We start from the raw sequence: 54227 nt of genomic DNA, 5'->3' as shown, positions 1-54227 counted from the left end.
GGTTGTAGGAGAAGCGAGACGGGTCGAAGATCGATCGGGGCGAGTCCCGAACGCTCGGCCTTACAGGACCTCGTCGAAGTCCTTGTGCTGGGTGATGTCGACGCCGTCCTCGGTGACGACACAGACGTTGATCCCGTTACCGGACGCGAGGTCGCGCTCGACGGCGCTCTGGATTGCGCGCGCGGCGACGGACTTGGCCTCCTCGATCGAGAGGTCTTCGTTGTACTCCTGTTCGAGGACACCGAGGGCGTACTGACTACCCGAGCCCGTGACGGTGTACTCCTCTTCGAGAATCGACCCGGCGGGGTCGATGCTGTAGATGTGGGGTCCTTCCTCGTCGACGCCGCCGAGGATCGGCTGGACGATGAAGAACGCGCCCGAGCGGAGGAAGTTCCCGAGGAGCGTCGAGAGCGCCTGCATACTCATATCCTCGCCGCGCCGGGACTCGTAAAGCCGCACTTCGGCGCGGATCGAACTGATGAGCGACTGTGCGGCCGAGACGGAGCCCGCGATCGTCAGCGCGCCTCTCGGGTGGATCTCCTCGACCTTCTGGACGTTCTTCGAGGAGACCATCCGACCGAGGCTGGCGCGCATATCCGTCGCGAGGACGACGCCCTCGGACGTTTTCAGACCGACGGTCGTCGTCCCCGTCTTGGTCTCTTTGTCGCCCATCTGTTTGGCTCGTTGTTCGGCGTTGGAGAACTCGCCAAGTTCCGGCGAGAAGACGTCGGAGTGCTCACCGTTCAGCGGATCGAGACGCCCCGAAACGTCATCACTCGTAGGAGTACGCATTACCCGGTGTTGTCGCCCACCGCTGATAAATGCCACCCTTCCCACTGCTGTTGCCAGTATCGACCGCGGCGACGACACATCGGCAGGTGTCTCTGAACGCTGTGTCGATCGTCGTTTCCGTCCGTATGGCCCGTCAACCAAGCTATAGTAGCATTTGCAACTGATCGCACGACAGCGTACGATCCGATGCGTGAAGACTTGTAAATGCTATTATAGTCATTGCGAGAACTGCGTCGCGTTGTCACTCAGAACCGTTCTGGACGCCCAAAATCTCGATTCGTCTAGCGGCTCTGGCCGCGACCTTCGGCGCGCTCGTAGGTCCGCTCGGCGGACTCGATAAGTGGTCGAACGGGCAGGGTGAGCCCCAGTCGCCGCGCGAACAGCGCGATCGGCATCGCCAGGATGCCGAAGAGGAGCGTCGTCTGATACAGCAGGAAGGCCGCGCCCCGGTGCAGGTCTGTTATCATCGCCTTAGCGTGCTGGCGGCGACGGTAGTATATAAATCTTCCTCGTCACCGGAGAGGTAGATGTCCACGCTGTCGTGCGATTCAAGCCGACTTTGCGACACCACAAGAACAGTTGTCCGAAACCGGGGTCACGTCGTACGAACGCGGTCATCCGCACTGTTCGTCGGCATAAGTTATGCGCAGTATTGTCGTCGCGTACGCGCCCGACACCGGGTCGAATCGGTGACAACCACTCGCACTGGCGCGTGCGAACCACAAGACACGAAACCCCGCAGTGCGTCCTCAGCGTATGAGCAACTATCTCGTCGCGATGGAGGCCGCGTGGCTGGTCCGCGACGTCGAGGACATCGACGACGCCATCGGCGTCGCGGTCAGCGAGGCCGGGAAGCGACTCAACGACAAAGACAAAGAGTACGTCGAGGTCGAAGTCGGGGCGACGCCGTGTCCGGCTTGTGGCGAACCGTTCGACTCCGCGTTCATTGCTGCGAACACTGCGCTCGTCGGGCTACTACTCGAGATCGACGTGTTCAACGCCGACAGCGAGGAACACGCGTCGCGTATCGCCAAGAGCGAAGTCGGCGGCGCGCTCCGTGACGTCCCGCTCTCGGTCATCGACGTCATCGAGACCGAAGCCGACGAGGACGACCGCGACGACCGCTAACCCGGTCCGGACCGTCCGCTGGCCTACTTGGGGCCCCCGACGACCCCGAAACACTTTCGTATAACCTCGGGTAATTAGTACTATGGAACTACCGACCCCGCAGGACCTGCGCCAGCGTCGCACGGAGTTGGACCTGACGCAGAGCACCCTCGCCGAGATGGCAAGCGTCTCCCAGCCGCTCATCGCGCGGATCGAGGGCGGCGACGTCGATCCGCGGCTCTCGACGCTCCGTCGGATCGTGAACGCGCTCGAAGAGGCCGAAGGCAGCGTCGTCCGCGCGGACGACCTGATGAACGAGGACGTGACGAGCGTCGCGCCCGACGACTCGGTCCACTTCGCACGCGACGTGATGCTCGACGAGGGCTTCTCACAGTTGCCCGTCATCCGCGATGGCCGCCCCGTCGGCATCATCTCGAACAGCGACATCCGGCACGCACAGGAGAACGACGACGTCGGGACGCTCCCCGTCGCCGACGTGATGCGCGAGTCGGTCACGACAGTCGAGCGTTCGGCGACCCTCGAGGAGATCGACGCCGCGCTCGATCACCACTCGGCTGTTCTCGTCGTCGAGAGCGGCGAAACGATCGGCATCGTGACTGAGGCCGACGTCGCGGCTCGCGTGTAGACTGTCGCCGTTTCGGTTCTCTGCTGCGCCGCCGTCGCTAGCGCCGACGAACTATCATCGGGACCTCACCCGCCGGCTGGGTCGTCATCTGCGGCGAGAGCGACAGTGATCCGTCCCCGACGCGCTCGAATCGGAACCGCCGGAGGAGTTCCGCCAGCGCGACTCGCGCTTCGACGCGCGCGAAGGTCGCACCGAGACACCGCCGCGGCCCCGCGCCGAACGGGAGATACGCGTCCGCCGAGCGGTCCCGGTCGCGCCACCGCGTCGGATCGAACGTCGTCGGGTCGTCCCAGAAACGCTCGTCGTGATGCATCGCGAAGACTGAAACGAGCACTTCGGCGCCTTCGGGGACGACGTCGTCATCAAACCTCACAGGGCGCTTCGTTTCTCGCGGGAGCGCGTGGACCGGCGGATACAGGCGGAGGCTCTCGTCGACGACGCGCGCAAGCGTCGGGAGGTCGTCGAGGTGTTCCCACCGGACCGGCTCCTCACCGAGAACGTCCGCGAGTTCGGTTTCCACGTGCCGATACGTCTCGGGGTTCTCTGCGAGACAGTACAGCGTGAACGTCAGCGCGAGCGCGGTCGTCTCGTGGCCCGCGAAGACGAGGCCGATCAATTGATCGATAGCAGCGTCCGTCTCGCGGGGGTAGCTGTCGGTGTCGTCCCCACTGCCAGCACCAAGCGCCGTCGCGAGCGTCGCCACCAGGTCGACGCCTTCCGCTCGGTCGTCTGTGTCCGTTCTGTCGGCGTTCTCCAGCAACGAGCGTACCTCCTCACGGAGCGTCGCCTTGGCAGCGTCGAAGCGACGCCGAGCAGGTGTCGGCAGCCAGTCGGGGAGCATCCACGTCACCGGCTCGAAGTAGGCGTTCAGGTCGTCTGCGGCCGCCCGCAAACCGTCGCGGTCAGCGTCTGCGTCGATGCCGAGAAGCGTCGTCGCGAGGATGTCGAACGTCAGCCCTTGCATCTCGGACAGAAGCGCGATCTCCTGGCTGTCGGTCCACGAGTCGGCGCGGCGGACGACCTGCTCGCGCATCGTCGGGAGGAACGACTGAATCCGCGATGCGAAGAAGAACGGATCGAGAAAGTCACGCTGCTCGCGCCAGTCGTCGCCCTCGACGGCGATGACGCTGTTACCGAACGCGAGCGGGAAGTCGTCGGTCTTCGCGAACGCGTCGCGGTCGGTCACGAGGACGCGCTCTGCGTAGTCCGGATGTGCGAGGACGTAGCGGTCCCCGACGGGGAGGTCGATGCGGAATGCGTCGCCGACCTCCTCGACGGCGTCGACGGTGAAGTCGAACGGATCCCGCGCGAACCCGACGGCGTTGCCGAGGAGGGGGAGGCCCGCCGGTGCGGGCGGGCGGCGTTTGCCACCGACACCGCCCCGCGGCTTCTCTGACGGATCGCCGCTGGAATCACTCATTGTCCGGATAGATAGTGGAATCGAGTCGCAATCAGAGTTCGAGACCGCGGATCGAGACGCCCTCGCCCTCCCCGACGCGACCGATCACGCGTCCGTCGGTGGCGTCGGCGAGCGCTTCGGCGTCCTCAGGTGCGAGCGCGCAGACGAAGCCCGTGCCCATATTGAACGTCCGGTGCATCTCCTCGTCGGAGACGTTGCCCTCCGACTGGACGAACTCGAATACCGGCTGGGGGTCGAAGGCGTCCTCGACGACGTAGCGGTAGTCGCCCATCCGCTCGAGGTTCGTCCACCCGCCGCCGGTGACGTGCGCGGCGGCGCGGACGTCGTGTTCGCGCATCGGATCGAGGAGGTGCGTGTAGATCCGGGTCGGTTCCAGCAGCGCCTCCCCGAGCGTGTCGTAGTCGCCGAACGGGCAGGCGTCAGTGTACTCGTGGTCGCGCGTGACGGCCGTGCGGGCGAGCGTGAGGCCGTTCGAGTGGATGCCCGAGGACCGGAATCCGACGAGTGCGTCGCCCGGGTCCGCTTCGCCGGGGAAGATGGCGTCCTTCGCGGCGAGGCCGGCGCAGGTCCCCGCGAGGTCGAGGCCACGGATTACTTCCGGCATCACGGCCGTCTCGCCGCCGACGAGTTCGAGGTCTGCCTCGTCGGCCCCGGCCCGGAGGCCCTCGCCGACCTGCTCGGCGAACGTCTCGTCGGGGTCGTCGACCGCGAGGTAGTCGACGAACGCGACCGGGCGCACGCCGGCCGCGACGAGGTCGTTGGCGTTCATCGCGATGCAGTCGATGCCGACCGTCGAGTAGTCCGAGAGCGCCTCCGCGACGAGCAGTTTCGTCCCGACGCCGTCGGTGGCGAGCGCGAGATAGCGGTCACCGATGTCGAGCAGTCCGGCGTAGTCGCCCTCGCTCTCGCCGACCGCGCCGATCAGCGCCGCCGTCGCGGCCTCGCTCGCTTCGATGTCGACGCCCGCCTCGGCGTACGTCAGTTCCTCCGCGTCCGATTCGGGCTCCGCGTTCCCATCCGGGTCCGCCCCCGCGTCGTCGTCAGTCATATCCGAATGCCCGCGTCGGGGCAAGAAAATACGTCCGGTCTCCGGGCGGGCCAGCACTTGACGAGAAGGAGTCCACCCGACGTCCTCGTCACTGCGATACCGACACCCGCGGTCGCGGGAGTAGCTACTTGGAGATACGATCGCATATCAGAGAATGAACGGTCTAAGCGCTTCTGGATGGCTCATAAAACGTCCCTGAAACGTCCTCGAACCCCGGTAAACGGTCACGAAACGACTGAACGCTCGTCGCGTTATATGTGGGTGCCAGTTCTACGAGGAAGTGAGGAAACACAGATGTCCAGTGTCCCCCACTCCCTCGAAGCGACCCTCGCGCGCGGCGCCCTCCGTCGCGGTCTCAGTGTCGTCGGTACAGCTACTCGCGCTGGCCTCCGCAGCACGGCGGCGGCGAGCTTCTGGGCTGCCATCGTACTGCCGTTCACGTACCTCCCGCTCATCTTCGGCGGCCTGACCGGTGGCGAAGCCCTCCTCTTCGCCGGTCTGGTCGCCCTCAACGTGCTCGCGTTCGTACTCGGGCACGGACACGAGCCAGCGTCGAGCGCCGAGTGACTGTCGGACGCTGCCGCCGGGTCAGAACCCGAATCCGACCACGAACGCGCCGATCGTCAACAACAGCGAGGGCACGAAGAACCCCGCAAAGACGGTTTTACTCCATCTCAGCACGGTCTTCCCGTCGAGCGGGCCGAACGGGAGCATGTTGAACGTCGCCAAGAAGAGATTGATCGTGAGTCCGCGCGACCCCGCGAGTGCGAGGAAGTCGGAGCCGACGAGCACGCCGAGGAAGAACACCGGCAGGAAGACGACGGCGAGAAGGGCGTTCGTTACGGGGCCGGCGATCGCGATGAGGCCGTGCTCGCGGGCGGTCAGTCGACCGCGGTGATAGACCGCGCCGGGAGCCGCGAAGATGAAGCCGGCGAGCGAACTGACGACGGCGAGAAAGAGCATTCCGTAGTCCGCGCGAAACTCTGCGACCTGGCCGAAACGGACAGCGACGACTTTGTGGGCGATTTCGTGGAGGAGAAAGCCGACGCCAGCAGTCAGGAGGCTGAGCAGGATGGGGGCGACGACGCCGCCCTGTAGAATGCCGGTGACTGCGCGCTGGCCACCACCGGCGAAGAAGATGGCGAAGGCGACGCCGAGGGCAATCCACGCCAGCGCCAGATCTTGCAGCTCTTTGGAGCTGAAGGAAATTCGAGACGTGTCCATTCCGACTGGGCGTACGGGGCGTGGGGTGTTGGCCCTTGTGGGTTGCAGTGAACCGGCTGAAATATGGACGACCCCGAAAGGCGATCCGCGCGAGCGGAGCCACAGGACGTCACGTCACCCGATCGCGTTCCAGAGGATCTCCCAGCCGTTCTTCGCGCCCTCGAAGAGCAGTTGGGTCACGCCCGCCGCACCCCCGAGATCGAGCGCGAACAGCGGGAGCAGGTACGCGACGAACAGCGCAGAGGCGACGATGCTGCCGATGTTCGTCGCCGCGACGACGACGATGAGGCGGAACAGCGGCACGGCGAACATCTCGTTCATCAGATCCGGGATCGGTTTCTCCTCGTCGGCGAGCAGTTCGTTGAGCGTGCCGATGTCGGAGATGTTCACGGGGTCGTGCTGGAGTTCGATGTAGCCCGTGAACCACCCCGGCGCGAGGAAGGGGTTGATCGACGTCATCCACGCGACTGCGCCGCCGACGAGCGAGGACGACCACCGCGCGCCCGCCGCCTTCGCGAGCCCTGCCGCGAAGAGACCGTTGACGAGGAACCACGCGCCGAACAGTCGCAAGAGCGTGTCGTTGCCGGCCGACGAGAGCGCCAGTAGCGCGAAGAAGCCGACCACGACGAGCGAGATGCCCGTCCCGACGACTTTCGCCCAGGGGACGCCGCCGCCGTCCGTTCCAGTCAGCGACGACATCGGCGGGAGTTCCTCGGGGTGGTCGAGGTAGCGTTCGATCCCCTCGCGGTGGCCCGCGCCGACGACGGCGACGACGTTCGCGCCAGACTGCCGGAGCGCGACCAGTTTGTGCGCGATGAACGCGTCGCGCTCGTCGATGAGCGCTGCCGCCCCGCCGGGCGAGAACTGCCGGAACTCCTCCATCATCGCGCTCACGACGTCGGTGTCGGTCATCTCGGACATATCGAACTCCTCGACGTCTTCGACCTCTCCGTAGCCGAACGTCGAGGCGAACTGCCCGAGCACGCCGCCGACGAGGAGGCCGCCGACGATGCCGACCGCCATACTGCCGACGACGCGCACGACGAACGATCCCAGGAGATCGACAGCGGGTGCGGCGAGACCGAAGCCGACGCCGCCGATGCCGCCGATTGCGACGCCCGCGGCCAGCGCTGCGACGAGACGATCCTCGGCGGAGAGAAGCGACGCGCCGAACGTCCAGATCGCGGCCGCGACGCCGACTGCGAGGATCACGCCGCCGGTGACGCGCGAGAGCAACGGGAGTCCGATGCCGATGCTCCCACCGAAGATCGCCACCAGCGGGCCGAAGATCACACCGAGGACGACGCCCGCGGCGAGGCCGACGCCGCGGCTGTCGCCGATTCCGAAGGCGAGTCCGCCCACCATTCGGAGTTTCTCGACGATCCCCATCTGCGACCAGAAGCGTTGCATCGTCTCGTTGATGTCGCGGTCGACGAGCGCGACGTCGATTCCGTGTTCTTCGGCGGTGTCGACCGCCGAGAGCATATCCGCACCGGGCGTCACGTCGAACTCCTCGCCCAGGCGCGCCTGCACGTACGACAGCATCCAGTAGGCGATGAACTGAAACACCGTGTTGCCGCGGAGCAGGTCCCCGGGCTCGATGTCGTCGGGCTCTCCGCCCTTCATCTGCCGGTATCGTCCCTCGTCGAGTTCGACGGCGACGACGTCGGGGCGTTCTGCCTCGATCGTCTCTTCCACCTCGCGGACGCTCTCCTCGGAGACGTGCGCAGTGCCGACGACGCGGACGCGACCCTTCTCGGCCGCTTCCTGACTCATTGGTCTTTCTACCGCACCGTGGTTTTTACCCCTGTCGGAGATTCGACCGCGGTTCGACGGCGCGCGATACGACGCAGTGACCAGCCGTGGCCCCAGTGAGCGGCCGTGACTCCCAGGAGCAACCGTAACCCCTCTCCAGCACTCGTACGGACTCACTACCTTAGTGTGAACCCGACGAACTAGCGGTGATGTACGACACCATTCTGGTCCCGACCGACGGAAGCGACGGGATGGCGCGTGTGGCCGAACACGCGATCCACCTCGCGCGGTTGAGCGAGGCGACGCTGCACGTCCTCCACGTCGTCGACACCTCGGCTGTTCCACTCGACGCGCACAGCCAGTCCGTCCAAGAAGGGGTAGAGGAAGCCGGGCGAACCTCCGTCGCGGAGATCCACGACCGCGCGGCGGACGTCGGTATCTACGCGATCACCGCGGTCCAGTATGGGACGCCGCATCAGGAGATTCTCGCGTACGCCGACGAGAACGACGTCGACCTCGTCGTCCTCGGCACACACGGGCGTACGGGTCTCCCGCACGTCCTGCTCGGCAGCGTTGCGGAGCGCGTCGTTCAGCACTCCGACGTACCGGTCCTTACGGTTCGGACGTCGCCCCCGGAGTAATGAGCAGTGCGCTCGGCACGACTCAAAATCACCCATAGAACCCGAGCTGCTCGCTTCGGTCGCGGATTCAGATGTGGGAGGATGGGATTTGAACCACGGTCACAACGAAGTTGTTCCCTGATTCAAATCCCACCGTAAACGAGCGGTCCTCGCTGACGCTCGGACACGCAGTGCGGGGGATGGGATTTGAACCGGAGCCGGACGTGCTCGCTCGGTACTCGCTGCGCTCGACCGGCAGGGTTCAAATCCATCCATAGAAGCCGAACTGCTCGCTTCGCTCGCAGATTCGGATGCGGGGGATGGGATTTGAACCCACGAACCCCTACGGGAGCGGATCTTAAGTCCGCCGCCTTTGGCCTAGCTCAGCCACCCCCGCGCAAGCGGCCATTCCGCGGACGGCCGGTTAGTGGTTTCGCTTCGCCTGTCGGGCGGAACGCACGTCGTCGCTCGCCTACCAGTCGACGCTGAGCGTCCCGTCGCCGTGCGGATTCGGCGCGATCTCCTCGTCGGTGCGGCGATCGACGACGTGGATGACGCCTTTGTCCTTCTTTCCGGGACAGACCTCCGCAGCGCGGATGTTCTCTTCGAGTTCGTCCTCGCCGATGAAGTACGATTTCGGATTGGCGAGACCGGATTTGATGTCCATCTCCCAGTTGTCGGCGACCTCCGCACAGCGGCCGGCCCCGATGCATTTGTTCCCCTCGAAGATGATCTTGTAGGGCTTCTCGGAGATCGGCGGGGCGTTCGACTCGTCGCCGACGTCGCTGGGCTTCAGCGGCTCGTCCTCGGCGTCGCTCATACCCGCTCGTAGCCGCGCGGTCGCCTTTGCGCTGTCGGTTCACCGAGGTCGGCACGCGGTCTCATACTGTCGGACAGCAGTTCGTGAACTGTGTTGGCACCCACGGGGTGCCGATACTCTTCACACAGTTCTGTCCGACAGTATCAGCCCCAGTAGGACGCCCTTACTGGCCGCCGTGTTGCGCTCGATCGGGCGATCTGTGAAACTGCTCTCCCGAGGCGTGGTATCATACGTAGTTTCGCGCCCGCGCGTGCGAGGGTTTAAGAATGGAGGTAGCTTAACGAAGACACGTTCAATGTCACGCGATACTGAGTACGGGGCCGGGCAGATTCAGGTCCTCGAAGGCTTAGAAGCCGTCAGGAAGCGCCCGGCGATGTACATCGGGTCGACGGACTCGCGAGGGTTACATCACCTCGTCTACGAGGTCGTCGACAACGCGATCGACGAAGCGCTCGCGGGGTACTGCGACCACATCGAAGTCACGCTCCACGATGACGGCTCGGTGTCGGTCTCCGACAACGGCCGGGGCGTCCCGGTCGACACCCACGAGCAGTACGATCGCCCTGCCGTCGAAGTCATTATGACTGTCCTCCACGCCGGCGGGAAGTTCGACAACAAATCCTACCAGGTCTCCGGCGGGCTCCACGGCGTCGGCGTCTCCGTCGTCAACGCACTGTCGAGCCGCCTCGAAGTCGAGATCAAGCGCGACGGCGCGCTCTGGCGAGACAGTTTCGACCACGGCGAACCCGAGGCGGGCGCCTTCGAGCGCGTCCGCGACCTCGACGAGGACGAAGAGACGGGCACGACCGTTCGTTTCTGGCCCGACGAGGAGATCTTCGAGACGGTCGACTTCGAGTTTTCGACGCTCGAAAACCGACTTCGCGAACTCGCCTTCCTCAACTCCGGCGTCGAGATCCGACTCGTCGAAGAACCCGGCGCCGTCGGCGACGAAGACGACGAGACCGTCCCCGAGGGGCGCTCACGCGAGTTTTGCTACGAGGGCGGCATCCGCGAGTTCGTCCGCTATCTCGACGAGACGAAGACCGTCCTCCACGACGACGTCATCTACTACACCGACACCGAGGACGACATCGAGGTCGAAGTGGCGCTGCAGGCCACAGAGGAACTTCAGGGCTCGATTCACGCCTTCGCAAACAACATCAACACCCGCGAGGGCGGGACCCACCTCACTGGCTTCAAAACGGCGCTGACCCGCGTCGTCAACGACTACGCCAGCGAGCACGACTTGCTGGACGACCTCGACTCCCTGAAGGGCGAGGACGTCCGCGAGGGACTGACCGCAGTCATCTCCGTCAAACACCCCGATCCACAGTTCGAGGGACAGACGAAGACGAAACTCGGCAACAGCGAAGTGCGCGGGATCACCGAATCCGTCACCCACGAGAAACTGGGGACGTACTTCGAGGAGCATCCCGACACTGCCACAGCGATCGTCAGCAAGGCGGTCGAGGCCGCGAAGGCCCGCAAGGCCGCCAAGCAGGCCGAGGAACTCACCCGCCGGAAATCCGCGCTGGAGTCGACGTCGCTGCCGGGTAAACTCGCGGACTGTCAGAGCCGCGATCCCGCCGAGTCCGAGCTGTTCGTCGTCGAGGGTGACTCGGCGGGCGGTAGCGCAAAGCAGGGTCGCGACCGCCGCTTCCAGGCTATCCTCCCGATCAAAGGGAAGATCCTGAACGTCGAGAAACACCGGCTCGACCGCGTGCTGGAGAACGACGAAGTGCGAGCGCTCATCACCGCGATCGGCGCGGGTGTCGGTGAGGAGTTCGACATCGAGGACGTCCGCTACGAGCGGATCATCCTGATGACGGACGCCGACGTCGACGGCGCACACATCCGGACGCTGCTTCTGACGCTGTTGTATCGCCATATGCGGCCGCTCGTCGAAGCGGGCTACGTCTACGCGGCCAAGCCGCCGTTGTACCGCGTCCGCTACCGCGGGGAGACCTACGACGCGATGACGGAGGCCGAACGCGACCGCATCATCGAAGAGAAGTGCAACGGCAACCCCACGCAGGTCCAGCGGTTCAAGGGCCTCGGTGAGATGAACCCCGATCAGCTCTGGGATACGACGATGAACCCCGAGAACCGGGTTCTCAAGCAGATCACCGTAGAGGACGCCGCTGCGGCGGACAAGATGTTTTCCGTGCTGATGGGCGACGCCGTCGAACCGCGCAAGCAGTTCATCAAAGACAGAGCGACCGAAGCCGAATGGGTGGACATATAGATGAGTTCTGACGCACCAGAGGCCTTCGATCCCGGGGCGGGCATCGCCGCGGAGGTCGAGACCGCACGGATCGAACAGGAGATGGAACAGTCTTACATCGACTACGCGATGTCGGTCATCGCGGGGCGGGCACTCCCGGACGTCCGGGACGGCCTCAAACCCGTCCACCGGCGCATCCTCTATGCGATGCACGAGTCGGGCATCACCGCCCGCTCCTCGCACCGGAAGTCGTCCTCGATCGTCGGCGAGACGATGGGTGATTACCACCCGCACGGCGACTCGGCGATCTACGACACGCTCGCACGGATGGCGCAGGACTTCTCGATGCGCTACCCGCTCGTCGACGGTCAGGGGAACTTCGGCTCCGTCGACGGCGACCCGCCGGCGGCGATGCGGTACACGGAGGCGCGGATGGCTCCCATCGCCGAGGAACTCCTCGACGACATCGAGATGGACACCGTCGACTTCCAGTCGAACTACGACGACCGGCTGGAGGAACCCGAGGTCCTGCCCTCGGCGTTCCCGAACCTCCTGGTCAACGGCTCTTCGGGGATCGCAGTCGGGATGTCTACGAACATCCCACCGCACAACCTGGGTGAGGTGATCGACGCGACGACTCACCTCATCGAGAACCCCGACGCCACCGTCGAGGATCTAATGGAGTACGTCAAGGGGCCGGACTTCCCGACCGGCGCGAACATCGTCGGCCGCAACGCGATCCACAAGGCGTACAAGACGGGTCGCGGTCGGGTCCGCGTCCGTGCCGAGTTCGAGGTCCAAGACGACCGGATCGTCATCACCGAACTCCCGTATCAGGAGAACAAAGCGCGACTCGTCGAACGCATCGCCGACGACGTCAACGAAGGGAAGATCGAGGGCATCCGCGATCTGCGCGACGAGTCCGACCGCGACGGCATCCGCGTCGTCGTCGAGCTCAAGCGCGGTGCCAACGCCGAGATTGTCAAAAACCAACTGCTGGAACACCACCTCGAATCGACGTTCGGCGTCATCAACCTCGCGCTCGTCGACGGCCAACCAAAGGTCCTCACGCTGAAAGAGACCCTCGAAGAGTACGTCAAGCACCGACGCGACGTCGTCCGTCGCCGTTCGGCGTACGAACTCGACGAGCGGAAAGAGCGCGCCCACATTCTCGAAGGCCGACTGCAAGCTCTAGAGAACGTCGACGACGTCGTTTCCGTCATCCGAAACTCCGAGAGCCGTGACGACGCGAAAGCCGCACTGCGCGGCGAGCACGTCGTCGAGGCGGACGGGGAGCCGCTGCCGTCTTTCGACTTCTCGGAAGCGCAGGCCGATCACATCGTCGCGATGCAGCTCGGGTCGCTCACTGCGATGGAAGCCGACGAGATCGAATCCGAGTACGAGGAGGTCCAAGAACGGATCGAGCGCCTCGAAACGATCCTCGAGAACCCCGACGAACTCGACGCCGTCGTCACAGACGAACTGGCGAAGATCAAAGACGAATACGACGACGACCGGCGGACGTCGATCATCGAAGACACCGGCACGGTCACACACGAGGACCTCATCGCCGAGGAGGACGTCGTGGTCGTCGTCACCGAGGACGACTACATCAAGCGGATGCCGCTGGACAGCTTCCGCGCCCAGCACCGCGGCGGGAAGGGGATCATCGGCACCGAATTGAAGGAAGGCGACCGGGTCTCCTCGGTGTACGTCGCGAGCACTCACGATTATCTGCTGTACTTCACCAACCACGGACAGGTCTATCAGCTGAAGACCTATCAGGTTCCGGAGATGTCCCGCACCGCCCGCGGGAAGTCCGCCGTCAATCTGCTCGATCTCGACGACGGCGAGGAGATCACCGCCGTCGTCAACACCGCCGAGATCGAATCCGAGGAGGAGAAGTACCTCACGATGGCGACCCGGAACGGGTACGTCAAGCGGACGAGCGTCGAAAAGTTCCAGAACATCCGTTCGACGGGGATCATCGCGACGAAACTCGACGACGAGGACGCCCTCGCCGACGTCGAAGTCACCGACGGGAGTCGGGACCTGATCCTCGCGAGTCGCGACGGAATGGCGATCCGCTTCGCCGAGGACGAAGTCCGGTCGATGGGCCGCTCGGCCCGCGGCGTCCGCGGGATCGACCTGGAGGGCGGCGACGAGGTCGCCGCGCTGGCGGCCGTCGAACCTGACCGCCACGAGTGGGTCCTCACCGTCACCGAGAACGGCTACGGCAAGCGGACCGACGTCGGACAGTACCGCCGACAGTCTCGGAACGGGAAGGGCCTCATCGATATCAAGACGAACGACCGCAACGGGCGCGTCTGTGAGTTAGAGACGGTCGGCCCCGGCGACCACCTGTTCGTGATGAGCGGCGACGGGCAGATCCTCCGGACGCCCGTCGAAGACGTCTCCATCGTGGGTAGAAACACGATGGGCGTCATCGTGATGGATCTCGACGCCGGCGACGCCGTCGCGAGCGTCGACGTACACTTCGCAGCGGGTGCGGAGGACGAACTGGACGACGAAGCCGAGGCCGAAGCCGTCGCTGACGACGATACCGAAGCCGAATAGCGGCGTTCAGGGCGAGCGGTCATCTCGCCGACGGTTCACCGGAAATCCGGTGTGCGGTGACGTCGCACAGGGCGTCAGAGGATCTGTTTTCCGAGCGCGCTCGCCGCCAACTCGACCGCGAGCGACGCCGTTTCGTTGCGTTCGTCGAGGATCGGATTGATCTCGACGAGTTCGAGCGAGCGGAGGCAGTCGCGGTCGGCGACCGCTTCGAGCGCCGAGTGGGCTTCGCGGTACGTGACGCCGCCGCGAACGGGGGTCCCGACGCCCGGTGCTTCACGGGGATCGAGCCAGTCGAGATCGAGGCTCACGTGGAGACCGTCTGTTCCAGTGGTGGCTACGTCGAGCGCATCGTCGACGACGTTCGTGATCCCCCGTTCGTCGATGTCGGACATCGTGAAGGTGGTCACGTCGGTCTCTGCGATCGCTTTGCGTTCGCGCTCGTCGACGTCGCGAAGCCCGACGATCGCGACGTTTTTGGGGCGCAGTCCGCTCGCGTTGGCCCACGCCACGTCGGCGAACTCGCCGATGCCGAGGACGGCCGCCAGCGGCATCCCGTGGACGTTCCCCGACGGCGACGTCTCCGGGGTGTTGCAGTCGCCGTGGGCGTCGAACCACACGACACCGATCTCGGCGTCGCGCGCCGACCCGGTCACAGAGCCGATCGCGACCGAGTGGTCGCCGCCGAGTACGAGCGGTACCTCGCCGTCCGCGAGTGACCCCTCGACGCGATCTGCGAGACTCGTCACCACTTCGCGAGTTTCGCGGAGAAACTTCGCTCGTCCGGAGGGGAGCGTCTCGGCGTCCGGATCGCGTTCTTCGGCGTGCGGTGCGAGGACGTCGCCGTCGTCGACAGCCTCGACTCCCGTGCGTTCCAGTTCTTCGGCGAGTCCGGCGTACCTGATCGCCGAGGGCCCCATATCTACGCCCCGTCGGTTCGCGCCGTAGTCCGTCGGCGCGCCGATGATACGTACGGTCGTCATACGTCGACCGTAGGCGTCGCTGTCGCCTTACGCCTGGCGTTGCTATCCTGATCCTCGCTTACTCCAGATACGGTTCACAGACGCGGGCGACGCCTTCCTCGAAGGAGATTTCGGGCTCCCAGCCGGTCGCCTCGCGCATCTTCGTGCTGTCTGCCATCGTGTCGTGGACGTAGACGTCGAGTGGGTTCTCGACGTACTCGGGGTCGACGTCGGTGCCGAGTACGTCGTTTATCATCTCGATCATCGTGTTGAAGGTGTAGCTCTCGCCGGTGCCGAGGTTGTAGACGCCCTGGAGTTCGTGCTCGGCCGCGAGTTCGATCCCGCGGACGATGTCGCCGACGTGGGTGAAATCCCGCGTCTGGGAGCCGTCGCCGAACACTTTCGGTCGCTCGCCGTTCGCGATCTTCTCGGCGAACTGCGCGACCGTGTTGGCGTACTCGCCTTTGTGTTCCTCGGCGCCGCCGTAGCCCTGATAGACGGAGAAAAAGCGCAGGCCGGCCAGCGTCATCTCGTAGTGGTGGTGGAAGTACTCGCCGTACTTCTCGCGAGCGAGCTTCGAGGCCTCATAGCAGGTGCGCGCCTCGACCGGGAGGTCTTCGGGAGAGGGCTCGGTCCGCGAGCCGTAGATCGACGACGTCGAGGCGTAGACGACGGTCTCACAGCCGTCTTCGCGGGCCTGCTCGACGGCGTTGACGAAGCCCTCGACGTTCACGCGGGTCGCCTCGCGCTTGTGTTCTTCGGCCATCGTGTACGAGGAGTACGCCGCGAGGTGGAACAACACGTCCACGCCCTCGGTGGGCAGGTCGTCGTCGAGGACGCTCGCGTCGACGAACTCGACCCCGTCGTCGAGATTCTCGGGCGTCCCGAGGTGGAGATCGTCGACGGCGACGACGTCGTTCCGCTCGGCCAGGTGGTTCGCGAGATTCGAGCCGATGAATCCGGCACCCCCAGTCACGAGGATCCGTTGATCTTCCATACCGATCACACGAACGAGGATTCACAAAGCCGTACCGGATCGGTCAGTGGGAGACCCACTGCTGATAGGGTGGCTCCGAGCGAGCAGAAAAACGTGACGAACGCGCCTGAATCGGAAGAAAATCGGGAGACTGTTTCACACTGTATCCATCCATCCACCGGATTTAAGACCGTATGCGGCGAACGATTGGATATGTCATCGATTGAGCTGACGTCCAGTCAGAAAACTATCCTGACCGCACTCATCAACCTTCACCGCGAGAGCGAAGACGCGGTAAAGGGCGAGGACATCGCCGCTGAAGTCGACCGCAACCCCGGGACGATCCGAAACCAGATGCAGAGCCTCAAAGCCCTCCAGCTCGTCGAAGGCGTACCTGGCCCGAAAGGCGGCTACAAGCCGACGGCGAACGCCTACGAGGCGCTCGACGTGAACCAGATGGACGAGCCGGCGTTCGTCCCGCTGTTCCACGACGGCGAGGAAGTCGAGAACGTCAACGTCGACGAGATCGACCTCTCGTCGGTCCACCACCCGGAACTGTGCCGCGCGGAGATCCACATTCAGGGTTCGGTCCGTGACTTCCACGAAGGCGACGACGTGACCGTCGGTCCGACACCGCTCTCGAAACTCGTGATCGAGGGCGTCGTCGACGGCAAGGACGACACGGGCAACATCCTCATCCTCCGCATCAAGGATATGCGCGCGCCCGTCGGCGAAGCGTCGCACTGAGAGTAGTACGTCACGGCTGCGGCTCCGTCGGCTCTCTCCAATTCTGAGCAACCCTCTCGGTTCCTCGTTCTTCGCTGTGTTCCACCGAACAGCGCCGCTGCTCGGATCCAATGGCGTCGAACGACGGTCCAGGGAGAGGCGGGGACGTTGCGGCTGAGAGCGGAGACGTGTTGGGGGAGAGAATAGAGGGAGATCGCGGTCGAGACCGCGTACGCGTAGTGTGTCGTTATGGCGTTGCGGTTACATACTGTCCCACGCGTCGATCGCGTGGCGCGGCGAGGCGACGTCGGCGATCCAGCGTGCGGCGATCGCCTTCTTGAGGTTTCGCGCGGCCGGTCCGCCGAAGACGCTCACCGGGAAACTCCCGAGAACGGGAAGTTTGACGTCGTGAGCGACGGCGTCGTCGCCGACGGAGACGACCGTCCCCTTGTCGTCGTGACGCCACGTCTTGAGCGGCTTGCCGGCGACGGCGCGAGCGACGTTCTCGCCGGCGACGTCGGCGGCCTGCCAGGCGGCCTGTGCCGTCGGCGGCGCGACGGAGTCGGGACCCTGCTCGACGAGTGCGGTGTCGCCGAGCGCGAAGACGCGCTCGTCCGAGGTCTGGAAGTCGGCGTCGGCGAAGACGCGGTGGGAGCGCTCGTCCTGGTCGAGGTCGACGCCGTGGACTTCCTCGTGGCCGGTGATGCCGCCGGTCCAGATCAGCGTGTCGTAGGCGAGTTCTTCGGGCTCTTCGTCCTCGCCGCCGCCGAGGTAGGCGAACTCGTCGTCGACCTTCGAGATGAAGTCGCCGGTGAGGATCTCGATGCCGAGATCCTCCAGTCGCTTGCGGAGCGCACCCTGGAGCTCCGGGTCGTTGCCCGGGAAGACCTCGTCGAGGCCCTCGACGAGCGTGACGTCGATCGGGGCGCGGTGTTCGTCGCGGTACTCGGCGATCTCGCCGGCCGTCTGGATGCCCGAGAGGCCGGCCCCGCCGACGATGATCTCCGCGGGGTCGTCGCGGGAGGCTTCCTCTGCGGCCTGCTTTACGTCCGCGTGGATCGACCGGGCGTCGTCGAGGCTCTTCAGTTCGTGGGCGTGCTCTTTGAGCCCCTCGATGCCGAAGAAGGCGGTGCTCGATCCGATCGCGAGCAGGAGGTAGTCGTATTCGATCTCTTCGTCTTCGAGTTCGACGACGCGCTCGTCGACGTCGACGTCGGTGACGTGGCCCTTGACGAACTCCGTCGAGGGCGATTTGATGTCGTCGATCGGGATCGCGATCTTCGATTCGACGCTTGGATCGCGGATACAGCGGTGGACCTCGTGCAGGACGAGGTGGTAATCGTGCTCCGAGATCCACGTGAGGTCCGTCCCCGGATCGAGCTCTTCTTCGAGACGCGCGACGGCACCAGCACCCGCGTAGCCGGAACCGACGACGACGACCTGCGTACTCATAGACGTTTCTGCGGCGGCATCGGATAAAGGAACTGCGGAATGCGGCTCGTATTCACGTGTGTGGGAGCACCGTCACTCGATGGAGAGCCCCGGATGCCAGTGGTCGACGCCGGCCTCGCGCTTCGCCTCGTCCATCTTCGCGAGCAGGTGTACGGCCAGGCTCGCGGTTTCCGCCGCGCGGGATTCGCCTTCCGCTCGGAACTCGCCCGTGACGCGGTTCGCGTAGACGGAGCAGACAGCCCCCGCACGGAGCCCGTAGACGTTCGCGACGGTGAGAAGCGCAGCGGCCTCCATCTCGATGTTCTTCACGTTCGCCTCCTGGAGTTCCTTCACCAACGTCTCCGAGCCGGCCGCGCGGAACCCCTCGAAGCCGGGGCGACCCTGTCCCGCATAGAAGGAATCGGCGCTCATCGTCAGCCCGATATGGTAGTCGTGGCCCAACCGCTCGGCGGCGGCGACGAGCGCGGCGACGACTTCGTGGTCCGCGACGGCCGGGTAGTCCTCGCGGACGTACTCCTTCGAGGTGCCTTCCTGACGGACGGCACCGGAGGTGATGACGAGGTCGCCGACCGCCATCTCGGGCTGAATCGCCCCGCAGGACCCGACACGAATGAAGGTGTCTGCCCCGACGCGAGCGAGCTCTTCGATGGCAATCGCGGCGGAGGGACTGCCGATGCCCGTCGACGTGACTGAGATCGGCGTCTCCTCGTAGGTCCCGGTGGCCGTGCGGTACTCGCGGTGACTGGCTCGCTCCTCGTAGTCGTCCCACAGCGCGGTGATCTTGTCGACGCGCTCGGGGTTGCCCGGGAGGAGGACGCTGTCTGCGACGTCGTCGGGGCCGACGGCGACGTGATACTGGACCTCGTCGTTCGGGTCTTCGCTGTCGCTCATAGGTACTCTCCCGGGCGCATCGAAAATATACTGTCGGCTGGGTTCGGGAAGAGCCCGCTACTGATCGGTGTCGCCGCTGCTGTCGTCGGCGTCGTCGGGCCGACTCTCTCCCTCCCGCTGCTCCGCGGCCGCAGAGAGCGTCTCCAGCGAGATCGTGTTCGGCAGGAGTTCCCCGAGCGTGTACGTCGACGTGTCGTCGCCGCCCTCGTCGCAGACGACTTCGAGGTCCGCGTCGGCGAACTCCGCGAGCGTCTGGCGACACATCCCACACGGCGTCACGCCGTCGCGGGCACCGGAGGAGACCGCGATCCGGTCGAACTCTCGGTGGCCGTCTCGGACCGCCGACGCGATCGCGACTTCCTCGGCGTGGAGGCTGTTCGAGTAGTTCGCGTTCTCGATGTTGCAGCCGACGTACACGGTGCCGTCGGCCGTTCTGAGCGCCGCGCCGACCCGATACTCCGAGTACGGGACGTAGGCGTCTGCGAGCGCGTCGCGAGCGCGTTCGACGAGGTCGTCTGTCATCGCCCGGCGGTTCGTCCGGGGGGCGTTTGTACGTTGTCGTCCGCGGGAGAACGTCCGCGAGGGCCGTCAGCGGTCGACACGTCAAAGGGCAAGTGAAAAGCCACTCCCGGCCGTAGCGAGCGTGTGCACTCGGATACAGACACTGACGCCGAGGGAGGCGGCGACGCGCCCGACTCGGACGTCGAGACAGCGGACGCCGGGACGCCCGGACTCGGCCGACGAATTATGCTGGTGCTGGGCGCGACGATCGTCGCGATTTCGGGCGGCGTCGGTCTGCTCGTCGGCGGTAACGGCGCGGAGTCGGCCTCCGAGGCGGCCGTTCTGGGCACCTCGGTGACGATTCCGCTGACGCCCGGCGCGGTCGCACTCTACGGGATCGTAGTCTCGACGCTCGTCCTCGCAGTCCTGTTCGGCCTGGTCGAACTCGCTTCCCGTGCGGAGGCCGACGCCGGGGATCCAGACGCTCAGCGCTAAGCGCCGTATCGAGGACCATCTCTGTCTGGCGGCCTCTACGTGCGAGAGACAGCGCGGCGCTTTTGTCGCTGCAGTCCCGACAGCGCAGTATGGCTTCAACCACGTCGGCCGACGACCGCGCGGACGCCGCGGCGACCGACGAGGAGTTCGATCCGAACGCGCCGCTCCAATCGGAGACCGGGAACAGAAACCGCAAGCGGGCAGCGCTCGCCGTCGCGCCGTTTCTCGCGATCGGACTCGGCAACGTCGTCTTGCTCCTCGGCTGGGGGATCGAGCCGCTGTGGGCGTTCGCGCTCCTCCCGCCGATCCTCTTCTGTACGGTCCTGGCGTACCTCGTTTTCAGTACCGACTTCCTCGACGGTCGGACCTAAAACGAGGCCGATCACTCGCCGCGTCAGCGAGACTAACTTCAGCTGCCGGTATCGTACTTGTAGGTCGCTTCCTCGGGGTCGATCCCGAAGTCCTCGGCTGTCTCCTCGACGGGGACTTCACCGTCTTCGGGTTCGTCTGCCGGAGCGGCGTTCTTGAACCGCTCGCGGTACTCCTCGGGGACCGTGAAATCATCCGCGTGCACGCGCATCGCGATGACCTCGTCGCCGCGCTCTGCTCTGACCGTTTCGAGCCGGGACGCGACGGGCTCGGGAAGGTCGCCGGATTCTAGCGGCTCGAAGCCGAACGGCGTGAAGTACGACGGCTGGCGTGTGAACGTGTAAACCGCCTCGTAGCCCTCGTCGCCCGCCTCGGCGACGAGTCGCTCGATGACGTGCGCGGCGACGCCCTGCTGTCGCCACGGCGGGAGCGTGTAGACGAACGCGAGTTCACAGAAGTTGCCGGCCTCCGTCTTGTGGACGCGAATGCGTCCGAAGCCGGCCTTCCGAGAGGACTCCTCGTCGAGCGCGATCACGTAGTCCCGGGAGCGAAACGCGGGATCGTCGATTTCGGCCTCCTCGATCCTGTCGAGTAGCCAGACCTCGTCGCGATTTTTGGCGTCCCGGACGTACATACTCGGTGATACGACACCGGGATGCAAGTGTATTGCGGAGCCGTCTGTCGAACCACGGCGCACAGGCAACACCTTTGTATCGGTCTGCGTTCTACGAGCGCACGATGGCTCGTCTCTTGCCCTCCCAGTCCGAGCCCGACGTCGACGCCTCGCCGCGCGTCGTCGGACTCGACGACGACGATGCCGACGACCTGCTGTCGGCGCTCTCCTCGGGGACCGCACGGCAGATTCTCTCGGCGCTTCACGAGGAGCCGACCAACCCCGCCGCCCTCGCGGATGCGGTCGATACGTCCCTGCAGAACGTCCAGTATCACATCCAGCGGCTCGAAGACGCTGGCGCCGTAGAAGTCGTCGACACGGCGTACTCCGAGAAAGGCCGCGAGATGAACGTATACGCGCCCGCAGACCGCCCGCTCGTGGTCGTCGCTGCCGACGGCGAGGAAACCGCCGGCCTCTCGGCGGCGCTCAAGCGACTGCTCGGCGGCGTCGCAGTCGTCGGGCTCGTGAGCATCCTCGCGCAGGTCGCAATCGAAGGCCTCCCGTTCGGCGCGCAAACCGGCGGGGCCGACGGCGGCGTGTCCGTCCAGACGACTGAATCGACCCGGATCGCGACCGAGGCGGCCGCCAGTTCGGGGCTCCCGCCAGGACTACTCGTGTTTCTCGGCGGTCTCACAGTCCTCCTCGCGTGGTTCGCGGTCTGGTTCGTCCGCCAGCGATAGCGGCGCGACGGCGCGGCTCGCGCTGTCGGTCCCCGCCCCGGAAGAATCTTCTCCCGTAAGTATTCGTACCCTGGCCCACAAGAGGCAGGTATGAACCACCCGGGCGAGGTCGAGGGCATCGCCGTCGGCGTCGACGCGGACGGCGACAACATCCCCGCGGTCGTGGTCGCGGCGCGGTCCGAGCTGTTGCCGATCGTCGTCACGGCCGATCAGGCCCGGGCGATCCAACTTGCGATCGCCGGCGAGTCCTTCGAGCGACCGCTCACACACGACCTTCTGGTGGAGATGCTCACCGAGTTCGGCGGCGCGATCGACAAGGTCCGCATCGACGACATCGCCGACAGCACCTTCTACGCGAAGATCGACGCCGAGCGGTACGACAACGGCGAGCCCCAGCGGTTCGTCTTCGATGCGCGTCCCAGCGACGCGGTCGCGCTCGCGGTCCGCGTCGACTGTCCGATCGAAGTGTCCGACGCCGTCCTCGACGAAGCCGGACAGCCACCGGATCGGTTCGACTTCGGCGAGAGACGCGACGAGGACGTCCCCGACGAGCCCGACGATTTCGACGATCTTGACGACTTCGGCGACGATCGCTGACACGGTCAGACAACTGTGTAGATCGATTCCTCACTCGGTGTAGCAACATACGTCACAGATTCGTATCCGACAGTGTGGGTGCTACCCGGGCCGTCTACTGGGCATCGGCCTGTCCGCGTACCCTTATCCCGACAGAACTCGAAGGCCCCGCTATGACCCTCTCCGTCGAGACTCCTCCGGTGCCCGAACTCGAAGACGCCGTCGACCCGAACGAGTACGAGGACGCGGACGTCGTCGGCGACACCGACTACCGCCGCGCGGACCTCGAAGAACTTCTCCGCGACGGCGCATGGGCGGATGCCTTCGAGCAGTGGTCTGCCGAGACCGACGTGACCGCCGACGAGTGGGCGATCGTCCTCGACCTCGAGATGCTCTCGCACTTCGACTTCTTCTGGGACGACTTCGCAGACCGCGTGGGGTATCACGCCCCCGGGCTCCCCGAGGACTGGAAAGAACGCGAACTACACCCCGAGATCACCTCCTGGAAGACGGTCTCAAGCATCAATGCCGGCCTGACCGAACTCGGACAGACCGTCTGTGAGGTGCTGAAAGACGACTACATCACCTGGGAGTCGGAGTACGAAGCGCCCGACGATCTGCCTGATTTCTAAAATCCACCTTTTTCCACGGTGGGTTTCCTCGCGGCGCGTCGCGCCGCTGCGGGAACCCACCACGCAAAAACCTGGAGGGAAAAAGGCCGCTCGGCTCGCGTTGCTCGCCTCGCGGTGGAAGTCGGTGTGACGACCGCAGAGCGACGCGAGCAGTAGTCCGTCGCTCATCGGATTGGCCCAATTCGGTCACGCTCGGACCCACGGTAATATGTTGATGGCCTCGGGAGGTCCGTCCGTGAACCGCAGAGCCCTCCTCTCGGCGACCGCGTCGGCCGCCGCCCTGTCGATGACCGCTCTCTCGGGATGCACTGGAGCGGTGCGCCGAGAAATAAGTGACCGCGTCGTAATGGACATCGCCACGATGGTCTTTCACCCCGCGTCGGAACCGTGGGTCACCGACGGCCTCTCGGCGTCCGCAGACGCGACCCGCCACGCCGCGCTCTTCACCGGGAAGCCATCGGACGTGTCAGAAATCCTTACAGATCAGTATCCGACGAACGAACGCACGTTCGACAACAAACTGCGAAACACCGACTACTCCTCGAACTTCATCCTGCTCTATGAGGTGCGGATGTCGCGGGCGGAGGCCTACCAAGTCGCCCCGACCATCAAGTACGGCGGCCTCGGCTGGACCGGCTGGCGGACGGTGACAGCGCCGATGGCGCGAGCGTCACGGGACCCCTCAGAACTCGATCTGTCGCCGGAAACCGAGGACGTGATCGCGACGACAGTCGTCCGGTACAGCGCCGAGGCGACGCCCCGGCGGGTCCGCCTCCCCGTCTACGACGAGGAGACCGGCGCGCTACGTTCCGAGATGACGGTCCGAGCCGAGTCGTAACGGTCGGTCGCCGCCCGCTCGGAGGACGGACCGTACGCCGCGGTTCCACGGATTTCATATACATTCGCTGGTACTCCCTCTGTATGGACGAAGTCGACGACCAGTACACGCCCGCGGAGGTCGAATCCGCGGTCGGGGAGTACTGGGACGACACCGACGCTTACGAGGCGACGAAGGAGGCCCACGCCGACGACCCCGCCTTCTTTTTCGTCGACGGCCCGCCGTACACCTCCGGCCAGATGCACCTCGGCACGGCCTGGAACAAGACGCTGAAGGACGCCATCATCCGTTACAAGCGGATGACCGGCCACCGCGTCACCGACCGCCCGGGCTACGATATGCACGGGCTCCCGATCGAGGTGAAAGTCGAGGAAGAACTCGGCTTCGAGACCAAACGCGACATCGAGGAGTACGGCATCGAGTCGTTCATCGAGGAGTGCAAGGACTTCGCCGAGCGGAACCGCGCGGCGATGGACGAGGACTTCCAGTCGATCGGCGTCTGGATGGACTGGGACGACCCCTACGAGACCATCTCGCCCGAGTATATGGAAGCCGCCTGGTGGGCGTTCCAGCAGGTCGACGAACGCGGCCTCGTCGAGCAGGGCAAGCGCTCGGTCAACTACTGTCCGCGGTGTCAGACCGCCATCGCGGCCAACGAGGTCGAGTACGACGAGATCACCTCCCCGTCGATCTACGTGAAGTTCCCGCTGCAGGATCGAGAAGGGAGCCTCGTCATCTGGACGACGACGCCGTGGACCATCCCGGCGAACACCTTCGTCGCCGTCGACGGCGAGATGACCTACCAGGCCGTCCGCGCCGAGAAGGACGGCGAGGAGGAAGTCCTCTACGTCGCGGAACCCTGCGTCGAGGACGTCCTGAAGCAGGGTCGCTACGAGGACTACGAGGTCGTCGACGAGTACGAGGGCGAGGATCTGGTCGGCTGGACTTACGACAACCCCCTCGAGTCGCACCTGAACAAGTACGCCGACTTCGAGGGCGCAGGCCAGGTCTACACGGCCGACTACGTCGAAGCCGACCGCACGGGCCTCGTCCACTCCGCGCCCGGACACGGGCAGGAGGACTTCGCTCGCGGGCAGGAACTCGGCCTCGACGTGTACGTCCCCGTCGACGGTCGCGGCGAGTTCACCGAGCAGGCCGGCGACTACGCCGGCACCTTCGTCCGCGACGCCAACGACCAAATCGTCGACGACCTCGAAGAGTCGGGCGCGCTGCTCGCCTCGGGCACGCACGACCACCGGTACGGTCACTGCTGGCGGTGTGACACGGACATCATCTTCCTCGCGACCGACCAGTGGTTCATCACCGTCACCGACATCAAAGACGAACTGCTCGAGAACATCGACGACTCCGAGTGGTACCCGCAGTGGGCGCGCGACAACCGCTTCCGCGACTTCGTCGCCGACGCGCCGGACTGGAACATCTCCCGGCAGCGCTACTGGGGTATTCCACTCCCGATCTGGCAGGCCGACGACGGCGAGTGGATCGTCGTGGGCACGCGCGAGGAGCTCGCCGAGCGCGCGGACCAGGACATCGACCCCGACGAGATCGACCTCCATCGGCCGTCGGTCGATCCGCTGACGATCACCGAGGACGGGAAGACCTACGAGCGCGTGCCGGACGTCTTCGACGTCTGGATCGACTCCTCGGTCGCGACGTGGGGAACCATCGACTATCCGAGCGAGACCGAGGCCTACGAGGAACTGTGGCCCGCCGACTTCATCGTCGAGGCCCACGACCAGACCCGCGGGTGGTTCTGGTCCCAGCTCGGAATGGGCACCGCCGCGGTCGGCGAAGCGCCCTACGAGCAGGTGATGATGCACGGCTTCGTCAACGACGAGGACGGCCGCAAGATGTCGAAGTCGCTGGGCAACATCGTCACGCCCGAGGAGGCGATCGAACGCGCCGGCCGCGACCCGCTGCGGGCGTACCTCCTCAGTCACGACCAGCAGGGCGTCGATCTCTCCTTCGAGTGGAACGGATTAGGTGAAATGCAGTCGACGCTCAACATCTTCTGGAACGTCTTCCGTTTCCCGCTGCCGTATATGGACCTCGACGGCTACGACCCCGCCGAGGCCGACCTCGACGACGGCGACCTCACCGTCGTCGACGAGTGGGTGCTCTCGCGCCTGCAGTCCGTCGAAGCCGAGGCCGCCGAGGCCTGGGAGAACTTCGAGGTCAGCGACGCGCTCAACGCGGTGCTCGACTTCCTGACCGAGGACGTCTCGCGCTTCTACGTGAAGGCGATCCGCGAGCGGATGTGGGAGGAAGAAGACTCCGCCTCCAAGCGCGGCGCGTACGCCACGCTCGCGACCGTCCTCGACGAGACGATCCGCCTCCTCGCGCCCTTCACGCCGTATCTGGCAGAGCAGATGTACCAGCACCTCGACGGCGAGGCGACGAGCGTCCACGCGCTGTCGTACCCGACCGCCGACGAGACGCTGCGCGACCCCGAACTCGAACGGCAGATGGCGGTCCTCCGCGACGTCGAGGAGGCGGCCGCGAACGCGCGCCAGCAGGGCGGCCGAAAGCTCCGCTGGCCCGTCCAGCGGGTCGTCGTCGCCACCGAGGACGACGCCGTCGCCGACGCCGTCGAATCGCTCTCAGACCTCCTCGCCGAACGCGTCAACGCTCGATCGATCGACGTCGTCTCGGAGTTCGACGAACTCGTCGAGCGCGCTGATCCCCAGATGGGCGTCATCGGACCGGCGTTCGGCGCAGACGCCCAGAAGGTGATGGAAGCCGTGCAGGGCAAGACGCGCGCCGAGGTCGAAGCCGGCGTCGAGGTCGACGGCGAGACCTACGACCTCACCGACGAGATGGTCGAGTACGAGGCCGAACCGCCGGCGCACATCTCAGGAGTCGCGTTCGACGACGGCACCGTCTACGTCGACACCGAACTCACCGACGAGATCGAGGCCGAGGGCTACGCTCGCGACGTCGTCCGGCGGATTCAGGAGATGCGCAAGCAGCTCGAACTGGACGTCGACGCCGAGATCGACACGTACGTCGACGTCGCCGACGACCGCATCGCCGAGTTCGTCGACCGCCACCGCGACGTGGTCGCCGAGGAGACGCGGACCCGGGAGTTCGTCGACGGCGAGGAACTGGCGGCCGACGGCGACTGGGCGCTCGTCGAGGAGTGGGACGTCGAAGGTGTGACCGTCACGATCGGCGTCGAACCGGTCGGCGCGTAACAGACGAGCGAAACGGGAGCGGTCGCGTGAGGCGAGACGCGTTCGCGCCCCGCACGCGACCCCTCAACAGAGCGCTTCTTCGAGCAGTTGCAGCGGGTGTTTGATGTCGTAGCCCGTGCCGTGTTCCATCTGCATCGAACACGTCGGACACTCGGTCATCCCCACCTCTCCCGTCGCATCGCGCATATGTTCGAACATCTCCTCGCCGATCTTCATCGACGTCTCGTACTTCTCTTCCTTCCAGCCGTAGGTGCCAGAGATCCCAGAGCAGGAGTCGCCGACGTCCTCGATCAGGACGCCGTCGAGATCGCGGAACAGTTCGACCGCCTGGCGGTCGAGGCCCTGATTGCGCGCGTGACACGGCGCGTGGTACGCGAGCGCCTGGTCGTCGACACTCGCGTCGTCGAGTGCGCCCCGTACGTCCTCGTGAATCCGGAGGTATTCGAGCGCCTCGTAGGTGTTTGCCGCGACTTCCTCGATGCCCGATAGCTCGAACAGTTCGGGATACTCCTGCCGCAGCGACATCGAACACGACGTACAGGAGGCGACAACGTCGTAGCCCGCTTCGAGGAGGTCCGAAAACTCGCCGACGTTCACTCCGGCGGCGCGTTCGGCGTCGTCGAGCATCCCGTTGGCGAACATCGGCGTGCCGGAGCAGCGCTGGCGCGGGACGACGACCTCGTAGCCGAACGACTCGAAGACGCGAACGAGCGCCTTCGCCACTTCCGGGGTGTTGTAGTTCGAGTAACAGCCGTGGAAGTACGCGATGCGCTTGTCCTCGTTTTCGACGTTCGCGCCGCCGCGCTCGTGCCACCACTCGCGGAAGGTTTGGGACGCGAACGCTGGGAAGTCGCGTTCGGAGGGGATGCCGAGGACTTTCTCGTTGATCTTCTGGACGAGGGAGTTGCCCATCACGAGGTTGGTGAGCCGCGGCACCTTGCTTCCGAGTCGCGCGAGGGTGCCGTAGTTCGCGAGGATGCGGTTCCGGACGTACTCCCGCGAGAGTTTGTCCATCTGTTCGTCGACGTACTCCCCGCGAGCGGTGTTGTGCATCTGTGAGAGCGGCACGCCCGACGGGCAGGCGTCGTCACAGCGCATACAGTTCGAACAGGACATAATCGAGTCGTCGATCTCGCCGCCGTCCTTCCGCTTGAGCCGCCACTGTTCTGGCCCCTGAAACTTCGGGCCGGGGAAGTCGTCGTCGACTTCGGCGACGGGACAGGCGGTGTCGCAGACCGAGCACTTGTAGCAGTTGTCCGCGCCCGGGCGGAGGTCCATCGTCTCGTCGCCGTCGAAGACCGAGACCGGATCGAAGTCCGTTTCGTGTTCTCGTGTCGGGTCGGTTGGCTCTGTCGTGGCTGGGGATTCTGCGTCACTCATACTATCTGCGCTCCGTGTCGCTCATCACGTCGCCTCCTCGCCCGCCCGTCGGCCGGCGTACGCGCCCGTCGCGAGCGAGACGCCGGCCGCGGACTTCTCGCGGGCGACGTCCGCGCCACCGAGGACGCCACCGGCGGCTCGGAGGTTCTCGAAATGCGGTTCCGCCGCGTCGTCCGTCGGCCGGAGATCGTCGTCGGGGACGACGCCGAAGCGCGCGAAGGCGTGGTCGCCGAACGCGTCGTCTTCGGACCAGGCGTATCGGTCCGACGGGTGCGGGACGTGACAGTCGAAGATCGGTTCCGTGACCGACTCGCGATCCGAGTCGATACCCTTGCCGACGAGGCCGCCGGTGGCCAAGACGACCTCCGCGGCGTGGTACGGGACCGCTTGGCCGCGGCGGTCGACGGTGACGGATTCGAGTCGACCGTCGGCCGCCTCGTAGCCGACGGCGGGGTTTCCGGCGGAGATTCGAACGCCCGCGTCGTCGAGCGCGTCGAACAGGAGTTCTTCGAGTTGCAGCCCGAGCAGGCTCGGCGGCCCCGTCGGGATCTCGAAGACGGCCGCGCCGAGCCGATCCGCCAGTTCGTCGCGGACGGCCGCGGCGTGGTCGTCCCCGAGCATCGCCGGGAACCCGACTCGATCGTAGTCGAGGTCGGTCTCAGCGGCGTCGATCGCATCGGTGAGACGCTTCCGAACGCGGTCCTCGTCGGCGTCAAGTGCCTTCGCGAGGCGGGTCGTCCGCGCGTCGTCGCGGAACTCGATCGGGAATCGGACGGTCACGCCGTCGATCTCGAAGGGCACGCCGGTCGCCGCGAGATGGTCCGCGGCCACTGGCGCGTCGAAGTCGGTCAGCCCTGCAAAGCCGACGAGAAGCGTGTCCGCGGCCGCGCTCGCGAGGCCGGGTGCGACCGACTCCGGGTAGCGCGCAGTCGGCTTGATCGTCCCGCCGTGGGTGAGCACGAGGGCGTTGCGGTCGGTGTGACCGCCCGCGTAGACGTCGCCCGCGACGTCGTCGAAGAACCGCAGTCCATCGTGAATCGACTCCGCGCCCACGACCCGGTAGGGGTGGTCGTCGGGGAGGCGCTCGATGGCTTCGAAGGGGTCCGCGATGGGGCCGTCGCCGCCGACGGCACCGAGCACGTCGATGAGGCCGCTAGCCTGTCGCAGCGTGCTCTTCTTGTGCGAGAGGAGACGGACCTCCGCACCGGTTTCCGCGGCCGCGAGCGCCGCCGTCGTGCCCGCGATGCCGCCGCCGACGACGAGAACGTCCTCACGAATCGGCATCGGCTGCTCCTTCGCCCGCGTTGGTTTCGTCCGTGATGCCACCGTCGGCGACGGCGTCCTCCGACTGCTGGCCGTCCCCGGCCGCCGCCCCGCCGTCCGGGCCGGCGTCGAACGCCGTGAAGTCGACCCGGTCGTCCGTCTTTGCCGGGTCGCCGTCGCGGTTCATCGTCGTCGCGTGCAGCAGGTGTTTCAGCATCGCCTGTGAGAGCTGTTCACCCCACAGCGCGTGGCGTTCACCCTTCCAGCGCTCCTGATAGAGGTCGTCGAGCGCTTTCCGGGCGACGGACTCGTCGTACTCCGGCGACAGTTCGTTCGCCATCCGATGACAGCAGAACGCCCCCTGGCAGTTCCCCATCGACGCGCGGGTGCGGAGCCGCACGGCGTTGAGCTCGGATCCGGCGTCGTCGATGGCGTCGTTGATCTCCGCGCGCGTGACGGCCTCGCACTCACACACCGTGGGGTTGGGGCCGTCCCACTCGCCGAGCACTTCGTCCGTCCGCGACCCGAGCCGCTGGGCGCTCCGCTTTCCGATCGGCGATCGGAGGCCGAACTCGTCCATCCACTCCCGGAGGACAGAGAAGTCCTCAGACCCCGGAAGCGGCTCTTCGGCCGTGTGACACTCGGCGTCGACGCCGAGTTTCTCGCAGACGTGGTCGGAAATCTGCTCGGCCATCATCCGGTACGTCGTGAGTTTCCCGCCGACGATGGAGGCCATCCCGGGCAGCCCATCGCGCTCGTCGTGATCGAGCAGGAAGAAATCCCGCGTGATGTCTGTCGGGTCCTCGCTGCCGACCTCGGGCGGTTCATAGAGCGGGCGGACGCCCCAGAACGAGCGGATCGTCCGCGCCTCGTCGAGGATCGGCACGAGTTCAGAGAGCGTGTCGATCATCAGATCCACTTCCCACCCCTCCTCGGGGTAGTCCTCGGGGTCTTCGACCTCCTCGTCGGTCGTTCCGAGGATACACGTCGTCTCGTGCGGAACGACGATGTCGGCGTCGCCTTTCGGTCGACAGCGGTTGATGACCGTGTCGACCTGCCGGACGTTCATAATGGTCATCACGCCTTTGGAGGGGCGGACCGCGACTTCGACGCCGGCCATCTCGCCGATCTGCCCGGCCCACGCGCCCGTGGCGTTGACGACGTAGTCGGCGTACAGTTTCTCGGTTTCGCCCGGATGGCCGTGGACGTACTTGCCGGACCCGGCGGCGTGTTCGACTTCCACGCCGACGACTTCGCCGTCCTCGACGAGTACGTCGGTCACTTCGCTGTGGGTTTCGACGCGTGCACCGTGTTCGACAGCGTCGGCGGCGTTGGCGACGCAGAGTCGGAACGGGTCGATCGCTCCGTCGGGGACGCGGATCGCGCGCTCGATGTCCTCAGCCAGATACGGCTCGATCTCGCGGGCTTCCGCCGCGGAGAGCACTTCGGCTGGAATCCCGCACTCGCGACAGCCGTCGAGCTTCTGCTCGAAGTACTCGTCGGCGTCTTCGGGGCGCTGGACGAACAGGCCACCAGTCATCTCGACGCAGTGGCTCGCGATCCGGCGCAAGACGCGATTTTCCTGGATGCACTCCTCCGCAGACGCCTGATCGGAGACGGCGTAGCGGCCGCCGCTGTGGAGCAGGCCGTGCATCCGCCCGGTCGTCCCGTGGGTTAGATTCCCCTTCTCGACGAGCGTGACGTCGACGCCGCGCATCGCGAGGTCGCGCGCGATGCCGCAACCCGTCGACCCCCCGCCGATCACGAGGACGCGAGATCTTTTACTCATTTCACAGTTCTATCTTGGTGGGCATCTACTTTAGGGTAGTGTCTGAGCGTTCCCACGTGCGTCGACTGGCACCGAACGAGCGGTGCTCATTTTGCTCGTCGCCCCCAAACCGCGGTAATGACTACCGATACGCCGCCACTGGCTCTCGACATCGACGGGACGCTCACGGACAGCGCAGGAAGTCTCGATCCGCGCGTCTTCGAGTACCTCCCGGTATGGGACGCGCCTGTCGTCCTCGCGACGGGGAAGGCGTTCCCCTACCCGGTAAGCCTCTGTCACTACCTCGGCCTCGATCTGACCGTGATCGCCGAGAACGGCGGCGTCGTCCTCGCGGACAACGCGGTCTCATACCAGGGCGATCGGGAGCGCGCACAGGCCGCCGCCACCGAGTTCGTCGAGCGCGGTGGCGACCTCGGCTGGGGTGCGTTCGACGCCGTCAACGAGTGGCGTCGAACGGAGATCGCGATAGACCTCTCGGCCGACGAGGAACTCCTCCGGGAGACAGCCGCGGCGTTCGATCTCGAAGTCGTCGACACCGGCTACGCCTACCACCTCAAGACGCCGGGCGTCGAGAAGGGAACGGGGCTGAAGGCCGTCGCGGAGACGCTCGGCCGCGATCCGACCGAGTTCGTCGCCATCGGCGACAGCGAAAACGACGTCTCGACGTTCGAAGTCGCCGGCCGGTCGTACGCCGTCGCGAACGCCGACGAGGCCGCGAAAAACGCGGCGGACGTCGTCGTCGAGGAATCGTACTTCGACGGCACGGCGTCGATTCTCGGATCGCTCGCGTCGACGTGATGACGACCGTGAATCGAGGGCTCAGGCTTCCGCAGCGCTGGATTCGTCCTCGAACGGCACGAACCTCCCGTTGATGTCCCACTCGTGGATACAGTAGGGACTACCGATGGCCTGCGGATTGCCGTCGTCGTCGACGGCGAGACGCCACGAACCGACGTCGTCGTCCCAGATCTCCGTACGGCCGCAGCGCTCACACGTTCGTTCGGTCGGGGTTACGAGTGTCAGTGACATATCCCTGGGTCTGCGCGCGACCCTGTTAATCTTGTCTGCTACGGCAGCGTGGGGGCGTTCCGGATCCGGTGCGGTAGTCCCTACAAGTTACTGCGATATCGAAGCATCTGCCGGCGAACACACCTTTAGGTCCGCTCCACGTCTGTATCAGATATGGGATTCCACACGTTCGACGCCGAACGGGCGGAGGCACTGGAAAGACCGGACCGCTATCGGTTCTGTTCGCGCGAGGAACTTCTCGCCGCACTCGACCCCTCACCGGGCGATGTCGTCGCGGACGTCGGCAGCGGAACGGGCTTTTTCACCGACGAGATCGCCCCGTTCGTCGAGAAGGTCTACGCCATCGACGTGCAACCGGAGATGCACGATCACTATCAGGAGAAGGGCGCGCCCGACAACGTCGAATTCGTCACGGCCGAAGCGTCCTCGATTCCGCTCGACGACGACGAACTCGACGCCGCGTTTTCGACGATGACGTTCCACGAGTTCGCCAGCGACGAGGCGCTGGAAGAACTCGCACGCGTGATTCGCCCGGGCGGTCGCGTGATCACCCTCGACTGGTCGAAGACGGGCGCAGGCGAAGATGGCCCACCGGTGAGCGAACGCTTCGGTCTCGCCGACGCCGTCGAGTACTTCGAGAGTTCCGGCTTCCGAACCGTCGATGCCACGTCGAGAATTGAAACATTCCTCCACTCGGCGAAGAAATAGCGCCCAGACAGTTCACGTCTGTCCGATATATTATTTGATTATAACTCTATAGAAGTCATTCTTGCCATATCAGGACAACAGTTATCTGTGCGTGTGATTCTGTACCAGGTATGGTGATATACAACGGACGCGTCGACCCATACCACCCCGACAAGAGTCGATACGAGTGCCGAGCGTGTGGTTCTCGCGTCGATAGCGGCGGTGTCTGTGAGAAGTGTGGGAGCAAATCGCTGGTGAACATCGCGGTCCCACGGGAGTGATCGACTGGACAGGACCCTGACGACGGCGACACCGAACGGTTGGTGTCACGTGTTTGGTCGAGCGACACCACACGCCATCGGCTCGCCGTTTCTCCCATAGTCGAGTGGTAACCTCCCCCCGACCGCGCGGACGCCCCGAGGTGGCCGGATCGAATCGGGCTCGCGTATCCGCGATCGACCGCCGACGCGGTCGGGGATCCTGTGTCTTGCTGTCGTCAGTCACGATCCGGCCCCACTTTCGTTCGCTCTTCGTGGTCTCTCCGAGCGTCGGCTGCGGTCAGATACCGCCGTCGATGTCGGCGATGCCAGTGTAGTGCTCCAAGAGCACCACGAGAACCGCGCCGACCACTGCCGCCGCCACGAACGCCGCGACCGCGGTCGGTGTCCAGGTGCGGCCGAGTTCGGTTAGCTGCTCGCCCGTGCGGACGACCGGCGCACGGAGCGCGCCGACGATCAGCGCGACGAGGAACGCGAGCGTCGCAGTTCGGGCGCGGTTCAAGGCCCATCGAACGGCGTGTGCGACGGTGAACAGGCCGACGAACGCACCCGCGATGAAGGCGACGACGACGACGCCGTGCTCTCGCAGCGGCGCGAGAGGCCCGCCGGTCACTGTCGCGAGCAGCGCGTCGACGAACGCCGAGAGCGTCCCCGTCATGTACTCGTACTGTCCGAGGATGACGAGCAACAGCGACCCCGAGATGCCCGGGAGGATCATCGCGCTGACTGCGATCGCGCCGGCGAGGACGGTCACGGGGAGTCCATCACCGAGCGTCGCGGCCGCTCGCCCGGAGACGACGAACGCGAAGACGAACCCGGCGACGGCGGCCGCCGCACGGGCCGGTGTGTCGACGGCGACCTCGGAGAAGAGCACCCACGCGGAGGCGGCGATCAGACCGAAGAAGAACCCGAAGGTGAGTACGGGCACCGTTTCGATTCCGGTGTGGACGATGCGGGTGACGGTCACGATCGCAGTGGCGATTCCGGCGCCGAGTACGAGCAAGAATCCGGCGTCGACCGCGCGGAGAGCGTCGACGGCGTCGGTGCGATAGCCGGGGAGGATCCCGAGGAGGACGGCACGGATCCGCGCGAGCGAGACAGCGGTAATCGCAGCGATCAGCCGCTCGTAGATGCCGGTCACGAGTGCAATCGTCCCGCCGGAGACACCTGGGACGGCGTCCGCAGCCCCCATACAGACGCCTTTCAGGTAGACGACGAGCCAAGACGACGTCGCGACCTGGTGTGACGTCTCTGCGGGACTCCGAGACGTCTCGGTACCTCCGCGTGACGTCCCCACATCGGACGTTTCGCTCGCCGCGCGCGACCCGTCTCGCTCTTTCGACATAGCGCATCCTTCGGTGGCCCCCTACTCCGGGCTTTCGCTTCGGCCCGTAGGCGGCGCGGAGCGTGATCGCGACCGTAGACGCGAAAATTGAAACCGACGGCCGCTGTCCCCACAGATATGCGAATCAGCATCGTCGGCAGCGGCTACGTCGGGACGACGATCGCGGCGTGTTTCGCCGAGGTCGGTCACGACGTGGTCAACGTCGACATCGACGAGGAGATCGTCGCGTCGCTCAACGACGGCGACGCCCCGATTCACGAGCCGGGGCTCGACGACCTCGTCGCCGCACACGCCGGCGACGGCCTGCGCGCGACGACCGACTACGCGGCTGTCCGCGACACCGACGTGACCTTTCTCGCGCTCCCGACGCCCTCCGAGGAAGATGGCCACATCGACCTCTCGATTATGGAGGCCGGCGCGCGCTCGCTCGGCGCGGCCCTCGCCGAGAAGGACGACCACCACGTCGTGGTCACCAAGAGCACGGTCGTGCCGACGACCACCGAAGAGGTGATCGCGCCGATCCTCGTCGAGGAGTCGGGGAAGACGCTCGGTGACGATCTCGACATCGGGATGAATCCCGAGTTCCTGCGCGAGGGCAGCGCTGTCGAGGACTTCCTCTCGCCCGACAAGGTCGTCCTTGGCTCGGAGACCGACCGCGCAGCGGAGACGCTCCGCGGCGTGTTCGACCCGCTCGTCGCGCAGGCCGGCGACCCGCCAGTCGTCGAGACGGGCGTCGCCGAGGCGGAGATGATCAAGTACGCCAACAACGGCTTTCTGGCGGCGAAGATCTCCCTGGCGAACGACATCGCGAACATCTGTAAGGAGTACGGCATCGACTCCGAGGAGGTGCTCTCGGCGATCGGCCTCGATCACCGGATCGGCGCGGCGTTCCTTGGCGCGGGCGTCGGCTGGGGTGGGAGTTGCTTCCCCAAAGACGTCGCAGCGATCATCGCCGCCGCTCGCGACGTCGGATACGACCCGGCGATGCTCGAAGCCGCCGTGGAAGTGAACGATCGCCAGCCCGTTCGATTGCTCGATCTCCTCGGAAACCACGTCGATCCCGACGGCGCGCGCGTAGCGGTGCTGGGTCTCGCGTTCAAACCCGGCACCGACGACATTCGGAATTCGAGAGCGATCCCGCTGGTCGACGCACTACTGGATGCGAACGCCGAGGTCGTCGGCTACGATCCCGTCGCGACCGAGAACTTCCGAGAGCGCTACCCCGAGATCGAGTACGCCGGGTCGCCGGCGGACGCGCTCGACGGAGCAGACGCGGCGCTCGTCGTCACCGACTGGCCCGAGTTCGCCGACCTCGACGAGGCGTTCGACGCGATGGCGACGCCAGTCGTCGTCGACGGTCGTCGGATCATTACGCGCCGCGACGGCATCGTCTACGAGTCGCTGGTGTAGGCGGTTGCTGGTGTAAAGTGGCGAACAGTCGGCACCCGCGTTATCGCTCTGTGCTCGCGTCGACGTGCCGAACGACCGCTGCCCGACGCGAGGCGAAGGTCAGATCACGGCGGGGGTGGCCCCGGCATCGAATTTAAACCCTCGCGGCGGGCGGTGTCGCAGGAACGTCGCCGCTCGCGGTGATGGAGCGGGGAACGCGACCCGACGGACGGAAACCTACTTGCCGTCGTCGCCCGTCTCGTCGATATGCTCTCGCTAGCGCTCGCTGGCAAGCCCAACGCGGGCAAGTCTACTTTCTATCGGGCGGCGACGATGGCCGACGTCGACGTCGGCAACTACCCGTTCACGACGATCGATCCAAACCGTGGCGTGACCCACGCTCGGACGCGCTGTCCCTGTCTCGACCGCGAGGAGCGCTGTGGCAACTGCGAAGACGGCGTCCGCTACGTCCCCGTGGAACTGCTCGACGTCGCCGGACTCGTCCCCGGGGCGCACGAGGGGCGCGGCCTCGGCAATCAGTTCCTCGACGCCCTGACCGACGCCGACGCCATCCTGGCCGTCCTCGACGCGGCCGGCGGCACCGACGCCGAGGGCGAACCGGTCGAGATCGGGACGTACGACCCCGTCGAGGAAGCCGACTTCGTCGAGGCCGAACTCGAACAGTGGCTCGCGGGGATCATCGAACGCAACTGGGAGACTGTGGTCCGCAAGTCCCGATCGCCGGACTTCGACATCGACGAGGCGCTTACGGAGATGCTGACGGGGTTCGGCGCGACCGAGTACGACGTGGCCGCGTCGCTGCGGGCGCTCGAGTACCCTGACGACCCACAGCAGTGGACCGACGAGGACCGCGAGCGACTCGCACGCGACGTCCGCGAGCGGACGAAGCCGATCGTCCTCGTCGCCAACAAGGCCGACGTCGCGCCGCCAGAGAACGTCGTACGCCTCCGCGAGGAGGACAAGCCCGTAATCCCATCGACCGCCGACGGCGAGCTCGCGCTCCGGACGGCCGCGGAGTCGGGGGTGGTCAGCTATCATCCCGGCGACGACGACTTCCGGGTCGTCGGCGACGTCTCCGACGCCCAACGAGAGGGCCTCGAAACGATCCGCGAGGTGATGTCCGAACACGGCGGCACCGGCGTCCAGCAGGCGATCAACACCGCCGTCTACGACGTCCTCGATATGGTGACCGCCTACCCCGTCGAAAACGAGACGAAGTGGACCGACGGGACCGGCGAGACGCTCCCCGACGCGTTCTTGCTCCCCCGCGGGTCGACGCCGAAGGACCTCGCGTACGCGGTTCACACCGACATCGGCGAGGGCTACCTGCACGCGGTCGACGCGCGCTCGAAGCGCCGAATCGCCGAGGACTACGAGCTCGAAGAGGGCGACGTCATAAAGATCGTCAGCACGGCGTCGTAGCTGTCCGAAGGCGTCGAAGTATTGCGTTTTTGTGCCAGTAGGAAAACGATTCACAGAGTGCACGGCCCAGGCGGCGCGCTCGGCCTTTTTGATCCAGATTTTAGACGACGGCGTCGTAGGCCTCGGCCATCACGTCGAGCGCCTCGCGCAGGTCGTCCTCGTCGGTCGCATACGAGAGTCGCGCGTAGCCGCGGCCGTGCTCGCCGAACGCCTCGCCGGGCACGACGATGACGTCGCGGTCGAGACACGCCTCGACGAAGCCCTCGGGCACCTCGGGCATACAGTAGAACGCGCCGCCGGGCGTCGGGACGTCGAGACCGATGTCGGTGAGGCCGTCGACGACGAGATCGCGTCGCCGTCGGAACGACTCGGTCATCTCGTCGACCTGCTCCTGGGGTCCGGTGAGGGCCGCTTCGGCGGCGAACTGCGACGGTGCGGCGGCACAGGCCTGCGCGTACTGGTGAACTCGGAGCATCCGTTCGATCCGGTCGGACGAAGCGGTGACCCAGCCGAGCCGCCAGCCGGTCATCGAGTAGAGCTTCGAGGCCGAGTTGACGACGACGACGTTGTCGCTCTCGGCGAACTCGATGGGCGAGCGGAACTCGCCGTCGAAGACGGTGTACTCGTAGACCTCGTCAGAGATGCAGAGCACGTCGTGCTCGTCGGCGATGCGGGCGAACTCGCGGACGTCTTCGGGCGGCGAGACCGCACCGGTCGGGTTGCCGGGGCTGTTGACGACGAACGCGACGGTATCCTCGGTGATGGCGTCCTCGACGGCCGCGGGGTCGAGCGTCAGGTCGTCGCGCAGCGGCACGGGGACGGGTGTGCCGCCGGTGAGTCGGGTGAGCGCGTCGTAGGAGACGAAGCCCGGGTCCGGAATGAGGACTTCGTCGCCGGCGTCGACGTGGGCCTCCAGGGCGATGTGGAGCGCCTCCGACCCGCCGGCGGTGGCGATCACGTCGCTGGGGTCGACGTCGACGCCCTGATCGCGCGCGTGCTTGTCGGCCATGGCCTCGCGGAGCGAGCGCATCCCCTTGTTCTCGGTGTAGCCGTCGGCCTCGCCGTTTCGGATGGCTTCGGCGGCCGCCTCGCGGGCGTGCTCCGGCGCGGAGAAGTCCGGCTGTCCTAATCCGAGGTTGATCGCGTCTTCGCTCGCGGCCTCGAACACCTCGCGGATTCCACTGATCGATACCTGCTCGACTCGGTCCGAAAAGTGAGTCATACTCTCTGGCGCGTCGGCCACCGGGTTAGGTCTTGCTTCCTCGGCCGGGAGTTCCACTCAATCGGGAACGGCCCTTGCCTGTTACCGGCAGAATAATCTGGTATCTCGGACGCCATCCGTTTCGCTCTGCCGTCACGGACGAGGCGGCTGCGACGACCGAATCCGCCGAAATCGGTCTTTCCGAGCGTCGAGCGTGGGTGCGAGGTTCGCCGCGTACACGCTTCAATTATACGTAGGGCGCTAGGAACAGATAGATGACGACCGATCCGACGAACGAGCGATCGACGGTCTCGCGACGGCGCTTCCTGCAGACGACCGCTGCCGCTTCGGCGGCGGGACTCGCGAGTGTCGCCGGGTGTGCGGGCGGGACCGGCGGCGGAAGCGGCCTCGACGAAATCCGCGTCGCGTATATGCCGATCTACCCCGATATGCAGTACTTCGTGATGCGCGAGGAGGGGTACACCGACGAACTGTCTGCGACAGTCTCCGGTGAGGTGTTCTCCGACGGGCCGAGCATCGTTCAGGCGTCCGCCACTGGCGACTTCGACGTGATGATGTTCGGCGTCGTGCCGGCGATGATCGTGATGGACAAGGGCATCCCCGCGAAGATCACCGCCGCGAACATCCAGAACGCGATGCAGATCCTGGCGCACGACGACTTCGCAGCCACCTGGGAGGCTGCTGACTCGGGCGCTGAGGCCTTCGCACGCTTCGAGGAAGAGCAGGGGCGAAAGTTCACCTTCGGGACGTTCCCCCCGGGCTCGGTTCCGGACATCCTGCTCCGTTACTGGCTCGCGGAGGTCGTCGGTGTCGATCCCGAGAACGACGTGAACATCACGGCCCTCGGCGGCGCGGGACCGGTCCGACAGGCGCTTCTCGCCGGCGAGATCGACGGCACCTCGATTATGGAGCCGGTGCCGACGGTCGCCGAGATCCGGGATGCGCCGTATCAGTCGATCGCGTGGGCGGGCGACTTTATGCCCGGCCAGCCCGCGGCGGTCACGCTGATGCACGACCGCCTCCGCGAGGACAACCCCGAGCAGGCGGCGGCGTTCGTCGAGCAGCACCAGCGTGCGACGACGTTCGCCACGGAGAACCCCGACGCGGCCGCCCAGCACGCCAGCACCGTCATCGGCGAGTCGTCGCTGCCGGTCGAAACCGCGCGGCAGGCGATGGACTCGCGCGCCTCCGACTTCGTCACGGACCCGCACAAGATCGCAGAGGGCGCGCAGATCTTCTCGGAGTACGCCGCCGAACTCGGAAAGACCAGCGAGACGCTCTCGAACGACCAACTGTTCGACTTCGGGGTGTACGACTCCCTATGAGCCTCGAAACGGGAACCGGCGCGGCGTCGGACCCGGCTGCGGCCCCAGAGGAGGCCGCCGAGGCGGACTCGCTCGGTGATCTCTCGGAGTTCGACGTGTCGAGCCTCGCCTACGGCGCGGTCGGGACGACCGTCTTCCTCGCGCTCTGGCAGGCGGCCGCGCTCGCTGTGGGGCGAACGTATCTGCTCCCCTCGCCGATCGAGGTCGCGACCGCGTTCGTCGTCGAACTGACTGCTCCGACGACGTTCACGGTCCCGTTCGTCGGCGCGTCGCTGCCGGCGACGCGACTCACCGCGAATCTGCTCCAGAGCCTGTTGCACTATCTCCCCGGCCTCGTCGTCGGGAGCGTCCTCGGCATCGCGCTCGGCGTCGGAATGGGCTGGAGCGGCCGACTCGACGACGCGCTCACGCCCGTCACGCGGTTCCTGCGACCGATCCCGCCGCTGGCGTGGATCGTCTTCGCCATCGTCTGGATCGGTATCGGCCACGGCGGCGCGGCGTTCATCGTCGGCATCGGCGCGTTCTGGATCAACTTCTACAACGCCTACGCGGGCGTCGAGGGCGTCTCGACGCACCTCCGGGAGGTCGCCGCGAGCCTCGGCGTCGACGACGATCTGACGATGATCCGCAAGGTGGTCCTGCCCGCCGCGACGCCGTCGATCGCGACCGGCATTCGGACGAGTATCGGGCAGTGCTGGATGATCGTCGTCGCCGCCGAACTGTTCGGCGCGCCGGGCGTCGGGTTCCAGATCATCAACGCGGCGCAGAACCTCGCGACCGACGTGAGCGTGGCGTATATGGCCGTCATCAGCCTGGTGTTCCTCGTGAGCGACGGGGCGTTCCGCCGGGTCGAACGGAGGGTGTTGGCGTGGCGGGACTGAGCGAGCCATCCGCGTCGGAACCGCGTTCCGACGACGCGAAAGTCGTCGTCGACGGGGTAGGGAAGGTCTACGAGTCCGAGCGCCAGCGCGTCCGGGCGCTCTCGGGCGTGGACTTCACCGTCGACGACGGGGAGTTCGTCTGCCTGGTCGGCCCCTCGGGCTGTGGGAAGACGACGCTCTTTCGGACGATCGCCGGCCTCGAAGCGGCCACGGACGGCGAAATCAGACTCGACGGCGACCCCGTCACCGGGCCGGGAACTGACCGCGGGATGGTCTTCCAGGAGTACGGGCTGTTCCCGTGGCGGACCGTCCGCGAGAACGTTGCGTTCGGCCTCGAAGAGCAGGGTGTTCCCGAACCCGAACGGAGCAGCCGCGTCGGGGAGATGCTCGGGCTCGTCGGCCTCGCGGAGTTCGCCGACGCCTACCCGAAGGAACTCTCCGGCGGGATGAAACAGCGCGTCGGCATCGCCCGCGCGCTCGCGGTCGACCCCGAGATCCTGCTCGCCGACGAGCCGTTCGGCAGCGTCGACGCCCAGACCCGCGATATGCTCCACGAGGAACTGCTGCGGATCTGGTCGGAGACCGAGAAGACGGTGCTGTTCGTGACGCACGATGTCGAGGAGGCGGTGAAGCTCTCGGATCGCGTGGTCGTGATGGCCGCCGATCCGGGTCGAGTGAGCGAGATTGTCGACGTCGATCTCGACCGCCCGCGCGAACGGACCGAGCCCGCGTTCGCGGACTACGTCGACCGGATTCGGACGCTGATCGGGGAGTGAGAGGCGGTACGCGGCCGATCGGCTATTGCTTTTCGCCGAGCGGCTATTGATTTTCGTGCGCGTCGCGGAGCTCCTCGACGTGCGTCATCACGACCGAGAGCGTCGCGTCGGCGTCGACGTAGCCACGGTCGTAGTCTTCGTGCGCCGAGTCGACGTCGCGGAGGAACTGCGCGACCGTCTCCTCGAGCGGTTCGGCCTGTTCTGTTTCGTTTTCCTCGACATCGCTGGAGTCGTCGGTCATACCGGGTTCTCTCGCGTCGACGGTGAAAAGCGCGCCGTCCCGGTGCGGACGGACCGGCCGCGGCTGTCTCGGAACGACCGGATACCACAGCCGCGGCCGACAGTATATATACGATCACGACGGACCAACGAACGTGATCACGCTGCGGTTCGAGGACGGCACGATCCGAGTGTCGGGGCTCGAGGAGTCGGATCGGGCCGTCGAGTCGCTGCCGGGCGTCGCGTGGGACGAGCGCGGACTTGTCGCTCGTGCGCCCGCCTATCGGTACGCAGAGCTTCGCACAGCCCTCCGCGAGCGCGACGTGGCGTTCGAAGATCAGGTGCTCCCGGACGAACGGCTGTCGCTGTCGCACTCGTACGATCTCCGGCCGTACCAGACCGAGGCGATCGACGCCTGGCGCGCGAACGACGAGCGGGGCGTCGTCGAACTCCCGACCGGCGCCGGCAAGACGGTACTCGCGGTCGACGCCATCGCCGCGCTCGGCGTCCCGACGCTCGTGGTCGTGCCGACGATCGACCTCCTCGACCAGTGGCGACGCGAACTCGAAACGGAGTTCGACGTTCCGGTCGGGCAGTTCGGCGGCGGCGAACAAAAACGAGAGGCGATCACGGTCTCGACGTACGACTCGGCGTATTTCCGGGCCGAAGACGTCGGTGGCGACTTCGGATTCGTCGTCTTCGACGAAGTCCACCACCTCGGGGGCGAGGGCTACCGCGACGCCGCGCGCCTGCTTGCCGCACCCGCACGGCTCGGTCTGACGGCGACGTTCGAGCGGCCCGACGGCGCCCACGAAGTCATCTCGGACATCGTCGGTCCGAAGGTGTACGAGGCGTCAGTCGACGACCTCGCGGGCGAACACCTCGCCGACTACGAGGTCCGGCGGATCGAAGTCGCGCTCAGCTCGGCCGAACGCGACGCCTACGACGAGGCCCAGGGCACGTTCGTCGACTACCTGAAGCACTCGAACCTCTCGCTGCGGAGCGGCTCGGATTACCGAAAGCTCGTGATGCGCTCGGGCACCGACCCGAAGGCTCGCGAGGCGCTCCTCGCGAAGCAGCGCGCGCGCCGGATTATGATGAACGCCGACGCGAAAGTCGACACGCTGGGGCGGCTCCTCGATCGCCACCGCGACGACCGGGTCATCGTCTTCACCGCACACACCGATCTCGTCTATCGGCTCTCCGAGCGGTATCTCCTCCCAGCGATCACGAGCGAGACCGGCACGAAAGAGCGGCGCGAGATACTCGAACGCTTCCGCGACGGCACGTACTCGCGGGTCGTGACGGCGAACGTCCTCGACGAGGGCGTCGACGTCCCCGACGCGAACGTGGCCGTCGTCCTCGCCGGCTCAGGTTCCGAACGGGAGTTCACCCAGCGGCTCGGGCGGGTCCTCCGCCCCAAGCGCGACGGCGGACGCGCGCTGCTCTACGAGGTCGTGAGCGAGGAGACCGCCGAAGAACGGGTCGCAGACAGGCGGCGATAGGGCCGATCGGTGTCTTCCGACGCGCAGCCCTACGCAAGCGTGACGTTGAGGTCGCCGTTACTCGTGAACTCGTCGTAGGCGACGTCGAATGTGACCGCCCACTCCGCGGTCCCATCGGCGGCGACAGTGACAGAGGTCTCTCGCTCGAAGTCGTCGCCAGCGACGCGGACCGTGACGACGACAGTGGCCGTCCGCTGGGCACCACTGCGGTTCTCGACCGTCCCGAAGACCCGGAGCGCGTCGTCATCGATCGCCTCGAAGTCGAACGTCCCGATCGTGAGATTGGGGCGAGCGGGCGTCTGTCGAGGCTGATCGGCGGGCGCGTCGGGGGCGTGACGCGGTCCCGTCGCCCTCGGCGGGGCACCGAGACAGCCGCCGAGGACCGTCGCGACCAACCCCGCACCGGTTCGGAGGACGGTTCGTCGCTTCATCGTCCGCTCAAGGCTCGGCCGCGCGTATGAGTCTTCTCCTCCAGTGCTTCGGGGCGGCGCACAGCCGAGAGACTGCACGGGACGATGCCACTGCCGTGAGACTGCACGGGACGATGCCACTGCCGTGAGACTGCACGGGGCGATGGCCGCAGCGGCACGCTCTTGTCCCGCCGTCTCGAACCCCCCGGCGTGCTGCGAAAGGACCTCCTCCGGGTCTCCCGGGCCGGCGGCGGCTATCATCCGCAGTTCGCGGGCCGGAGCGACCGCCCGCTCGCGGCCCGAGTCATCGGCGTCTTCCAGGGCCACGTCGGACAGCCGCGACACGCCCTCGACGAGGCACTCGACGACCTCGAACGCGACGCCGACGACTTCAAGCTCGTCCGGGGGTTCGCCGCGCTGCTCGAACGCGAGGCGACGTTCGAGACACGCGCACCGCTGCCGCCCGAGCGCGTCCGCCGCGTCGTCTTCGAGGCCGCCGAGGACGCCGGCGCTGTCGTGAGCGACGACGACCGACAGGCGGCGCTGGCCGAGGCCGCAGACAGGCTCGGGACCGGTATCGAAGCCATCGAGCACTCGCTGTACGCCGACCGCGACGTCAACGAGGTGCTCGCGGGGTTCGACCCGCGCTGGAGTCCCGACCAGCTCGTCGAGCAGTACAATCTCTCGCTGGCGCAGACCGCGCTGTTCGACGCGACCGAGGTCCGGATCCGAAATTCCGATCCGAAGCGGCTCGTCTCGGCCGTCAAACGACTCGGTCTGCTGTACGAGATCCGGCGCAGGAACGTAGACGACGGCGACGGAGCCGGCCAGCCGATCGCCGAGCGCGAACTCGTCGTGACGGGGCCGGACGCGCTCTTCCGTCGCACGCGGCGCTACGGGACCGCGTTCGCACGCCTGTTGCGGAGCGTCGCGACCGCCGCCGAGTGGTCGCTCGCGGCGACGATCGACGACCGCGGGACGGAGCGCGAGCTACGGCTCGGTCCTGAAGACGTCTCGGTCCCGGAGGTCGAACCGGTCGCCGAGCCAACCTACGACAGCGGCGTCGAAGCCGACTTCGCCGCCCGCTTTTCGAACCTGGATCTCGACTGGGACCTCTCCCGAGAGCCCGAACCGCTCGCGGCGGGCGCGCGGGCGATGATCCCCGATTTCGCGTTCGAGTACCGGCCGGGCGGCGACGGCGGATCCGCGAGGCCATCGCTGCGTGTCTTCTTCGAGGTGATGGGCTTTTGGACGCCCGAGTACGTCGAGAAGAAACTCGATCAGTTCGGGAGCGTCGACGACGACGTCGAACTCCTCGTGGCGGTCGACGAGTCGCTCGGCGTCGGCGAGGAGATCGAAGCCCTCGACCACCGCGTGGTCACGTTCTCCGGACGCGTGCGCGTCAAAGACGTAGTCGACGCGCTCGGAGAGTACGAGTCCGACCTCGTCGCGGCGGCCGCGGCGGAACTGCCCGACGAACTCGTTCCCGACGACGACGTGATCGACCTCGACGCGCTGGCAGCGGAGCGCGGTGTGAGCGTCGACGCGCTCGATTCGGTCTCGTTCCCGGAACACGAGCGCGTGGGTCGGACACTGATCCGTCCCGACGTGTTGGAGGCACTCGACGCGGAGATCAGCGTGGGGATGTCACTCGCGGATGCGGAGTCGGTCCTGGAGGCCCGCGGCGTCGACGACGCATCCGCAGTCCTCGCGCGACTCGGCTACCGAGTCGCGTGGGAGGGACTCGGCGGCGGAACGATCGAGCAGAAGTAGTCTCGGGGTGGGGTCGCGGTAGCTTGGCTCGCCTATCCGGTGACTGCCCGTCTCGCCTATTCGAGGTCCTCGCGCCGCCCTTTCGGGACGGTCGAGCGGAGTTCGCCGTGGAGATACAGGCCGACGCCGATCGGCTCGACGTCGCCGGCGATCTCGTGGGCGGCGACGACGTAGCCCCAGTCGCCGTCCCAGCGGGGGAGTTCCTGGTCGTCGCCGCGGGCGAAGCAGGCGGCCTCGTCGCCGTCGAGGACGACGACGTTCTCCGTGGCGTCGCGACAGAAGCGCTGGACGGCGTTCGTCGAGGGCTTCCAGTGTTCCTGGCGCGCCCGCAGGATCCGCAGGCCGAGTCCCTCGACCGCAATCGGTGAGACCACGTCGGCCGCGAACGCCCAGATCTTGCCGTTACCTTTCTCCCAGAAGGTGTGTCCGTCCCACGTCTCCGGCGGGACGCCGAAGCGTTGGTCCCACCACTGAACGACCTCCTCGCGGGTGGGTCGGCCGGGAACGACGCGCTCGTCGGCCGTCGCCGGCAGCCGATCGAACTGTTGGCCGTCGTTCTCCGGCGGGTCGGCGTTGGAGTCGGCGTCGGTCACGCCGTCACCTCCAGTTTGGCGCAGAAGAACCCACCCGTGTCGTTGCGGTGCGGGTAGACTCGGTGCGCCAGTTCGACCGACGGGTCGTACGTCTCGCCGTCCCACTCCGTGACGCCGGGGTCCGTCTCGAACCCGTCCGGGGCGTCCCACTCGCGCATCTCACAGTCGCCCTCGTCGAGGACGTGATCCAGCACGGCCTCGTTCTCCTCGGGCGCGAACGTACAGGTGGAGTAGACGACGGTGCCGCCGGGTTTCGTCGCCTGGATCGCGCGGCGGAGGATCCCCTTCTGGATCCCCGCGACGCTCTCGACGTGGGTCATCGACCAGCGGTCCAGCGCGTCGGGGTTCTTCCGGATGGTGCCCTCACACGAGCAGGGGGCGTCCACGAGCGCTTTGTCGAACGCCTCGATGCGCTTTGCGTCGTCGGTGCGGTCGCCGAACGGCTTGAACGAGAAGTTTCGAGCGTCCTGATTGGTCACGACGAGGTTCGTGATGCCCAGTCGTTCGGCGTTGTGTCGGAGCGCCGAGAGCCGTCCGAGGTTGTTGTCGTTGCCGACGAGGACGCCTTCGTCGTCCATCAGGTCCGCGAGTTGGGTCGTCTTGCTCCCCGGAGCCGCCGCGGCATCCCAGACGACCTCGCCGGGTTGTGGATCGAGTGCGAGCGCGGGCAGCGCCGAGACTTCCTCTTGGCCGTGGAGCCAGCCGTGAAAGTACGGCCAGGACGTACCGGGGCCGCGCTCGTCGAGACGAAGCACGCCGGGGTGCCAGTCGGTCGCCTCGTAGGCGACGCCCTCGGCGTTGAGCGCCTCGCGAGCGCGCTCGATCGACGCTTTCAGCGTGTTGACGCGGACGACCGAGGGCAGCGGCCGTTCACACGCCGCGCGGAACGCGTCGAAGTCGTCGACGAGCGACGCGTACCGCTCGAGTGGTTGCATACCTTCGTCATCTGCCCGCGCTCGCTTGTGGGTGTCGGTTCAATCCGCGGCGCGGGCGAGTGCGATTATTCATATCACTTATATTTTGGTCGTCGTTCTCGATGTGCTGTGTCGTCGAACCACATTTATTGCTCAACTGAGACGACTATGAACTATGAACGACGAAACAGTTGCAAAAGTCCGCAGGGCGGTGGAATGTGCGATCGAAGACACTGACGACCGGGAAGTCCGCTTCGCGCTGCGGCAGGCCGCGCAGTTGCTCCTCGCTGTCGAGGAACGCGCCGACGACGAGTTGGGTCCGCGACAGACAGCAGGGCCGGTGTGAATCTCCTCGTCCGTCTCGTCACAGAGCGTTGATGAAAGGATTACTACTGCCGTCTGACGTCGCAGTCGCAATCTCCCAGCGGTTTTACCACCGGCCGGGTCGTCTGGGGGAATATGGCTCGGATCTCCGTGCTCACAGACGACGTGTCGCTGTCGGAACCGTCGATGGTGGAGGGCTTCCCCGGGGTCGGACTCGTCGGGAAGATCGCTGCCGACCACCTCGTCGAGGAGTTCGAGATGACGCACTACGCCAACGTCTACTGCGACGGTATCCCCGAAGTCGCCGTCTATCGCGAGAACGACGCCGAACTCCAGCCACCTGTCCGCATCTACGCCGACGAGGACCGCGATCTGCTGGTTCTCCAGAGCGACGTCCCCGTTCGCCCGGACGCCGCGGGCGAACTCGCCGGCTGTCTCGCGAGCTGGTTCGAGGAGCTCTCGGTGACGCCGCTGTATCTCTCGGGGATCCCCCGCGAGAAGGAAGGGACCGTGCCGTCGCTCTACGGCCTCGGGACGGGCGAGGGAGTCGACATCGTGGCCGACGTCGGGATCGAAGCTCCCCACGAGACCGGCCTCGTCTCCGGACCGACGGGCGTCCTCCTGAGCAACGCCGTCGAGTCGGGGCGGACGGCAGTCGGGCTCGTCGTCGAGTCGGATCCGAGGTTCCCCGATCCGGAAGCCGCGCGCGTGCTGATCAAGAAGGGGATCGAGCCGCTCACCGGGCTCGACGTTCCCGTCGACGACCTCGTCGAGCGTGCAGAGCAGATACGGCAGGCAAAAGACCGGCTCGCAAAGCGGATGCAGGAGGCCGGCGAGGAGAGCACGCAGGCGCGCCCGATCGGAATGTACCAGTAGCGGCCGGCCGTTCGGCGCCGCGGTCTGCGCGCTGGGACGACACCTTTCTACACGTTTAAGGCTCGCCGACTACTCCCTCCGGGTATGAGCGACGAGTCCCCCGAGAGTCGTGCGGCGGCGTCCGACGCCGAGAACGCCGAGGCAGAACACGAATCCGTCGACACGGACGCTGCCGCAGCGAACGGCGAAGTCGACCCCGACAGCGGGGCCGCCGGGGCCGCGGCCGACGAGGAGATTCCTGACGTCGCCTCGCGCGTCGCCGACTACGACGACGACCTCGCCGACGAGGTCGCGGCGCTGGAGTCGCGGGTCGCCGAGGCCGAGTCCGACCTCGAAGCGAAAGCCGAGCGAGTCGAGGAGCTCGAAAGCGCGCTGAAGCGCTCGAAGGCGGACTTCAAGAACTACAAGAAGCGCGCGAAAAAGCGCGAAGACGAGATTCGAGAGCGCGCGACCGAGGACTTCGTCGGTCGCGTCGTCAGCGTTCGCGACAACCTCGTCCGCGCGCTCGACCAGGACGAGGACGCCGACATCCGGCCGGGTATCGAATCGACGCTGGAGGAGTTCGATCGCATCCTCGAAGACGAGAACGTGACGACGATCGATCCCGAACCCGGCGAGGCAGTCGATCCGATGCGCCACGAAGTGATGATGCGCGTCGACGACGAACAGCCCGAAGGGACGGTCGTCGACGTCTACCAGCCGGGCTACGAGATGGCTGGATCGGTCCTCCGTGAGGCACAGGTCACCGTGAGCACCGGCGAAAGCGACTCCTAACCCCGTTCTGTCGCGGTCCGTCGCTTATCATCCAGTCGCCAGATAGCGGCGGCCGACCCGCCAGAGGAGGCCGGCGACGACGAGGACCGGCAGCGCGAACGCGATCAGGTACGGCAGCGCGAAGGCGAAGCCGACGACGACCGCGCGGGCGACGACGACGACGCCGTCGACCGACTGCATAAACGCCGAAAGCACGGGCGTATCGTACCAGCGGTCGGGTGCGACGCGGTTCGGCGTCGGACGGGGTTCTTCGAGCCGAACGGTCAGCGTCGAGTACGCGACCTGTCGCTGGAGGTTCTGCTGTCGCGCTTCGAGGCGTTCGATCTCGCCCTGCACGTCCGAGAGTTCGCGCTGCACGGCGAGGACGTCCTCGGTGTCGTTGGCCTGCTGATACAGTTCTCGGAGGCGGTCGCGCTCGGCGCGGAGATTTTCGAGGCGGGCCTCGATGTCGACGAGTTGGTCGGTCACGTCGCGGGAGTTCACCTCGACGGACTGCACCTCGCCGAGTCCCTGGGCGTCCGCGACGAGGGCGTCGAACTCCTCGCTCGGCACGCGGAGCACCATCTCGCCGCGGATCCACGTCTCGTTGCCGATCTGTCTGCGGTCCTGCCGGGTGTCGCTGACGTACCCGCCGTAGCCCTCGACGGTCGTAGTGAGGTTCGACTGCGCGGCCCCGAAGTCGTCGACTTCGACGGCGACGGTGCCCGTGCGGATTATCGCGCGGTCGGTCGGCATCGCGACGTCATCCGACGCGCCGCTTCCGGCCTCCTCTGGCGCTTGGGTCGCTGCGGGCGTGCCTGTCGCCCGCGCGCCCGTGTCGGCTGCGATCTCCGTCGCCTGTTCGACCCCTCCGCCCGCGCCGCCGTCGCTGCCGCCGCCGGTCGACGCGCCGCACCCGGCGAGGGCGACGAGTCCGACGATCGCGAGCGCCGCGAGTGTGCGTCTCGATACCATTTCGAGTTCGAGTACGACAGACCGACGGAAAGGCGCGCCGGTGGCACAAAGGGGTGTTTGAGTTTCGAGCGGTGGGTCAGAATGGTGGGTTGCAAACGGCTGCGCAAAAGCGGTGTTCGGGTGGGAGAGGCGGCCCAAACGGCGCGCCCGGCTATTCGGAGTCGCGAGAGTCGTCCGAGCGGATCAGTCGCATATCGCCAGACGCGCGGATCGTCCCGTCGACGTCGCCGCCGTCGTGGAGTTCGAGATCCGAGCAGGAGACGTCACCGAGGACGCGAGCGCCGTCGGCGATCGTGACGGTGCCGTCGCGGGTCGTCACGTCGCCGTGGACGCGCGTTCCCTCGCCGACGGTGATGTCCCCGCGGGCGCGCAGGCTCCCGAAGATGTTGTTGTCCTCGCCGACCGTGATCGTCTCCGCGCGGACGTTGCCGTGGAGTCGGCACTCGTCGCCGATCGTCGCGGGAGTCGACGCCTGCCAGGCGTCGTCGGAGACGGTCGAACCGCGCGGGATCACGAGCGGGTCGTCTTCGCTGTCGCCGGAGAGCGCGTCCGCGAGTTCGTCGGCCGCCTCGTTCTCCCCGAGACGGAGGAGTTGCGACAGGACGACGAAGTAGAAGACCAGCGTCGGAACCGGGTTCCGGATGACGATCCAGCCGTTGGCCTCGAAGCCCTCCTCGATGTCGACGTCGTCGCCGATGTCCAGGTCGCCGGAGACCATCAGCCGGCCGCTGACGTGGACGCGTTCGCCGAGGTAGGCGTCCTCGCCGACGAGGACGTTGCCGGCGACGTCACACCAGACGTCGAGGCGACAGTCGCCCTCGGCCTCGATGTCGCCGCCGAAAGTGACGCGCTCGCCCGCGAGGACGTTCCGCCCTCTGACGCCGAACTCGACGGTACTCTGCCCGCCGACCACGATGTCCCCGTCGGTAACGAGATCGTGCTCCTCGACGGTCGTGCCGTCTGGGATCTCTAGCGCGTCGAACGGGTCCTGACCGAGTGCCACACTCCGCATCAACACACCCGGCATAATAAACGGCGCGTCAGACGATCGTCCGACGAGCGGCCGTCTTCTCTCCGCCGGACTGATGGGCTTTTACTCCGGGACCGACTACGGGGTGCTATGACTGTACTCTCGTTCGACGAAGAGGGCGTCGACGTCGTCTACGAAGGGACCGAATTCCGCCTGGAGAAAGAGCTGATCGAGGAGGCGACTGAGAAGTCCTACCCCGACGTGACGGACCACGAAGTGTTACAGATCGTCGAGGAGAGCCCCTCCTTGAGCGGCGAGCCGCGACGGATCGCCGACATTCTCCGGTCAGCGTAGGTCCGTCGACTTCCTCGCGACCGCGACGCGACCGCTCCGCCGCCGCGTTCTCACCCGAATCGCTCTTCGAGCGCCACCTTCACGATCGACTTCGCGATGGCCGCGCCGCCGCCGAACGGGTCGAGTTTGGTCTCGCCGGCGCGCTCGCGGTACGGGATCGGCTCCTCGCGAATCTCGTAGCCGCGCATCAGCGGTCGCACCAGCAGTTCCGCAGAGAGCCCCGTGTTCTCGGTCCACTCGATCTCGTGGAGGAGTTCGCGTCGGTACGCGCGCATCCCGGTCGTGGTGTCGTGGACGCGCTCGCCCATCAGTACCGACGCGAGAACCGCGAATGCGGTGTTACCGAGGCGGTTGAGACCGGGCATCGCCTCGGCGCCGTAGTACAGGCGGTCGCCGGAGACGACGTCGTAGCCCTCGTTGATCAGGTCCAGAAACTGCGGGAGCCGTTCCATCGGGTAGGTGTCGTCGCAGTCGGTCGTGACGACGACCGGATGATCCGGCGTGAGAACTGCCTCACGTACGGCGTAGCCGTACCCCATCGGCGGCTGTTCGATCACGGTCGCGCCGTGCTCCCGGGCGATTTCGGGCGTTCGGTCGCTCGAACTGTCGACGCAGACGACTTCCGCGCGACCGTCGGTGATCTCCTCGATGTCCGACAGCACCGTGTCGATCGCTTCCTCCTCGTTGTAGGTGCCCATCACGACCGCGAGATCGTCGAAGGTGTACTCGCTCATTACCGGTCGTATCCGTCCGGGGTATTTGTACTTTTAGGTTCGCCAAAAACAGCGCCTGAACGCGAGGAGAGAGAGCTACGCGAGCGGGTCCGGGATTCCGGGTGATTCGTCCGCAACAGCCCCGAGCGAGTCGTCGTGCAGACGGCGGGCGACGACGTCGGCGAGGTTCTGGAGGTTCTCGGTGTCGTCGCGGTTGTACGAGACGAGCGTGTCGAGGGCGTCGTCGTCGCCGTCGCGTTCGTATTGGTACCACAGGCGGACTGCATCGCGGCCCGAGAGGTCCGGACGGTCCCGATCGACACCGATCTGTTTTTCGATCGATTTCAAGCCGCCCGTCAGGTCGATGCGGCGGCAAGAGTACATCAGGTCGAGATGGGGCGCGTCGACCGAGAGCTCGAAGTTGTCTTCGAGGAAGGGGACGTCGAACTGCTTGCCGTTGAACGAGACGATGAGCGGGGCGTCGCGGAACTGCTCGCGAAGCGCCGCGGCTGTCAGGTCCTCGCCGCGGACGAACGTCGTCGTCTCACCGCCCTGCGTGAACGAGGCGGTGGTGACGTTCTCCCGACTGGAGTCGAGGCCGGTGGTCTCGATGTCGAAAAAGAGCGCGTCGTCGCGGAAATTCTCGTAGAACCGCCAGGTCTCACCGGAGGGGAACTGCTCGCCGAAGTAGCGCACGTCGCCGTCGTCGAGCCGTTCCAGAGCCTCCGCGACGAACGACTCCACTCGTTCGCTCGTCTTCTCGCCGAGCGGCGCGCGTGCGGAGTCGAACTCCTCCCAGGTGAGGATGCCGGACTCCCACAGCGAGCGCTCGCGCTTCGCGCCGACCCCGCTCGCGGGGACGAAACTGTTCTCGATACGCATACTCGGGTGAGAGAGCGGCGGGCGCCTAAACCCTTCGAGGGCCGGCGGTCGGTGCGCCAGTGGGAAAGCAGAAACGGCGACGAGACGGCCGGGGTCGTTTTGAGGGCTCGCACCCATCGACGCGTATGTGCGGTCGTTACACGCTCTTTACCCCCGCCGAAGAACTGGCGTCGCGCTTCGACGCGACGTTCGAGGAGCCACCGGAGCCGCGGTACAACTGCGCGCCCGGGCAGTCCCTGCCGGTCCTCACCAACGACGACCCGGATCGCTTTCGGCGGTTCAAATGGGGGCTGGTCCCCTCCTGGGCCGACGACGAGGGCGTCGGCAACGACCTGATCAACGCGCGCGCGGAGACGCTCGCAAAGAAACCCAGTTTCGAGGCGGCCTACGAGCGTCGTCGGTGTCTCGTCCCCGCCGACGGGTTCTACGAGTGGGTGGAGGAAGGTGACGCGAAACAGCCCTACCGGGTCGCATTCGCCGACGACCGGCCGTTCGCGATGGCGGGGCTGTGGGAGCGCTGGGAGCCGTCACACACCCAGACTGGATTGGGCGATTTCGGCGGCGGGAACAGCGCCGAGTCCGACGGCGACGACGCCGTCGAATCGTTCACTATCGTCACGACCGAGCCGAACGACGTCGTCGCTGACCTCCATCACCGGATGGCTGTCGTGCTCGACCCCGACGAGGAGGAGACGTGGCTCCACGGCGACGTCGAGGAAGCGGCCGAACTCCTCGATCCGTCTCCGGCCGACGAGTGGGAGGCGTATCCGGTCTCGACGCGCGTGAACAGTCCCGCGAACGACGCCCCAGCGCTGATCGAGCCGGTCTGAGAAGCACAGAACGGAGAGCGCGTGGAGGGTCGCTGTCGAAGACGGCGGAGGTTGGTAGGGGTGCAGGCGATCAGTACACGAGTTCGCCGGAGATGAACTGCTGGGTGCGGTCG

58 protein-coding genes and 1 tRNA gene (2 of these 59 only partly in view) are annotated in these 54227 nt (G+C 66.2%); 30 read left to right on the top strand and 29 right to left on the bottom strand.

Annotated elements, in window-relative coordinates; genetic code table 11:
• Window positions 1-8 carry the end of a PAS domain-containing protein gene (locus NO347_RS12355; protein WP_256289874.1) on the top strand. 1525 nt of this gene lie to the left of the window's left edge, so the window shows 8 of its 1533 coding nt (coding positions 1526-1533); its start codon lies beyond the left edge, outside the window; the stop codon is at window positions 6-8.
• Between the two features lie 52 nt (window positions 9-60).
• Here NO347_RS12355 and psmB read toward each other — a convergent pair whose 3' ends face one another.
• Together psmB and NO347_RS12345 are read right to left on the bottom strand one after the other, a co-directional pair.
• On the bottom strand, window positions 61-792 hold the full coding sequence (gene psmB, locus NO347_RS12350) for an archaeal proteasome endopeptidase complex subunit beta (protein WP_256289873.1): 732 nt from the start codon (window positions 790-792) through the stop codon (window positions 61-63).
• 281 nt (window positions 793-1073) lie between these two features.
• Window positions 1074-1259 (bottom strand): hypothetical protein, encoded by a 186-nt coding sequence (locus tag NO347_RS12345; RefSeq protein ID WP_256289872.1) that lies wholly within the window; start codon window positions 1257-1259, stop codon window positions 1074-1076.
• 289 nt (window positions 1260-1548) lie between these two features.
• Here NO347_RS12345 and NO347_RS12340 point away from each other — a divergent pair, with 289 nt between their 5' ends.
• Together NO347_RS12340 and NO347_RS12335 are read left to right on the top strand one after the other, a co-directional pair.
• Window positions 1549-1920: a DUF555 domain-containing protein gene (locus tag NO347_RS12340; RefSeq protein WP_121570422.1), complete on the top strand. Its 372-nt coding sequence runs from the start codon at window positions 1549-1551 to the stop codon at window positions 1918-1920.
• An 82-nt stretch (window positions 1921-2002) separates the two neighbouring features.
• Entirely contained in the window at window positions 2003-2545 is a 543-nt protein-coding gene (locus tag NO347_RS12335) for a CBS domain-containing protein (RefSeq protein ID WP_121570421.1), read from the top strand.
• Window positions 2546-2582: 37 nt separating this feature from the next.
• Here NO347_RS12335 and NO347_RS12330 read toward each other — a convergent pair whose 3' ends face one another.
• Both NO347_RS12330 and purM read right to left on the bottom strand, forming a co-directional pair.
• On the bottom strand, window positions 2583-3965 hold the full coding sequence (locus NO347_RS12330; protein ID WP_256289871.1) for a cytochrome P450: 1383 nt from the start codon (window positions 3963-3965) through the stop codon (window positions 2583-2585).
• Between the two features lie 31 nt (window positions 3966-3996).
• Window positions 3997-5013, bottom strand: a complete 1017-nt coding sequence (gene purM, locus NO347_RS12325; protein ID WP_256289870.1) for a phosphoribosylformylglycinamidine cyclo-ligase — start codon at window positions 5011-5013, stop codon at window positions 3997-3999.
• 294 nt (window positions 5014-5307) lie between these two features.
• Here purM and NO347_RS12320 point away from each other — a divergent pair, with 294 nt between their 5' ends.
• Window positions 5308-5580 (top strand): DUF8028 family protein, encoded by a 273-nt coding sequence (locus NO347_RS12320; RefSeq protein WP_256289869.1) that lies wholly within the window; start codon window positions 5308-5310, stop codon window positions 5578-5580.
• Window positions 5581-5601: 21 nt separating this feature from the next.
• On the opposite strand, the gene NO347_RS12315 is transcribed toward NO347_RS12320, so the two are convergent.
• Complete coding sequence (locus NO347_RS12315) at window positions 5602-6237, bottom strand: zinc metalloprotease (RefSeq protein WP_256289868.1); 636 nt, start codon at window positions 6235-6237, stop codon at window positions 5602-5604.
• A 114-nt stretch (window positions 6238-6351) separates the two neighbouring features.
• Entirely contained in the window at window positions 6352-8013 is a 1662-nt protein-coding gene (locus NO347_RS12310; protein ID WP_256289867.1) for a TraB/GumN family protein, read from the bottom strand.
• A gap of 188 nt (window positions 8014-8201) precedes the next feature.
• Between NO347_RS12310 and NO347_RS12305 the strand changes: the two genes are divergently transcribed.
• Window positions 8202-8633, top strand: a complete 432-nt coding sequence (locus tag NO347_RS12305) for a universal stress protein (protein WP_256289866.1) — start codon at window positions 8202-8204, stop codon at window positions 8631-8633.
• A gap of 291 nt (window positions 8634-8924) precedes the next feature.
• On the opposite strand, the gene NO347_RS12300 is transcribed toward NO347_RS12305, so the two are convergent.
• Window positions 8925-9009, bottom strand: a tRNA-Leu gene (locus NO347_RS12300).
• A gap of 75 nt (window positions 9010-9084) precedes the next feature.
• Complete coding sequence (locus NO347_RS12295) at window positions 9085-9432, bottom strand: ferredoxin (RefSeq protein ID WP_256289865.1); 348 nt, start codon at window positions 9430-9432, stop codon at window positions 9085-9087.
• A gap of 295 nt (window positions 9433-9727) precedes the next feature.
• Between NO347_RS12295 and gyrB the strand changes: the two genes are divergently transcribed.
• Together gyrB and gyrA are read left to right on the top strand one after the other, a co-directional pair.
• A complete protein-coding gene (gene gyrB, locus NO347_RS12290) occupies window positions 9728-11677 on the top strand; it encodes a DNA topoisomerase (ATP-hydrolyzing) subunit B (RefSeq protein ID WP_256289864.1) in 1950 nt (649 codons plus the stop codon).
• Entirely contained in the window at window positions 11678-14233 is a 2556-nt protein-coding gene (gene gyrA / locus NO347_RS12285; RefSeq protein WP_256289863.1) for a DNA gyrase subunit A, read from the top strand.
• Window positions 14234-14307: 74 nt separating this feature from the next.
• Here the strand turns inward: gyrA and rocF are convergent, their stop codons facing one another.
• A complete protein-coding gene (gene rocF, locus NO347_RS12280) occupies window positions 14308-15213 on the bottom strand; it encodes an arginase (RefSeq protein WP_256289862.1) in 906 nt (301 codons plus the stop codon).
• 58 nt (window positions 15214-15271) lie between these two features.
• Window positions 15272-16189 carry an NAD-dependent epimerase/dehydratase family protein gene (locus NO347_RS12275; protein WP_256289861.1) on the bottom strand — a complete coding sequence of 306 codons (918 nt, stop codon included), beginning with the start codon at window positions 16187-16189 and terminating at the stop codon, window positions 15272-15274.
• A gap of 192 nt (window positions 16190-16381) precedes the next feature.
• On the opposite strand from NO347_RS12275, the gene NO347_RS12270 reads away from it, so the two are divergent.
• Entirely contained in the window at window positions 16382-16915 is a 534-nt protein-coding gene (locus NO347_RS12270) for an Rrf2 family transcriptional regulator (protein WP_256289860.1), read from the top strand.
• Window positions 16916-17155: 240 nt separating this feature from the next.
• On the opposite strand, the gene NO347_RS12265 is transcribed toward NO347_RS12270, so the two are convergent.
• From NO347_RS12265 to cdd, 3 genes are all read right to left on the bottom strand, one after another.
• A complete protein-coding gene (locus NO347_RS12265) occupies window positions 17156-18346 on the bottom strand; it encodes an NAD(P)/FAD-dependent oxidoreductase (protein WP_256289859.1) in 1191 nt (396 codons plus the stop codon).
• 72 nt (window positions 18347-18418) lie between these two features.
• On the bottom strand, window positions 18419-19237 hold the full coding sequence (locus NO347_RS12260; protein WP_256289858.1) for a nucleoside phosphorylase: 819 nt from the start codon (window positions 19235-19237) through the stop codon (window positions 18419-18421).
• Between the two features lie 57 nt (window positions 19238-19294).
• On the bottom strand, window positions 19295-19759 hold the full coding sequence (gene cdd, locus NO347_RS12255) for a cytidine deaminase (protein WP_256289857.1): 465 nt from the start codon (window positions 19757-19759) through the stop codon (window positions 19295-19297).
• A 123-nt stretch (window positions 19760-19882) separates the two neighbouring features.
• Here cdd and NO347_RS12250 point away from each other — a divergent pair, with 123 nt between their 5' ends.
• Window positions 19883-20233, top strand: coding sequence for a DUF7520 family protein (locus NO347_RS12250; protein ID WP_256289856.1), 351 nt, complete (start codon window positions 19883-19885; stop codon window positions 20231-20233).
• Window positions 20234-20322: 89 nt separating this feature from the next.
• On the top strand, window positions 20323-20604 hold the full coding sequence (locus NO347_RS12245) for a DUF8142 family protein (RefSeq protein ID WP_256289855.1): 282 nt from the start codon (window positions 20323-20325) through the stop codon (window positions 20602-20604).
• A 38-nt stretch (window positions 20605-20642) separates the two neighbouring features.
• On the opposite strand, the gene NO347_RS12240 is transcribed toward NO347_RS12245, so the two are convergent.
• The gene (locus NO347_RS12240; protein ID WP_256289854.1) at window positions 20643-21236 is read right to left on the bottom strand and encodes a GNAT family N-acetyltransferase; all 594 of its coding nucleotides are present in this window, start codon (window positions 21234-21236) and stop codon (window positions 20643-20645) included.
• Between the two features lie 104 nt (window positions 21237-21340).
• On the opposite strand from NO347_RS12240, the gene NO347_RS12235 reads away from it, so the two are divergent.
• The 5 genes from NO347_RS12235 to ileS all read left to right on the top strand — a co-directional run bounded on the left by NO347_RS12235 (window position 21341) and on the right by ileS (window position 27216).
• Window positions 21341-21955: an ArsR/SmtB family transcription factor gene (locus NO347_RS12235; protein WP_256289853.1), complete on the top strand. Its 615-nt coding sequence runs from the start codon at window positions 21341-21343 to the stop codon at window positions 21953-21955.
• Between the two features lie 90 nt (window positions 21956-22045).
• The gene (locus NO347_RS12230; RefSeq protein WP_256289852.1) at window positions 22046-22552 is read left to right on the top strand and encodes a bifunctional nuclease family protein; all 507 of its coding nucleotides are present in this window, start codon (window positions 22046-22048) and stop codon (window positions 22550-22552) included.
• Between the two features lie 152 nt (window positions 22553-22704).
• On the top strand, window positions 22705-23163 hold the full coding sequence (locus NO347_RS12225; protein WP_256289851.1) for a DUF7992 family protein: 459 nt from the start codon (window positions 22705-22707) through the stop codon (window positions 23161-23163).
• Between the two features lie 235 nt (window positions 23164-23398).
• Window positions 23399-24001 (top strand): hypothetical protein, encoded by a 603-nt coding sequence (locus NO347_RS12220; RefSeq protein WP_256289850.1) that lies wholly within the window; start codon window positions 23399-23401, stop codon window positions 23999-24001.
• A gap of 83 nt (window positions 24002-24084) precedes the next feature.
• A complete protein-coding gene (gene ileS, locus NO347_RS12215; RefSeq protein ID WP_256289849.1) occupies window positions 24085-27216 on the top strand; it encodes an isoleucine--tRNA ligase in 3132 nt (1043 codons plus the stop codon).
• Window positions 27217-27279: 63 nt separating this feature from the next.
• Here ileS and NO347_RS12210 read toward each other — a convergent pair whose 3' ends face one another.
• From NO347_RS12210 to glpA, 3 genes are read right to left on the bottom strand one after another with little or no spacing between them, the layout of a single operon-like run.
• Window positions 27280-28596 (bottom strand): anaerobic glycerol-3-phosphate dehydrogenase subunit C, encoded by a 1317-nt coding sequence (locus NO347_RS12210; protein ID WP_256289848.1) that lies wholly within the window; start codon window positions 28594-28596, stop codon window positions 27280-27282.
• A 24-nt stretch (window positions 28597-28620) separates the two neighbouring features.
• The gene (gene glpB, locus NO347_RS12205) at window positions 28621-29880 is read right to left on the bottom strand and encodes a glycerol-3-phosphate dehydrogenase subunit GlpB (RefSeq protein ID WP_256289847.1); all 1260 of its coding nucleotides are present in this window, start codon (window positions 29878-29880) and stop codon (window positions 28621-28623) included.
• Window positions 29867-31648, bottom strand: a complete 1782-nt coding sequence (gene glpA, locus NO347_RS12200) for an anaerobic glycerol-3-phosphate dehydrogenase subunit GlpA (RefSeq protein ID WP_256289846.1) — start codon at window positions 31646-31648, stop codon at window positions 29867-29869. The genes glpB and glpA overlap by 14 nt, the downstream gene beginning before the upstream one ends.
• A gap of 117 nt (window positions 31649-31765) precedes the next feature.
• Between glpA and NO347_RS12195 the strand changes: the two genes are divergently transcribed.
• Window positions 31766-32446, top strand: a complete 681-nt coding sequence (locus tag NO347_RS12195) for a phosphoglycolate phosphatase (RefSeq protein WP_256289845.1) — start codon at window positions 31766-31768, stop codon at window positions 32444-32446.
• A gap of 21 nt (window positions 32447-32467) precedes the next feature.
• Here NO347_RS12195 and NO347_RS12190 read toward each other — a convergent pair whose 3' ends face one another.
• Window positions 32468-32677 (bottom strand): HEWD family protein, encoded by a 210-nt coding sequence (locus tag NO347_RS12190; RefSeq protein ID WP_121570394.1) that lies wholly within the window; start codon window positions 32675-32677, stop codon window positions 32468-32470.
• Between the two features lie 153 nt (window positions 32678-32830).
• On the opposite strand from NO347_RS12190, the gene NO347_RS12185 reads away from it, so the two are divergent.
• Together NO347_RS12185 and NO347_RS12180 are read left to right on the top strand one after the other, a co-directional pair.
• Window positions 32831-33385: a class I SAM-dependent methyltransferase gene (locus NO347_RS12185; RefSeq protein WP_256289844.1), complete on the top strand. Its 555-nt coding sequence runs from the start codon at window positions 32831-32833 to the stop codon at window positions 33383-33385.
• Between the two features lie 110 nt (window positions 33386-33495).
• The gene (locus NO347_RS12180) at window positions 33496-33645 is read left to right on the top strand and encodes a rubrerythrin-like domain-containing protein (protein WP_121570392.1); all 150 of its coding nucleotides are present in this window, start codon (window positions 33496-33498) and stop codon (window positions 33643-33645) included.
• 277 nt (window positions 33646-33922) lie between these two features.
• On the opposite strand, the gene NO347_RS12175 is transcribed toward NO347_RS12180, so the two are convergent.
• Window positions 33923-34834, bottom strand: coding sequence for a DUF368 domain-containing protein (locus NO347_RS12175; protein ID WP_256289958.1), 912 nt, complete (start codon window positions 34832-34834; stop codon window positions 33923-33925).
• A gap of 270 nt (window positions 34835-35104) precedes the next feature.
• On the opposite strand from NO347_RS12175, the gene aglM reads away from it, so the two are divergent.
• Window positions 35105-36397, top strand: a complete 1293-nt coding sequence (gene aglM, locus NO347_RS12170) for a UDP-glucose 6-dehydrogenase AglM (protein WP_256289843.1) — start codon at window positions 35105-35107, stop codon at window positions 36395-36397.
• Between the two features lie 246 nt (window positions 36398-36643).
• Complete coding sequence (locus NO347_RS12165; RefSeq protein ID WP_256289842.1) at window positions 36644-37819, top strand: redox-regulated ATPase YchF; 1176 nt, start codon at window positions 36644-36646, stop codon at window positions 37817-37819.
• Window positions 37820-37919: 100 nt separating this feature from the next.
• On the opposite strand, the gene NO347_RS12160 is transcribed toward NO347_RS12165, so the two are convergent.
• Window positions 37920-39041 (bottom strand): pyridoxal phosphate-dependent aminotransferase, encoded by a 1122-nt coding sequence (locus NO347_RS12160; protein ID WP_256289841.1) that lies wholly within the window; start codon window positions 39039-39041, stop codon window positions 37920-37922.
• Between the two features lie 254 nt (window positions 39042-39295).
• On the opposite strand from NO347_RS12160, the gene NO347_RS12155 reads away from it, so the two are divergent.
• From NO347_RS12155 to NO347_RS12145, 3 genes are read left to right on the top strand one after another with little or no spacing between them, the layout of a single operon-like run.
• On the top strand, window positions 39296-40366 hold the full coding sequence (locus NO347_RS12155) for an ABC transporter substrate-binding protein (protein ID WP_256289840.1): 1071 nt from the start codon (window positions 39296-39298) through the stop codon (window positions 40364-40366).
• Window positions 40363-41247 (top strand): ABC transporter permease, encoded by an 885-nt coding sequence (locus tag NO347_RS12150; protein WP_256289839.1) that lies wholly within the window; start codon window positions 40363-40365, stop codon window positions 41245-41247. Before NO347_RS12155 ends, NO347_RS12150 begins: the two co-directional genes overlap by 4 nt.
• A complete protein-coding gene (locus NO347_RS12145; RefSeq protein ID WP_256289957.1) occupies window positions 41244-42023 on the top strand; it encodes an ABC transporter ATP-binding protein in 780 nt (259 codons plus the stop codon). Before NO347_RS12150 ends, NO347_RS12145 begins: the two co-directional genes overlap by 4 nt.
• 43 nt (window positions 42024-42066) lie before the next feature.
• Here the strand turns inward: NO347_RS12145 and NO347_RS12140 are convergent, their stop codons facing one another.
• Window positions 42067-42264: a hypothetical protein gene (locus NO347_RS12140; protein ID WP_256289838.1), complete on the bottom strand. Its 198-nt coding sequence runs from the start codon at window positions 42262-42264 to the stop codon at window positions 42067-42069.
• Window positions 42265-42397: 133 nt separating this feature from the next.
• Here NO347_RS12140 and NO347_RS12135 point away from each other — a divergent pair, with 133 nt between their 5' ends.
• A complete protein-coding gene (locus tag NO347_RS12135; protein ID WP_256289837.1) occupies window positions 42398-43747 on the top strand; it encodes a DEAD/DEAH box helicase in 1350 nt (449 codons plus the stop codon).
• 29 nt (window positions 43748-43776) lie between these two features.
• Here the strand turns inward: NO347_RS12135 and NO347_RS12130 are convergent, their stop codons facing one another.
• Window positions 43777-44178 carry a transcriptional initiation protein Tat gene (locus NO347_RS12130; RefSeq protein WP_256289836.1) on the bottom strand — a complete coding sequence of 134 codons (402 nt, stop codon included), beginning with the start codon at window positions 44176-44178 and terminating at the stop codon, window positions 43777-43779.
• 189 nt (window positions 44179-44367) lie between these two features.
• Between NO347_RS12130 and NO347_RS12125 the strand changes: the two genes are divergently transcribed.
• Complete coding sequence (locus NO347_RS12125) at window positions 44368-45930, top strand: DUF790 family protein (protein ID WP_256289835.1); 1563 nt, start codon at window positions 44368-44370, stop codon at window positions 45928-45930.
• A gap of 56 nt (window positions 45931-45986) precedes the next feature.
• Here the strand turns inward: NO347_RS12125 and NO347_RS12120 are convergent, their stop codons facing one another.
• Window positions 45987-46523: a DUF7122 family protein gene (locus NO347_RS12120; RefSeq protein WP_256289834.1), complete on the bottom strand. Its 537-nt coding sequence runs from the start codon at window positions 46521-46523 to the stop codon at window positions 45987-45989.
• The gene (locus NO347_RS12115) at window positions 46520-47458 is read right to left on the bottom strand and encodes an RsmB/NOP family class I SAM-dependent RNA methyltransferase (protein WP_256289833.1); all 939 of its coding nucleotides are present in this window, start codon (window positions 47456-47458) and stop codon (window positions 46520-46522) included. The genes NO347_RS12120 and NO347_RS12115 overlap by 4 nt, the downstream gene beginning before the upstream one ends.
• A 154-nt stretch (window positions 47459-47612) precedes the next feature.
• Between NO347_RS12115 and NO347_RS12110 the strand changes: the two genes are divergently transcribed.
• The 3 genes from NO347_RS12110 to NO347_RS12100 all read left to right on the top strand — a co-directional run bounded on the left by NO347_RS12110 (window position 47613) and on the right by NO347_RS12100 (window position 49411).
• Complete coding sequence (locus tag NO347_RS12110) at window positions 47613-47783, top strand: hypothetical protein (RefSeq protein ID WP_256289832.1); 171 nt, start codon at window positions 47613-47615, stop codon at window positions 47781-47783.
• A 113-nt stretch (window positions 47784-47896) separates the two neighbouring features.
• Window positions 47897-48637 (top strand): proteasome assembly chaperone family protein, encoded by a 741-nt coding sequence (locus NO347_RS12105; RefSeq protein ID WP_256289831.1) that lies wholly within the window; start codon window positions 47897-47899, stop codon window positions 48635-48637.
• A gap of 84 nt (window positions 48638-48721) precedes the next feature.
• The gene (locus NO347_RS12100; protein WP_256289830.1) at window positions 48722-49411 is read left to right on the top strand and encodes a nucleotide exchange factor GrpE; all 690 of its coding nucleotides are present in this window, start codon (window positions 48722-48724) and stop codon (window positions 49409-49411) included.
• A 27-nt stretch (window positions 49412-49438) separates the two neighbouring features.
• Here NO347_RS12100 and NO347_RS12095 read toward each other — a convergent pair whose 3' ends face one another.
• Window positions 49439-50365: a DUF4349 domain-containing protein gene (locus NO347_RS12095; RefSeq protein ID WP_256289829.1), complete on the bottom strand. Its 927-nt coding sequence runs from the start codon at window positions 50363-50365 to the stop codon at window positions 49439-49441.
• Between the two features lie 151 nt (window positions 50366-50516).
• Window positions 50517-51368 carry a polymer-forming cytoskeletal protein gene (locus NO347_RS12090; protein ID WP_256289828.1) on the bottom strand — a complete coding sequence of 284 codons (852 nt, stop codon included), beginning with the start codon at window positions 51366-51368 and terminating at the stop codon, window positions 50517-50519.
• A gap of 117 nt (window positions 51369-51485) precedes the next feature.
• Here NO347_RS12090 and NO347_RS12085 point away from each other — a divergent pair, with 117 nt between their 5' ends.
• On the top strand, window positions 51486-51689 hold the full coding sequence (locus NO347_RS12085; RefSeq protein ID WP_256289827.1) for a DUF5800 family protein: 204 nt from the start codon (window positions 51486-51488) through the stop codon (window positions 51687-51689).
• 50 nt (window positions 51690-51739) lie between these two features.
• Here the strand turns inward: NO347_RS12085 and NO347_RS12080 are convergent, their stop codons facing one another.
• Both NO347_RS12080 and NO347_RS12075 read right to left on the bottom strand, forming a co-directional pair.
• Complete coding sequence (locus NO347_RS12080) at window positions 51740-52423, bottom strand: dolichyl-phosphate hexose transferase (protein ID WP_256289826.1); 684 nt, start codon at window positions 52421-52423, stop codon at window positions 51740-51742.
• Window positions 52424-52498: 75 nt separating this feature from the next.
• Window positions 52499-53284 (bottom strand): ribonuclease H-like domain-containing protein, encoded by a 786-nt coding sequence (locus NO347_RS12075; protein WP_256289825.1) that lies wholly within the window; start codon window positions 53282-53284, stop codon window positions 52499-52501.
• Between the two features lie 125 nt (window positions 53285-53409).
• Between NO347_RS12075 and NO347_RS12070 the strand changes: the two genes are divergently transcribed.
• Window positions 53410-54114: an SOS response-associated peptidase gene (locus NO347_RS12070; RefSeq protein WP_256289824.1), complete on the top strand. Its 705-nt coding sequence runs from the start codon at window positions 53410-53412 to the stop codon at window positions 54112-54114.
• A gap of 70 nt (window positions 54115-54184) precedes the next feature.
• Here the strand turns inward: NO347_RS12070 and NO347_RS12065 are convergent, their stop codons facing one another.
• Window positions 54185-54227, bottom strand: the 3' portion of a protein-coding gene (locus tag NO347_RS12065; protein WP_256289823.1) for an amino acid ABC transporter ATP-binding protein. 722 nt of this gene lie beyond the right edge of the window; only the last 43 of its 765 coding nucleotides appear in the window; the start codon falls outside the window, past its right edge; it ends in the stop codon at window positions 54185-54187.

This window comes from Halobellus inordinatus, assembly GCF_024464655.1.
In the GTDB taxonomy this organism is placed as follows: Archaea; Halobacteriota; Halobacteria; order Halobacteriales; family Haloferacaceae; genus Haloquadratum; species Haloquadratum inordinatus.
Note: the sequence above shows the minus strand (reverse complement) of the source record. Positions and strands in the feature narration are given on the sequence as shown.

What these genes read in the sequence shown, in the direction of transcription:
- NO347_RS12225 (WP_256289851.1), top strand. Translation starts at nt 22,705, where the DNA reads ATGACCCTCTCCGTCGAGACTCCTCCGGTGCCCGAACTCGAAGACGCC.
- NO347_RS12210 (WP_256289848.1), bottom strand. Translation starts at nt 28,596, where the DNA reads ATGAGTGACGCAGAATCCCCAGCCACGACAGAGCCAACCGACCCGACA.
- NO347_RS12080 (WP_256289826.1), bottom strand. Translation starts at nt 52,423, where the DNA reads ATGAGCGAGTACACCTTCGACGATCTCGCGGTCGTGATGGGCACCTAC.
- NO347_RS12175 (WP_256289958.1), bottom strand. Translation starts at nt 34,834, where the DNA reads ATGGGGGCTGCGGACGCCGTCCCAGGTGTCTCCGGCGGGACGATTGCA.
- NO347_RS12085 (WP_256289827.1), top strand. Translation starts at nt 51,486, where the DNA reads ATGACTGTACTCTCGTTCGACGAAGAGGGCGTCGACGTCGTCTACGAA.
- cdd (WP_256289857.1), bottom strand. Translation starts at nt 19,759, where the DNA reads ATGACAGACGACCTCGTCGAACGCGCTCGCGACGCGCTCGCAGACGCC.
- NO347_RS12190 (WP_121570394.1), bottom strand. Translation starts at nt 32,677, where the DNA reads ATGTCACTGACACTCGTAACCCCGACCGAACGAACGTGTGAGCGCTGC.
- NO347_RS12330 (WP_256289871.1), bottom strand. Translation starts at nt 3,965, where the DNA reads ATGAGTGATTCCAGCGGCGATCCGTCAGAGAAGCCGCGGGGCGGTGTC.
- NO347_RS12265 (WP_256289859.1), bottom strand. Translation starts at nt 18,346, where the DNA reads ATGAGTACGCAGGTCGTCGTCGTCGGTTCCGGCTACGCGGGTGCTGGT.
- NO347_RS12105 (WP_256289831.1), top strand. Translation starts at nt 47,897, where the DNA reads ATGGCTCGGATCTCCGTGCTCACAGACGACGTGTCGCTGTCGGAACCG.
- gyrA (WP_256289863.1), top strand. Translation starts at nt 11,678, where the DNA reads ATGAGTTCTGACGCACCAGAGGCCTTCGATCCCGGGGCGGGCATCGCC.
- NO347_RS12130 (WP_256289836.1), bottom strand. Translation starts at nt 44,178, where the DNA reads ATGAAGCGACGAACCGTCCTCCGAACCGGTGCGGGGTTGGTCGCGACG.
- glpA (WP_256289846.1), bottom strand. Translation starts at nt 31,648, where the DNA reads ATGAGTAAAAGATCTCGCGTCCTCGTGATCGGCGGGGGGTCGACGGGT.
- NO347_RS12160 (WP_256289841.1), bottom strand. Translation starts at nt 39,041, where the DNA reads ATGACTCACTTTTCGGACCGAGTCGAGCAGGTATCGATCAGTGGAATC.
- NO347_RS12245 (WP_256289855.1), top strand. Translation starts at nt 20,323, where the DNA reads ATGGCTTCAACCACGTCGGCCGACGACCGCGCGGACGCCGCGGCGACC.
- NO347_RS12295 (WP_256289865.1), bottom strand. Translation starts at nt 9,432, where the DNA reads ATGAGCGACGCCGAGGACGAGCCGCTGAAGCCCAGCGACGTCGGCGAC.
- ileS (WP_256289849.1), top strand. Translation starts at nt 24,085, where the DNA reads ATGGACGAAGTCGACGACCAGTACACGCCCGCGGAGGTCGAATCCGCG.
- NO347_RS12155 (WP_256289840.1), top strand. Translation starts at nt 39,296, where the DNA reads ATGACGACCGATCCGACGAACGAGCGATCGACGGTCTCGCGACGGCGC.
- NO347_RS12260 (WP_256289858.1), bottom strand. Translation starts at nt 19,237, where the DNA reads ATGAGCGACAGCGAAGACCCGAACGACGAGGTCCAGTATCACGTCGCC.
- NO347_RS12320 (WP_256289869.1), top strand. Translation starts at nt 5,308, where the DNA reads ATGTCCAGTGTCCCCCACTCCCTCGAAGCGACCCTCGCGCGCGGCGCC.
- NO347_RS12110 (WP_256289832.1), top strand. Translation starts at nt 47,613, where the DNA reads ATGAACGACGAAACAGTTGCAAAAGTCCGCAGGGCGGTGGAATGTGCG.
- NO347_RS12305 (WP_256289866.1), top strand. Translation starts at nt 8,202, where the DNA reads ATGTACGACACCATTCTGGTCCCGACCGACGGAAGCGACGGGATGGCG.
- rocF (WP_256289862.1), bottom strand. Translation starts at nt 15,213, where the DNA reads ATGACGACCGTACGTATCATCGGCGCGCCGACGGACTACGGCGCGAAC.
- NO347_RS12345 (WP_256289872.1), bottom strand. Translation starts at nt 1,259, where the DNA reads ATGATAACAGACCTGCACCGGGGCGCGGCCTTCCTGCTGTATCAGACG.
- NO347_RS12235 (WP_256289853.1), top strand. Translation starts at nt 21,341, where the DNA reads ATGGCTCGTCTCTTGCCCTCCCAGTCCGAGCCCGACGTCGACGCCTCG.
- NO347_RS12315 (WP_256289868.1), bottom strand. Translation starts at nt 6,237, where the DNA reads ATGGACACGTCTCGAATTTCCTTCAGCTCCAAAGAGCTGCAAGATCTG.
- NO347_RS12240 (WP_256289854.1), bottom strand. Translation starts at nt 21,236, where the DNA reads ATGTACGTCCGGGACGCCAAAAATCGCGACGAGGTCTGGCTACTCGAC.
- NO347_RS12180 (WP_121570392.1), top strand. Translation starts at nt 33,496, where the DNA reads ATGGTGATATACAACGGACGCGTCGACCCATACCACCCCGACAAGAGT.
- NO347_RS12335 (WP_121570421.1), top strand. Translation starts at nt 2,003, where the DNA reads ATGGAACTACCGACCCCGCAGGACCTGCGCCAGCGTCGCACGGAGTTG.
- NO347_RS12140 (WP_256289838.1), bottom strand. Translation starts at nt 42,264, where the DNA reads ATGACCGACGACTCCAGCGATGTCGAGGAAAACGAAACAGAACAGGCC.
- purM (WP_256289870.1), bottom strand. Translation starts at nt 5,013, where the DNA reads ATGACTGACGACGACGCGGGGGCGGACCCGGATGGGAACGCGGAGCCC.
- NO347_RS12095 (WP_256289829.1), bottom strand. Translation starts at nt 50,365, where the DNA reads ATGGTATCGAGACGCACACTCGCGGCGCTCGCGATCGTCGGACTCGTC.
- NO347_RS12115 (WP_256289833.1), bottom strand. Translation starts at nt 47,458, where the DNA reads ATGCAACCACTCGAGCGGTACGCGTCGCTCGTCGACGACTTCGACGCG.
- NO347_RS12340 (WP_121570422.1), top strand. Translation starts at nt 1,549, where the DNA reads ATGAGCAACTATCTCGTCGCGATGGAGGCCGCGTGGCTGGTCCGCGAC.
- NO347_RS12310 (WP_256289867.1), bottom strand. Translation starts at nt 8,013, where the DNA reads ATGAGTCAGGAAGCGGCCGAGAAGGGTCGCGTCCGCGTCGTCGGCACT.
- NO347_RS12075 (WP_256289825.1), bottom strand. Translation starts at nt 53,284, where the DNA reads ATGCGTATCGAGAACAGTTTCGTCCCCGCGAGCGGGGTCGGCGCGAAG.
- NO347_RS12195 (WP_256289845.1), top strand. Translation starts at nt 31,766, where the DNA reads ATGACTACCGATACGCCGCCACTGGCTCTCGACATCGACGGGACGCTC.
- gyrB (WP_256289864.1), top strand. Translation starts at nt 9,728, where the DNA reads ATGTCACGCGATACTGAGTACGGGGCCGGGCAGATTCAGGTCCTCGAA.
- NO347_RS12270 (WP_256289860.1), top strand. Translation starts at nt 16,382, where the DNA reads ATGTCATCGATTGAGCTGACGTCCAGTCAGAAAACTATCCTGACCGCA.
- NO347_RS12070 (WP_256289824.1), top strand. Translation starts at nt 53,410, where the DNA reads ATGTGCGGTCGTTACACGCTCTTTACCCCCGCCGAAGAACTGGCGTCG.
- glpB (WP_256289847.1), bottom strand. Translation starts at nt 29,880, where the DNA reads ATGCCGATTCGTGAGGACGTTCTCGTCGTCGGCGGCGGCATCGCGGGC.
- psmB (WP_256289873.1), bottom strand. Translation starts at nt 792, where the DNA reads ATGCGTACTCCTACGAGTGATGACGTTTCGGGGCGTCTCGATCCGCTG.
- NO347_RS12100 (WP_256289830.1), top strand. Translation starts at nt 48,722, where the DNA reads ATGAGCGACGAGTCCCCCGAGAGTCGTGCGGCGGCGTCCGACGCCGAG.
- NO347_RS12185 (WP_256289844.1), top strand. Translation starts at nt 32,831, where the DNA reads ATGGGATTCCACACGTTCGACGCCGAACGGGCGGAGGCACTGGAAAGA.
- NO347_RS12150 (WP_256289839.1), top strand. Translation starts at nt 40,363, where the DNA reads ATGAGCCTCGAAACGGGAACCGGCGCGGCGTCGGACCCGGCTGCGGCC.
- aglM (WP_256289843.1), top strand. Translation starts at nt 35,105, where the DNA reads ATGCGAATCAGCATCGTCGGCAGCGGCTACGTCGGGACGACGATCGCG.
- NO347_RS12230 (WP_256289852.1), top strand. Translation starts at nt 22,046, where the DNA reads ATGAACCACCCGGGCGAGGTCGAGGGCATCGCCGTCGGCGTCGACGCG.
- NO347_RS12275 (WP_256289861.1), bottom strand. Translation starts at nt 16,189, where the DNA reads ATGGAAGATCAACGGATCCTCGTGACTGGGGGTGCCGGATTCATCGGC.
- NO347_RS12165 (WP_256289842.1), top strand. Translation starts at nt 36,644, where the DNA reads ATGCTCTCGCTAGCGCTCGCTGGCAAGCCCAACGCGGGCAAGTCTACT.